Source organism: Thermocoleostomius sinensis A174, from assembly GCF_026802175.1.
GTDB classification, from domain to species: domain Bacteria; phylum Cyanobacteriota; class Cyanobacteriia; order Elainellales; family Elainellaceae; genus Thermocoleostomius; species Thermocoleostomius sinensis.
The window spans coordinates 345,343-403,013 of record NZ_CP113797.1; the positions used below are offsets into that span (position 1 = coordinate 345,343).

Annotated in this window: 43 protein-coding genes and 1 tRNA gene (1 of these 44 running past the window's edge); 21 read left to right on the top strand and 23 right to left on the bottom strand. The window is 48.6% G+C overall.

Going from position 1 to position 57,671, the window contains the following annotated elements; genetic code table 11:
• Positions 1 to 75: 75 nt before the first annotated feature.
• Positions 76 to 972, top strand: coding sequence for an Npun_R2479 family HD domain-containing metalloprotein (locus tag OXH18_RS01435; RefSeq protein ID WP_268610648.1), 897 nt, complete (start codon positions 76 to 78; stop codon positions 970 to 972).
• A 135-nt stretch (positions 973 to 1,107) separates the two neighbouring features.
• Complete coding sequence (locus tag OXH18_RS01440) at positions 1,108 to 1,611, top strand: response regulator (RefSeq protein WP_268610649.1); 504 nt, start codon at positions 1,108 to 1,110, stop codon at positions 1,609 to 1,611.
• On the opposite strand, the gene OXH18_RS01445 is transcribed toward OXH18_RS01440, so the two are convergent.
• Positions 1,564 to 6,690, bottom strand: coding sequence for a PAS domain S-box protein (locus tag OXH18_RS01445; RefSeq protein ID WP_315874808.1), 5,127 nt, complete (start codon positions 6,688 to 6,690; stop codon positions 1,564 to 1,566). The two genes, OXH18_RS01440 and OXH18_RS01445, sit on opposite strands and share 48 nt — an antisense overlap.
• Before the next feature lie 710 nt (positions 6,691 to 7,400).
• On the opposite strand from OXH18_RS01445, the gene OXH18_RS01450 reads away from it, so the two are divergent.
• Complete coding sequence (locus OXH18_RS01450; RefSeq protein WP_268610651.1) at positions 7,401 to 9,221, top strand: ABC transporter ATP-binding protein; 1,821 nt, start codon at positions 7,401 to 7,403, stop codon at positions 9,219 to 9,221.
• A gap of 295 nt (positions 9,222 to 9,516) precedes the next feature.
• Positions 9,517 to 12,195 (top strand): NfeD family protein, encoded by a 2,679-nt coding sequence (locus OXH18_RS01455; protein WP_268610652.1) that lies wholly within the window; start codon positions 9,517 to 9,519, stop codon positions 12,193 to 12,195.
• Between the two features lie 78 nt (positions 12,196 to 12,273).
• Here the strand turns inward: OXH18_RS01455 and OXH18_RS01460 are convergent, their stop codons facing one another.
• The 9 genes from OXH18_RS01460 to OXH18_RS01500 all read right to left on the bottom strand — a co-directional run bounded on the left by OXH18_RS01460 (position 12,274) and on the right by OXH18_RS01500 (position 23,245).
• Positions 12,274 to 13,071 carry an HAD family hydrolase gene (locus OXH18_RS01460; protein ID WP_268610653.1) on the bottom strand — a complete coding sequence of 266 codons (798 nt, stop codon included), beginning with the start codon at positions 13,069 to 13,071 and terminating at the stop codon, positions 12,274 to 12,276.
• Between the two features lie 116 nt (positions 13,072 to 13,187).
• Complete coding sequence (locus OXH18_RS01465) at positions 13,188 to 13,859, bottom strand: peptidoglycan-binding domain-containing protein (RefSeq protein ID WP_268610654.1); 672 nt, start codon at positions 13,857 to 13,859, stop codon at positions 13,188 to 13,190.
• A 361-nt stretch (positions 13,860 to 14,220) separates the two neighbouring features.
• Positions 14,221 to 15,669: a sensor histidine kinase gene (locus OXH18_RS01470; protein ID WP_268610655.1), complete on the bottom strand. Its 1,449-nt coding sequence runs from the start codon at positions 15,667 to 15,669 to the stop codon at positions 14,221 to 14,223.
• 148 nt (positions 15,670 to 15,817) lie between these two features.
• Positions 15,818 to 17,992, bottom strand: coding sequence for an Eco57I restriction-modification methylase domain-containing protein (locus tag OXH18_RS01475; protein WP_268610656.1), 2,175 nt, complete (start codon positions 17,990 to 17,992; stop codon positions 15,818 to 15,820).
• Positions 17,993 to 18,149: 157 nt separating this feature from the next.
• The gene (gene psaD / locus OXH18_RS01480; RefSeq protein ID WP_268610657.1) at positions 18,150 to 18,578 is read right to left on the bottom strand and encodes a photosystem I reaction center subunit II PsaD; all 429 of its coding nucleotides are present in this window, start codon (positions 18,576 to 18,578) and stop codon (positions 18,150 to 18,152) included.
• Between the two features lie 178 nt (positions 18,579 to 18,756).
• The gene (locus OXH18_RS01485; protein ID WP_268610658.1) at positions 18,757 to 19,668 is read right to left on the bottom strand and encodes a hypothetical protein; all 912 of its coding nucleotides are present in this window, start codon (positions 19,666 to 19,668) and stop codon (positions 18,757 to 18,759) included.
• 204 nt (positions 19,669 to 19,872) lie between these two features.
• Entirely contained in the window at positions 19,873 to 20,745 is an 873-nt protein-coding gene (locus OXH18_RS01490) for a hypothetical protein (RefSeq protein WP_268610659.1), read from the bottom strand.
• Positions 20,746 to 20,896: 151 nt separating this feature from the next.
• Positions 20,897 to 21,505: a DUF1517 domain-containing protein gene (locus tag OXH18_RS01495; protein ID WP_268610660.1), complete on the bottom strand. Its 609-nt coding sequence runs from the start codon at positions 21,503 to 21,505 to the stop codon at positions 20,897 to 20,899.
• Between the two features lie 99 nt (positions 21,506 to 21,604).
• Entirely contained in the window at positions 21,605 to 23,245 is a 1,641-nt protein-coding gene (locus OXH18_RS01500; RefSeq protein ID WP_268610661.1) for a DUF6930 domain-containing protein, read from the bottom strand.
• A 433-nt stretch (positions 23,246 to 23,678) separates the two neighbouring features.
• Here OXH18_RS01500 and OXH18_RS01505 point away from each other — a divergent pair, with 433 nt between their 5' ends.
• Together OXH18_RS01505 and OXH18_RS01510 are read left to right on the top strand one after the other, a co-directional pair.
• Positions 23,679 to 24,032, top strand: coding sequence for a HesB/IscA family protein (locus tag OXH18_RS01505; RefSeq protein WP_268610662.1), 354 nt, complete (start codon positions 23,679 to 23,681; stop codon positions 24,030 to 24,032).
• 328 nt (positions 24,033 to 24,360) lie between these two features.
• Complete coding sequence (locus OXH18_RS01510) at positions 24,361 to 25,377, top strand: homogentisate phytyltransferase (protein ID WP_268610663.1); 1,017 nt, start codon at positions 24,361 to 24,363, stop codon at positions 25,375 to 25,377.
• Positions 25,378 to 25,462: 85 nt separating this feature from the next.
• On the opposite strand, the gene OXH18_RS01515 is transcribed toward OXH18_RS01510, so the two are convergent.
• From OXH18_RS01515 to fbp, 4 genes are all read right to left on the bottom strand, one after another.
• On the bottom strand, positions 25,463 to 26,425 hold the full coding sequence (locus tag OXH18_RS01515; protein ID WP_268610664.1) for a S1 family peptidase: 963 nt from the start codon (positions 26,423 to 26,425) through the stop codon (positions 25,463 to 25,465).
• A gap of 893 nt (positions 26,426 to 27,318) precedes the next feature.
• Entirely contained in the window at positions 27,319 to 28,662 is a 1,344-nt protein-coding gene (opcA, locus tag OXH18_RS01520; RefSeq protein ID WP_268610665.1) for a glucose-6-phosphate dehydrogenase assembly protein OpcA, read from the bottom strand.
• Positions 28,663 to 28,764: 102 nt separating this feature from the next.
• A complete protein-coding gene (gene zwf, locus OXH18_RS01525; RefSeq protein ID WP_268610666.1) occupies positions 28,765 to 30,294 on the bottom strand; it encodes a glucose-6-phosphate dehydrogenase in 1,530 nt (509 codons plus the stop codon).
• A gap of 249 nt (positions 30,295 to 30,543) precedes the next feature.
• Positions 30,544 to 31,611 carry a class 1 fructose-bisphosphatase gene (gene fbp, locus OXH18_RS01530; RefSeq protein ID WP_268610667.1) on the bottom strand — a complete coding sequence of 356 codons (1,068 nt, stop codon included), beginning with the start codon at positions 31,609 to 31,611 and terminating at the stop codon, positions 30,544 to 30,546.
• A gap of 434 nt (positions 31,612 to 32,045) precedes the next feature.
• Between fbp and OXH18_RS01535 the strand changes: the two genes are divergently transcribed.
• Complete coding sequence (locus OXH18_RS01535) at positions 32,046 to 33,125, top strand: ATP-dependent 6-phosphofructokinase (RefSeq protein ID WP_268610668.1); 1,080 nt, start codon at positions 32,046 to 32,048, stop codon at positions 33,123 to 33,125.
• Positions 33,126 to 33,235: 110 nt separating this feature from the next.
• On the opposite strand, the gene OXH18_RS01540 is transcribed toward OXH18_RS01535, so the two are convergent.
• The 3 genes from OXH18_RS01540 to OXH18_RS01550 form a co-directional block, all read right to left on the bottom strand.
• Positions 33,236 to 33,307 (bottom strand) — tRNA-Thr (locus OXH18_RS01540).
• A 98-nt stretch (positions 33,308 to 33,405) separates the two neighbouring features.
• Positions 33,406 to 34,131, bottom strand: coding sequence for an FAD-dependent thymidylate synthase (gene thyX / locus OXH18_RS01545; protein WP_268610669.1), 726 nt, complete (start codon positions 34,129 to 34,131; stop codon positions 33,406 to 33,408).
• A gap of 280 nt (positions 34,132 to 34,411) precedes the next feature.
• A complete protein-coding gene (locus OXH18_RS01550) occupies positions 34,412 to 34,927 on the bottom strand; it encodes a hypothetical protein (protein WP_268610670.1) in 516 nt (171 codons plus the stop codon).
• A 189-nt stretch (positions 34,928 to 35,116) separates the two neighbouring features.
• Here OXH18_RS01550 and OXH18_RS01555 point away from each other — a divergent pair, with 189 nt between their 5' ends.
• Positions 35,117 to 36,166: a M42 family metallopeptidase gene (locus OXH18_RS01555; protein WP_268610671.1), complete on the top strand. Its 1,050-nt coding sequence runs from the start codon at positions 35,117 to 35,119 to the stop codon at positions 36,164 to 36,166.
• A 31-nt stretch (positions 36,167 to 36,197) separates the two neighbouring features.
• Here the strand turns inward: OXH18_RS01555 and uvsE are convergent, their stop codons facing one another.
• On the bottom strand, positions 36,198 to 37,133 hold the full coding sequence (gene uvsE, locus OXH18_RS01560; RefSeq protein ID WP_390904410.1) for a UV DNA damage repair endonuclease UvsE: 936 nt from the start codon (positions 37,131 to 37,133) through the stop codon (positions 36,198 to 36,200).
• A 63-nt stretch (positions 37,134 to 37,196) separates the two neighbouring features.
• Positions 37,197 to 37,655: a DoxX family protein gene (locus tag OXH18_RS01565; RefSeq protein WP_268610673.1), complete on the bottom strand. Its 459-nt coding sequence runs from the start codon at positions 37,653 to 37,655 to the stop codon at positions 37,197 to 37,199.
• A gap of 514 nt (positions 37,656 to 38,169) precedes the next feature.
• Here OXH18_RS01565 and ptsP point away from each other — a divergent pair.
• From ptsP to OXH18_RS01595, 6 genes are all read left to right on the top strand, one after another.
• Positions 38,170 to 40,644, top strand: coding sequence for a phosphoenolpyruvate--protein phosphotransferase (ptsP, locus tag OXH18_RS01570; RefSeq protein ID WP_268610674.1), 2,475 nt, complete (start codon positions 38,170 to 38,172; stop codon positions 40,642 to 40,644).
• Entirely contained in the window at positions 40,641 to 41,618 is a 978-nt protein-coding gene (pfkB, locus tag OXH18_RS01575; protein WP_268610675.1) for a 1-phosphofructokinase, read from the top strand. The genes ptsP and pfkB overlap by 4 nt, the downstream gene beginning before the upstream one ends.
• A 120-nt stretch (positions 41,619 to 41,738) precedes the next feature.
• Positions 41,739 to 43,586 carry a PTS fructose-like transporter subunit IIB gene (locus OXH18_RS01580; protein ID WP_268610676.1) on the top strand — a complete coding sequence of 616 codons (1,848 nt, stop codon included), beginning with the start codon at positions 41,739 to 41,741 and terminating at the stop codon, positions 43,584 to 43,586.
• A 244-nt stretch (positions 43,587 to 43,830) separates the two neighbouring features.
• Positions 43,831 to 45,204, top strand: a complete 1,374-nt coding sequence (gene miaB / locus OXH18_RS01585; protein WP_315874623.1) for a tRNA (N6-isopentenyl adenosine(37)-C2)-methylthiotransferase MiaB — start codon at positions 43,831 to 43,833, stop codon at positions 45,202 to 45,204.
• Positions 45,205 to 45,343: 139 nt separating this feature from the next.
• Complete coding sequence (locus tag OXH18_RS01590; RefSeq protein ID WP_268610677.1) at positions 45,344 to 45,583, top strand: DUF6464 family protein; 240 nt, start codon at positions 45,344 to 45,346, stop codon at positions 45,581 to 45,583.
• 110 nt (positions 45,584 to 45,693) lie between these two features.
• Complete coding sequence (locus OXH18_RS01595) at positions 45,694 to 46,764, top strand: potassium channel family protein (protein WP_268610678.1); 1,071 nt, start codon at positions 45,694 to 45,696, stop codon at positions 46,762 to 46,764.
• A gap of 93 nt (positions 46,765 to 46,857) precedes the next feature.
• Here the strand turns inward: OXH18_RS01595 and OXH18_RS01600 are convergent, their stop codons facing one another.
• Positions 46,858 to 47,757, bottom strand: coding sequence for a nuclear transport factor 2 family protein (locus OXH18_RS01600; RefSeq protein ID WP_268610679.1), 900 nt, complete (start codon positions 47,755 to 47,757; stop codon positions 46,858 to 46,860).
• Positions 47,758 to 47,969: 212 nt separating this feature from the next.
• Here OXH18_RS01600 and murG point away from each other — a divergent pair, with 212 nt between their 5' ends.
• The 3 genes from murG (at position 47,970) to OXH18_RS01615 (ending at position 50,187) form a co-directional block, all read left to right on the top strand.
• Positions 47,970 to 49,046, top strand: a complete 1,077-nt coding sequence (gene murG / locus OXH18_RS01605) for an undecaprenyldiphospho-muramoylpentapeptide beta-N-acetylglucosaminyltransferase (protein WP_268610680.1) — start codon at positions 47,970 to 47,972, stop codon at positions 49,044 to 49,046.
• Between the two features lie 467 nt (positions 49,047 to 49,513).
• Complete coding sequence (locus tag OXH18_RS01610) at positions 49,514 to 49,654, top strand: hypothetical protein (protein WP_268610681.1); 141 nt, start codon at positions 49,514 to 49,516, stop codon at positions 49,652 to 49,654.
• A 338-nt stretch (positions 49,655 to 49,992) separates the two neighbouring features.
• The gene (locus tag OXH18_RS01615; protein WP_268610682.1) at positions 49,993 to 50,187 is read left to right on the top strand and encodes a heavy-metal-associated domain-containing protein; all 195 of its coding nucleotides are present in this window, start codon (positions 49,993 to 49,995) and stop codon (positions 50,185 to 50,187) included.
• A 155-nt stretch (positions 50,188 to 50,342) separates the two neighbouring features.
• On the opposite strand, the gene OXH18_RS01620 is transcribed toward OXH18_RS01615, so the two are convergent.
• Entirely contained in the window at positions 50,343 to 51,152 is an 810-nt protein-coding gene (locus OXH18_RS01620; protein WP_268610683.1) for a hypothetical protein, read from the bottom strand.
• Positions 51,153 to 51,367: 215 nt separating this feature from the next.
• Here OXH18_RS01620 and hisG point away from each other — a divergent pair, with 215 nt between their 5' ends.
• Both hisG and OXH18_RS01630 read left to right on the top strand, forming a co-directional pair.
• Positions 51,368 to 52,018, top strand: coding sequence for an ATP phosphoribosyltransferase (hisG, locus tag OXH18_RS01625; protein ID WP_268613263.1), 651 nt, complete (start codon positions 51,368 to 51,370; stop codon positions 52,016 to 52,018).
• A 305-nt stretch (positions 52,019 to 52,323) separates the two neighbouring features.
• The gene (locus OXH18_RS01630; protein ID WP_268610684.1) at positions 52,324 to 52,776 is read left to right on the top strand and encodes a response regulator; all 453 of its coding nucleotides are present in this window, start codon (positions 52,324 to 52,326) and stop codon (positions 52,774 to 52,776) included.
• Positions 52,777 to 52,789: 13 nt separating this feature from the next.
• Here OXH18_RS01630 and OXH18_RS01635 read toward each other — a convergent pair whose 3' ends face one another.
• Positions 52,790 to 53,197: a DUF2294 domain-containing protein gene (locus OXH18_RS01635; protein WP_268610685.1), complete on the bottom strand. Its 408-nt coding sequence runs from the start codon at positions 53,195 to 53,197 to the stop codon at positions 52,790 to 52,792.
• A gap of 644 nt (positions 53,198 to 53,841) precedes the next feature.
• Between OXH18_RS01635 and OXH18_RS01640 the strand changes: the two genes are divergently transcribed.
• Positions 53,842 to 55,101: an ATP-binding response regulator gene (locus OXH18_RS01640; RefSeq protein ID WP_315874810.1), complete on the top strand. Its 1,260-nt coding sequence runs from the start codon at positions 53,842 to 53,844 to the stop codon at positions 55,099 to 55,101.
• A 268-nt stretch (positions 55,102 to 55,369) separates the two neighbouring features.
• On the top strand, positions 55,370 to 56,533 hold the full coding sequence (locus tag OXH18_RS01645) for a sensor histidine kinase (RefSeq protein WP_268610687.1): 1,164 nt from the start codon (positions 55,370 to 55,372) through the stop codon (positions 56,531 to 56,533).
• Positions 56,534 to 56,613: 80 nt separating this feature from the next.
• Here the strand turns inward: OXH18_RS01645 and OXH18_RS01650 are convergent, their stop codons facing one another.
• Positions 56,614 to 57,671, bottom strand: partial view of a lytic transglycosylase domain-containing protein gene (locus tag OXH18_RS01650; RefSeq protein WP_268610688.1) — the 3' portion only. The gene runs 1,216 nt beyond the window's last position; the window shows 1,058 of its 2,274 coding nt (coding positions 1,217-2,274); its start codon lies off the right edge, out of view — the gene reads right to left on this strand; its stop codon occupies positions 56,614 to 56,616.

Here is a 57,671-nt window from a genome sequence, read left to right on the forward strand (position 1 = left end):
AGGGTGACTAACGGATGGGCATTCTTGATTAAAAATGGGCACGAATGCGCCATTCTTTCAACACGGGGACCCAGGATGTTTAATGCGACGGAACTACTCATTGATGACTTCGTTAAAAAGTTGAAGGAAGGCTACCATCGCACCTATGGCGGTTGGAAGCACGACTATGAAGATATCATTGGCTGGGTCGGCTCCATGGCATTGGAGAACATTGCCAACAGCGATGCACTGTACCATAATGTTGAACACACAATTTTGGTCACGTTAGTCGGTCAGGAAATTCTACGTGGCAAGCACATTCGTGAAGGCGGCGTTTCCTGTGAAGATTGGCTACATTTCATCATTTCATTGGTTTGCCATGATATTGGCTATGTAAAGGGTGTTTGTCGTCGCGATCGCAATGGTTGGTATGACAAGGGGAATGGCGAAATGATTCATCTGCCACCCGGAGCCTCAGATGCCAGCCTGACGCCGTTTCATGTCGATCGGGCTAAGCTTTTTGTAGAAGAACGGTTTGGCGGACACAATCTCATTGATGCGGAACGGATTAAGCGTAACATCGAGCTAACGCGGTTCCCGGTTCCCAATGCGGAAGATCACCAAGATACGATGAATTTTCCCGGCTTAATTCGAGCCTCTGACCTAATTGGGCAACTGAGTGATCCACGCTACTTGAAAAAAATTGGAGCACTCTATTACGAGTTTGAAGAGACAGGCGTCAACAAAGCGCTGGGCTATCGCCACCCAGGCGATTTGCGCAAGAACTATCCCAAGTTTTATTGGAATGGAGTCTATCCCTACGTGAAAGACGGGCTGCGCTACTTGGAACTGACGCAGCAGGGCAAGTTGGTAGTTGCCAATCTCTACTCTAACGTGTTTGTGGTAGAGCACGAACCGCTGAATCCTGAGGTGATGCCCGACAGCCATATTCAAAGCTGTGCAAATCATCATGAAATCAACTCTTTAGCTTAGTTTCTGGTTGAGTTAACGCTTGGCGTGTACCCTGGAACGGTTTTTCTTTGCATAAAACATGCTTTCCGAGAGAGCCTAAATTTTTCCTGATATGTGGAAACTAGATAGACTTCCCTCCAAAGCAGAGACGATTCTATGAGCAGCAATGAGCACTCGTTTCAGAGCAACCAAACCAAGCAAATTACTGAGCCGTGTACGAACGCCAGCTTGGCTGAATCTGCTATGTTCCACGATCAATCCACCTTGAAGGGGGTTCACGTTCTATTGGTTGAGGATGAACTCGATATCGCAGAACTGCTGATTGTGATGCTGGAAGGGGTTGGGGCACATATTATGTGGGCAGCGTTGGCAGAAGAAGCCTTGGACGCACTTGAGCATTTTCAACCCGATATTTTAATTTGCAATGTCAAATTGCCCGATCGCAATGGCGATTGGTTAATTCAACAGATTCGTGCTAGAGAATTAGGGCTGCCTTACCATTTGCCCGCTATTGCCGTAACGTCGTACTCCAGAGATTTCACTGCTAAACCACTGTTGTTAGCAGGGTTTGATTGCTTTCTATCAAAGCTACAAGACCCACATGAATTGATCTCAACGGTTGCTCGTTTGCTTCAGCAGGGCAGCAATTGCTTCTACTAAATCCTGAGGCGCTATGGGCTTGGCAATGTGCTGTTGAAACCCAGCTTGTCGGGCTTGCTGATAGTCATAGTCGCTGGCATAGGCTGTTAAGGCAATAGCAGGGATGACCTGACCCGATTGATGTGATCGGTCTTGCACTTGCCGCATTAGGCCATACCCATCCACATCAGGCATGCCAATATCACTGATCAGAATGCTGGGTTGAAATGTCTCTAGGATTGACAATGCCACAGACGCAGACGGTGCAGATTGTACGATCGCGCCGCTTTGCTCCAAAATAAACGTTGCTAATTCTCGCATATCTGCTTCATCATCCACGACCAGCACCCGTACCCCCGCTAACGGACGCAAGTGATCTGCTTGATGCTCGGCGGCTCGAATCAACTCGATCTCTGCCTCGTCAGGGGGCATGGCGCTTTCCTCTCTGACCAAGGGAAATCGCACGGTAAACGTGGCTCCTTTCCCTTCGCCAGCGCTTTCTACCTGAACTGTGCCACCGTGCAGTTCGGTGATATGTCGCACGATCGCCAGTCCCAGTCCCAGTCCTCCAAACTTGCGCGTGATTTTGCCATCTTCTTGACGAAAATAATCAAATACATAGGGCAAAAAATCGGAAGAAATGCCTTTGCCCGTGTCAGAGACTGTGATCTGAGTATAGTGGGGGTTGGGGAGGAAGTCATCAGACGCCGTATCCCTACCCAATTCGCCATCACCTATGATCGTTTCCAGTTTTACTTCGACCCGTCCCCGTGCAGGCGTGAACTTAATTGCATTGGAGAGTAAATTCCAGACAACCTGTTGTAAGCGTCCTGCATCTCCAGAAATGGGGGTGACATTCGGCGCAACATAGGTTTGAATCTGAATTTGCTTAGCTTCAGCAGACAGGCGCACAGTTTCGATCGCTGCCTCAATTACGGTTGCTAGATCGACAGCAGTGACGGTCAATGCCATTTTGCCGCGCAGAATTCGAGACACGTCCAGCAAGTCTTCAATCAGTTGAGTTTGCAGTTTGGCATTGCGCTCAATGATTTCGAGTCCCCGCTGGGTTGCTTGCGGATCGAGATTACCAGCTTGTAGTAGTTTCGCCCAACCTAAGATGGGGTTAAGGGGCGATCGAAGTTCATGGGACAGGACAGCTAAAAATTCATCCTTGATGCGGTTAGCCGCTTCGGCTTCTTCACGGGCCGCTTGTTCTTGCTGTAAACTGCGATCGCGTTCTTGTTGCAGTTGTTTTTGTTCCTCGATATCAGTCGCTGTTCCAAACCATTTCACCACCTGTCCACGATCGTCTTTTTGAGGTACAGCCTGATGCAAATGCCAACGATAACCACCATCGGCTTGACGCATTCGCCCTTCGGCTTGATAGTAGCTGCCATTGTGCTGTGCAACTGCCCAATTTTGACTAAGGACGGGCACATCGTCTGGATGAATAATGGCTTCCCACCCAGCCTGTCGAGCTTGTTCCAACGTTAGTCCTGTAAAATCTAACCAGCGTTGATTGACATCCAACAAGATCCCGTCTGCATCAGCCGTCCACACCAGTTGAGGAATTAATTCAGCAAGATATCGGTAGCGTTCTTCGCTTTGTCGCAAGGCATTTTCTGCTTGTTTGCGTTCTGTCAAATCCAGAATAAAAGCGACTGATTCTTCTCGTTTTTCCCCAACCAGTCCATAGCCCAGCAATACAGGAACACGGCTTCCGTCCTTGCGGATGTATTCTTTTTCATACGGTGTACAGGCTCCTCGGGCCCGCGCTTCGGAAACCCGTTCCTCATCTAATGGCAAATATTCAGGAGGGGTAATTTCCATCCATCGCAATTGACCAGCCTCTAGATCTTCCCGTGAATAGCCGACAATCCTTAAAAATTCATCATTAGCCTCATGAATTCCGCCATAAACGTCGCCGTATAGAATACCAATAACATTCGCGACAACAAAGCTATGCAATCGCTCTTCACTTTCGCGCAATGCCATTTCTGTGCGTTTATAGTTAGTGATATCGATGGCAGCACAAGTAACACCGACAACTTCGCATTTATCATTCTTTAACGGTTCAATCGTTAGATCATAGAAGTAGTCTCCATCTGGTTGAGACACTTTCACTTCTTCTCGAGTTCCAAGTCCCGTTTGCAAGACTTGACGTTTCAATTCAGTGACAAAGATTGCATCATTACTGGGTAATAAATCTATATCCTGCTTACCGATAACATCTGATATTTGAAAATTAAAGGTTGGATTATAAATCCAGGTATAACGTAAGTCTCGATCTTGGTTGAACACCGTGAGCGGTGAATTCTTTAGAGCGACTCGTAATCGTTCTTCACTTTGATATAGTGCGGCTTCAGTACGTTTGCGATCGGTGATATCGCGAAAATAGAGGGCAACGCCATCTGTAGAAGGATAGGCATGGACTTCAAGCCAGCGCTGAATCGGTTGTCCCCACTCTTCCCAAGAGACAGGAACCTGATTGGCAACTGCTTGATGAAGTGTAGTATAAGCTAGCCCTCCTACTTCACTCGGAAATACCTCTTGCCAAACATTTTTGCCGATTAATTCATCGGGCGATCGTCCTAAAAGCCGAGTAGCGGCTTGATTGACATAGGTATAGCGCCAGTCGCGATCGAAAGCAACAAAGGCATCGCTAATACTTTCTAAAATATTCTGAACTTGACTCCGTGCTGCTTCTGCTTCGGTTCGCAATAGCTGTTCGCGTTGAGCAGCCTGTTTGCGCAACTGTGCCATCTTGAGCGTTGATGCCACTCGTGCTAATAATTCTTTGGCACTAAACGGTTTAACTAAATAATCATCTGCCCCTGCTTCCAACCCCTCGATTTGTGCTTCTTCCCCTGCTCGTGCCGATAGCAGAATGATGGGCAAGGCTTGGGTGCGATCATCACTTCGTAACGCTTTTAGTAAGCCAAATCCATCCAAGCGCGGCATCATCACATCGGTGAGCACCAAATCCGGAAGTTCAGTTTGCATGGCTTCCAATGCAGCCATCCCATCTGTAACCGCTTCTACCTGATAATGGCTACTCAGCAACCGCTTGACATAGTTCCGCATATCGGAATTGTCATCCACCAAGAGAATGCGCGCTGGAGGCGATTGAGAACTGGAAGTGAGTGATTGAATAGTCGATGGTTGGGTGAATAGCTCAGGACTTAATTGAGGATGCAATTCAGCCCTTAAATCCGAAGCTGCTTGATTCTCTTCTGGAAGCCATCGCAGAGCTTCTTCCAAATAAGGGACTGCTCCCAAGGCGGTTGAGGTCAGAGTGCGAGCAGCTTGGATGCGATCGGACGGTAAATGACTTGTACCCGTGGGGATGATAACCGTAAACGTTGAGCCATGCCCCTCGCGACTGCAAACCTGCACCGTGCCCCCGTGTAAGCGAACTAATTCTTGGACAAGCGCTAGCCCAATGCCAGATCCTTCATACGTTCGAGCGCGTGCGCCCTGCACTCGATGAAATCGCTCGAAGAGATGCGGTAGTTCTGCGGCAGGAATCCCTGTTCCCGTATCTTCGACTTCAAGAATGGCGTAGGAGGAGGACGGCAAGTCTGCGAGTTCCCTCTCCTCTTGGTCTCTCCTATTATTCCCATCCTCCCATCGCAGGCTAACCCGAATTTCCCCATCAAATGTGAACTTGAAGGCATTCGAGAGCAGATTAAAGACAATCTTCTCCCACATTTCACGATCGACATACACGGGTTCCGGCAGCGGGTCACAGCGTAGCATCAAGCGCAGCCCGGCTCGCTCGATTGTGGATTGAAACGCACTAGTCAATTCTGTTGTCAAGACAGCTAAATCAGTGGGTTCATAAACCGCTTGAATTCGACCCGCTTCAATCCGTGAAAAGTCTAACAGGGTATTTACCAGCTTTAATAGGCGGAGGCTATTGCGATGGGCTAGTTGAAGTTGTTCCTTTAAAGAAGATGAAGAGATGGAAAGTGAAACATTCATTGCTTGATCGCTTCCCTCTTCCCCGTCTGGCAAACTGGCTAGGGCATCCTGTAGCGGCGCCAGAATCAATGTGAGTGGGGTGCGAAATTCGTGGGAAACATTACTGAAAAAAGTAGTTTTCGCTCGATCGAGTTCGGCCAACGCCTCGGCCCGGAAGCGTTCTTCCTCATAGGCTCGGGCATTGGCAATGGCAGTGGCAATTTGTCCAGCTACTAGATCGAAGAAGTTGCGGTAGTCTTCGTCTAAGACCCGCCCGGCACTTACACCCATGATCACGATGCCCACGATCGTCTCTTGTCCAGCGGCTCGCAGCGGTAATACCAGTGCTTGTTGGGGAGGAATGGCCCAATCACCCACTGGTAACGCTCCAAAGCGCTGCATCACATCTTCGATTTGTAGCCCGTTGCCAGTTTGCAGCACCGTTGTCAGCGACCAACTTGGCTCAGCTTCTGTGGTTAAATCTACGCAATGGGGACTGGCCAATGTCCCTGCAATCGAGGCTGAGCAACCGCGCAGTTGAGCTTGGGTTACTGCCGCTTCGATACTGTAAAGCACCGCAAATGGGATGTCTTTGGGATTATCAGATAGGATTTGAATTGCAGTGCTGTAGGCTTCTTCTACAGTTTTAGCTTGTCCAGCTTGGGCGGCTAAATGTTGTAATGTGGCAAGTCGCCGCTCTCCTAATACCCGTTCCGTTGTTTCCGTAACGGCTGTAAAGGCTCCGCCTACCGTTCCATCTTCTAAAAAAATCGGGCTATAGGAATAGGTAAAGTAAGCTTCTTCTTGATAACCGTGGCGATCGACCGGCAGCAAAAGGTCATTTGACCAAGTCGCTTGCCCTGTTGCCAAAACACTCGTCAGTTGTGCTCCAATAATGTCCCAAATTTCTGTCCAAACGGTTTGCCCTGGTTTTCCCAAGGCGTGAGGGTGTTTTGAGCCAAGGATGGGTTGCCAAGCATCATTGTAGAGTAATACTAGCTCTTGCCCCCACCAAATGACCATTGGAAAGCGCGAATTTAGGCAAACATTGACCACGGTTTGCAGGCTTTGTGACCACGTTTCGATCGCCCCTAGGGGGGTAACAGACCAATCAAACGCACGAATGGCAGCCCCCATTTCTCCACCGCCGACAATGACGCTGTCAAGGGTATTTGAGTTGTGGCGATCGGAGGCACAAGCATTCTGGTTACCATTCAACTCATCATTGCCTGGTTTGACATTGCCCAATTGCGTTCCTTCTGGCTGAGAATTGTTTGGCTCGATCGCCCGCTCGTTCTGACTCACTACCACCGCCTTCGTTCCAGCACTTAAAAAACGAACAAACAGTACGTTGTTTTCATGGGCAATGTTAACCCGGAATCATTTGATTTGAGCGGCAATCCTTGAAACTCATCACTATGAACATCGTTACCTGACTTATCTAAGCATTTTTAAAGAGATCATCCATAAGAAGCTAGAAATTCTCATCCACCCTTGGAGAGACTTTGCTAGCTACTACTAGTAAGCTTGTCTTAAGAGAATCCAAAGAGAATCCGAGCCGACTTGACGCAATGAGTACTGATTTATTTACAAAACCGTTCAACTGTATAGAACTTAAGCTTAACTTTGATTGATATCAATTAATGAGTGAGTATAGTACATGTCAAAGAACGCTATAGCCTGCCTCATTCGACCCAAGAGGCGGTGATCGATTTGAATGTGAGGGTCATCCTGCATTTCCACCCTCCAACGTTGGGGGATTCAGGGGGCAGTTCCGGTTGCAACTGGCACTTTTAAAGCAGCCTCTTAGTCCTAAAATAGGCTTCATTACCGATCTCTTCTTCTCTATGACCTCTCCCATTCTTGATATTCGCAATCTGTCAGTTCATTTCAAAGCAGATGATCGCTTGGTTCATGCGGTTCGGGATGTTTCGTTTCACCTCATGCCCAGCGAAACGCTGTGTGTCGTGGGAGAATCTGGGTCGGGGAAGTCGGTGACATCACTGGCGGTGATGGGACTGTTGGCACGATCGGCCCAAGTGACTGGCGAGATTTTGTTTTGCGACCCGCGCACCAACCAAACCATTAATCTCCTGGAGCTTTCTCCAGAGGAGCAACGAGCCTATCGGGGTGGGTTAATTTCCATGATTTTTCAGGAGCCGATGACATCACTCAATCCTGTGTACACCTGTGGTGATCAGGTAGTGGAAGCGATTTTGCTCCATAGCGATCTGTCTCGCGAAGCGGCCTATGGGCAAGCAGTGGATTTGTTTCGTGAGGTGAAGCTGCCAGACCCCGAAGGCATGATGAGTCGCTATCCGCATCAATTATCGGGCGGACAAATTCAGCGCGTGATGATTGCGATGGCTCTCAGCGGTAATCCAGCCGTGTTGATTGCCGATGAACCAACAACCGCCTTAGACGTCACGATTCAAGCCACGATTCTGGAACTGATGCGAGAAATTCGCGATCGTCGCGGTATGGCCATTTTGTTCATTACTCACGATATGGGCGTTGTGTCGGAAATTGCCGATCGCGTTGTGGTGCTGTATCGTGGCAAGGTGATGGAAGTGGCGAACGTGTATGATCTGTTTGCCAATCCGCAGCACCCCTACACCAAAGGTTTACTTAACTGTCGTCCCCGTCCTGAACAATTGCTGAAGCGCTTGCCCACCGTTTCAGATTTTATGCAAGTCAGCATCGGTCCTGACGGAGAGCCTACAATCGTACCCCGATCGACCCACCTTGTGGCAGCCGATCCTCGCTTTGTGCCTGTTTCCGCCGAGGAGCGCGATCGTCGCCATCAGGAATTAGCCCAGCGCCCACCGCTGTTGTCAGTGCGGAACCTAACGAAAAGTTATCCAGTTCGCACTGGCTTGTTCGGTCGCAAATCCGTCTTCAATGCGGTTGACCATGTTAGTTTTGATGTATTTCCTGGAGAAACACTGGGATTGGTAGGTGAGTCGGGCTGTGGCAAATCAACCCTCAGTCGAGTCTTGCTGCGCTTAGTCGAGCCGACATCGGGCGAGGTGATGTTTGATGGTAAATCGGTGTTTAAGTTGAATGATGCTGAACTACGCCGCCTGCGACAAGACATGCAAATTGTCTTTCAAAATCCCTATGGGTCAATGGACCCGCGCCAAAGTATTGGGGCAGCTTTAATGGAACCGATGCTGATTCACAATATCGGCAACTCGTTCCAGGAACGCTATCAACGGGCCGTTGCGCTTTTGGAACGGGTGGGATTAGATGCCAGCGCCATGAACCGAATGCCCCACGAGTTTTCCGGTGGACAGCAGCAGCGCATTTGTATTGCCCGCACTCTTACCTGCAATCCTCGGTTTATTATTTGCGATGAGTCGGTGTCAGCGCTGGATGTATCGGTGCAGGCACAGGTGTTGAACTTGCTGAAAGACTTACAGCAGGATTTTGGCTTAACTTATATTTTCATCTCGCACGATTTAAGCGTTGTCAAGTTTGTCAGCGATCGCATCATGGTCATGAACCAAGGCAAGATCGAGGAAATTGGCCCTGCCGAAACCGTTTACACCCATCCCACTCGCGATTATACGCGGCAACTGATTCATGCCATTCCCGATGCCACGCTTGATGAAATTCAAGAGCGGCAACGGCAGCGTCTACTCTCTTCGACACCCCCCAACCCCTAACTCCACTCCTCCCCCCACTTCCTGTCAAGATTGCCCAAGGTAAGGTAGCCTAGAGAACAAACCTGACAGTAGCAATTGCAAAAACAATTGCGAAATTCGTCGGTTGCAACTTGTTGTATTACCTAATCGTCTTCTTGGATTGAGAGATCATCACCGGAAGCATCTGCTAGCTGGCGCTTTTTCATCGACTGTTGGGTTCATCGATCGAATACTCAGATAGGCGTTAGGGCACTTTGATACAAATACTCATCAGCTTTACGGCATCTCGAAAATCGTCACTAGGGGAACACAGCACATGGGGTTCAGTCTGCGTAACGTATTTCAAGCGTTCCAATTTGTTGAGACTCAAAATTCAACCAATCCATCATCGAGACAGTCGATAAAACAATCTATGCCGCATGGCAGTTGGGGATATCAGAACCGTCAGGCAATTGTTCAGCAAACAATTCAACCCAATCAACGAGGACGAGTTCGCTATTGGGGTTCTGACTGGTTTGCTCGGTGTCATCAAGATATTTTTATTTCGCCTGGCGAAGTGGTCGATATTGTCGGTGTAGAAAACATCACACTATTAGTAGAACCTGCATTCCTATTATCTTGCTCAAACCTTGGCTTAGCTAAGGTAAAACAAGCGTGGCAGCAACGTGGTTGGGCAGCGACCCCCATCCGACGAGAGTCTGAATCCGTTAAGCTACTGATGTCCTCAAGCCAAGATTTGAACGAAGAAGCGGCGATCGAAACCTGGAAGCGCTTTATTCAGGGGAAGCCTATCTATATCACCAAATTCAAAGCCTGTTGCGAGTTGCTGGGCCTAAACTGGCAAGAAATTGTGGGATATGGTCATACCCGTCCCGATCGTCTCTCAAATTTCTCTAATCCAGAACCAGCACCGGAGAATAGCACTGAAAACAACTCAGAATCAGAACCATCGGACTTGAACTCGGCTCCCTTCGTGGGGCGATCGGACGCCATGATTGATTTGGCTCGGTTGGCGCGATCGGGAGCAACAGCAATTTTGATTTTAGGAGAAGGGGGGATTGGCAAAACGACCTTGGCTCAACAGTATTTTGCTCAGCAGGGGTTTGATTTGGTATTGGAAGGCTGGATGGCCAAACAAACGCAAAACATTACCTCCGCCGAAGGAATGGTGCAAGATTGGCTGCGGCGGTACTTTGGCGAAGAACCCGCTCGTGACTTTCAGGCTGCCTTGAAACAGCTAAAGCGACGGTTGCAAGAGCGTCCCTCCGACCAGTCTCCCAAAATTGGAGTGCTGATTGATAACTTGGAACCAGCCCTCGATCGCGAGGGTCACATCATCGCTGCTCACCGAGACTATGCAATGCTGCTAGAGGTTCTTTCAGATCGATCGGTGCATTCTTTAACTTTAATTACCAGCCGCGAACCGCTGCGGGAAAGCAATGTCAACGCCCAACCGTATATTCTGCCAGGTTTAAGTGTTACGGCATGGCAACAGTTCTTTCAGAATCAGCAAATTGACGCCCAGTCTTCTGCCTTGACCCAAATCCACAAAGCCTATAGCGGCAACGCCAAGGCCATGACAATTCTGAGCAGCACCATTAGCCTAGACTATGCTGGCAATCTAGAGACGTTCTGGCAAGAAAACCAAGCGAACCTCCTGCAACAAACCGACTTAGAAGATCTCGTTGCCAGCCAATTTGAGCGACTTCAGCGCATTTATCCAGAGGCCTATCAATTGCTACTGCGTTTAGGTTGTTATCGTTATCAAAGTATTTCGGCAGTGCCAGCCGATGCGCTGTATTGCTTACTGTGGGATGTGCCACAACAACAGCGGCATAGCGTTATTCGGTTTTTGGAAGACTCGTTTCTTGTGGAAGTGAAAAGCGATCGCGGTCACGACAAATACTATCTGCATCCTCTCATTCAAGCAAAAGCCATCGCTTTACTCAAGGCAAGCCCTGACTGGCAATCGACTAATCAACGCGCTGCTGAGTTTTGGACGACCTATGTAAAGACAATCGAAACCATTGAGGATGCACTCACAGCTTATCAAGGCTACTATCATTACTTTTACATTGGCGAGTACGAAGCCGCTGCTAGTGTGTTGCTCTACGAGCGAGACAGCCAATGGTCAAAACAAGAACCACTAGGCGTTTCGTTCTATCGATTTGGACTGCTGCGACGGATGATTTCTGCTATCAATCGCCTGCTCGATCGCATTCCACCCGGCCCTGTGCTTGGAAAACTACTTAGTATTTTAGGAGACCTCTATTGGCTGAATGGCAATATTCACCGTTCGATCGCGTGCAATGAAAAGGCGAAAGAGATTGCCGTCCAATTTGGGTTGCAGGACTTAGAAATTTCGTCGTTGTTTAACATAGGGCTGTGCAAAATTCAGCTTTGGGAACTGACCGATGCGCTAGCATTATTTCAAACGCTGATCACATTAGCTGAAAATGCCAAACCGAATCGCCATACGGTGAGTACCTGGTTTTGTTTAGCTTATTTATACTCGTGCTTGGGACAAAAGCAAGAAGCCGCCAATTTGGCAAAAAAGGTATCTGAGGAATATGCTCAACTGAGTTCTGATGCCTGGAGTCGAGGCTACAGTCTGCTGTTTTTGGGACTAACGATGAAGAATTTGGGCAACGATCGAGAAGCTGAACGAATGTATCGCCTTGCTAGAGATTATGCCGAGCAAAGCCACTATACGCAAGTGAAAGCCAGTGCGCTGAACGGATTGGCTACCATCGATCGCGATCGGTTGAACTTCCGAGATGCCATCGCCAATCATCTTGCAGCCCAACGATTACTTGAGCGAATTGAAGCCAGAGGTGAATTAGCCGAAGTACACTATCAGCTTGGTTTGACGTATCTCAAAATGAATGAAATAGCTGAAGGAAAATCCAGCTTACAACAAGCGATCGAACTGTTTCAGAAAATGGGTGCACCCAAGCAAGTGGAACGAGTACAGCAAACATTAGAGATGATATAGAAGACGATATAGGTAGGAAGGCAAGAGAGAGGAACAACAATAGATACAACAATAGATGACAGTAAAGATAGAAGAGGCTTATTGGCTGAGTAACCACTCAGCCAAGGCTACGTCAAAATAAGTAAAATCACCAGCGTTACCTGCAATCACCTCAAATGGGCAATCTGGTTCCCCTAAGTGGTCTAGGACTAGGGCTGCTCCAGAGAAATCATGATGACGGGTGTAGTTATTGACAGTGACAACAGTTTTTAGTCCCGCTTTCAAGGCTGCTTGTAGTCCTTGCGGTGAATCTTCAATAACTAAACAGTGCTGTGGTTCTAAATTCAACGCTTGCAGGACATAGTAGTAGATGTCGGGGGCCGGTTTTTTAGCAGGCACAATATCGCCAGCCGCAATCACTTCAAACCAACTCGGAGCATTAGGAGCAAATGCCGTTTCTAGTAGGGCAATCGCGTTATCTGGCGCACTGGTGGTTGCAATGGCCAACTGTACGCCCTGACTTCGAGCCTGTTGCAGCAATCGTTGCACGCCCGGTCGTGGCGGAATAATCCCTTCTCGTAGCAACTGCTTGTAGTGCGAAATTTTAGCCGTGTGAAGTGCTGTAATCCAGCGAATGCGATCGCCACCCGAACGAGGTAGCACCACATTTGATTGAGTTGGAGATTGAATTGGAGCAGCAGAAACACAATCGAGGTAAAACTGAATTCGTTCCTTGCCACCCGCAACTTCCAACAGATCGCCGTATAACTCGATCGACCATTCCCAGGGTAAGCCCGCTTCGGCAAAGGCACGATTGAAAGCCACTCGATGCCCATCCCGCTCTGTTTCTGCTAGTGTGCCGTCTACATCAAAAATTAGGGCTTGCAAGTGAGGCATTGGGGTTGAAGAAAAGGAGACTAGTGCTAGAAGTAAGCCCAACCAAAACTAGATGATCTTACCAGTCTGTTGACTTCAAAACCCGCTCTCACAGTCAGTTCGCTAAAAAATTTGGGCTAGTACGGAATCGGAGTAGCCGAGTGACCAAGCACACTATGAAGGGCTGCTATTGTTTGGGGGCCAGCAATGCCATCGACAAACAAACCGCAATGGTACTGAAACGCTTTGACAGCTTCTTTTGTAGCTGGGCCAAAATAACCCGTCGAGGTCCCATCAAAATACCCTGCTTGACGCAGCAAATCCTGAAGACATTGAACCGCCGGCCCACTATCTCCATACTTGAGAGTTGTACAGTGCGAAGGAGGAGCCACAGGCGGACTAGCAATTGGAGGCGTGGGTACAGGAGGGTGTGGTGGGTTTGGCACGGCCAGTGCCAGCCTATCTCTAATAAAATCTTGCAGAATGTAGAAGTAACCACCTCCAGCGTAACTTTTAGCATATTCATCGGTCAGAATCACTTTGGTAAATTCACCGCCGATCAATTCATGACCGCTGGTGAACTCACCACTCGTAAACCCAGTGCTAGTCGAGCCACCTGTAGCTAAGGCTGAGTTAGAAGGGGCAAGCACCAGAACAGACGATAACACACCAATGAGACCAGCCACCTTACCCGAGCGATGACGAACTGCAAGAGACGTGGAAAGACTTAAGCTCATCGGAGCCGTCCATTGATTATCTTCAAAATCTTCTTGGTCTTGAACGAGATAAAGATATGCCAAAGGTTCCATGTATCGCCACCTTCAACCCAGACTAGATTTTTATTGACTTATGACACCGATCGCGTTTCAGGTGTAGCTGAACTAGCCTCTCGCAAGATGCGATCGAAACTTGCTAATTCAAATCGACAAATCAACTTAATTCAATGCAAAGCTAACAATCACAACAGCATGGCAATACTCAATCGCTAGCTTGGTGAATTATAGACTGAACGTCTCTACACAAACTAATAAATAGAGCTAAGAGAAATGTTTTCTTGCTTCGTTTTTTGTTCTAATGTTCTCCGAGCATTCTAATTATAAAACTATTATTCTACGAATAACATAATTTAAGTATAATGGCAATGCTTTAGAATATAACGGAGGCACTTCTTTAAGTCTCAGTTGTCAGAAGCGGGAGCCACACACAAAACGTTGTGCCTTGCTCAGGAACGCTTGTGACCGAAATTTGCCCTTGGTGATTGTCTACAATTACTTTGGCGATCGCTAGTCCCAAACCTGAACCCGTGCTGGTTGGCGGCTTTGTGGAATGGGTTGGTAGTGTTGTGCGGGCTGGATCGACCCGATAAAACCGATCGAAAATATGGGGCAATGATTCCATCGGAATCCCAATGCCTGTGTCTTTCACTTGAATTTGAATCTGAGTATGTCCTGACTGCTTAACCCGCTGTAAACTCACTTCAATTTGACCGGCAGCAGGCGTATATTGCACTGCATTACTAATGAGATTAGTAAACAAACGGGTTAATTGATCGCGATCGCCTTGTACGGTATACGACTGATGAGCTTCAATGGTTTTATTAAAAACAGTTTTAGTCGAAATAGATTCAGGAGGTTTTAATACAAGCGTTAGGCTTTTATCTGTTGCAACACTTTGCTGTTCTTCAATTACTTCTTGGATTAATTCTTCTAGATCAACCGCATCCAGTTTGAGTGGTGTCATGCCGCTATCTTGTCGTGCCAGAAATAGTAAATCATCTACCAATCGCCCTAGTCGTCGAGTTAATCGCTCCACGACTCTTAGTTGGTCTTGCTGCAAATGAGGATCGGGATCAGCCAGCGCTACTTGTACATTGGTCTGGATCACAGCAATCGGATTACGCAATTCGTGAGAGGCATCGGCAGTAAATTGCTTTAGCCGTTGGTAAGAATCGCGCACCGGGGCAATGGCTAATCCAGAAAGAAACCACCCAATGGCAGCAACCGCCACAATCGTTAGGGTAGTGCCAACGCTGAGGTCGCGAATCAATTGGCGGCTGGGGGTGGTCACTTCAAACCAGGGATGGCTGACTCGCAAATAGCCCAAATCTTGCGGGCCAATTTTAACGCGATGGGTGATTTGCCGCAGTGCAAAGGAAGAGGGATACCGCTTGAATGAGGTTTCGCTCGTTGCAGCGCTGGTGCTAGCGGTTGGGTCGGTTTCACTAAATCTGCCATAGACAGTTTCGCCGTCGTTGGGATGAAGCGGAATATTGAGTGGAGCCGAAAATGTAGACCACAACAACTCACCACTGGGGCTGAACCACTCTAGATCAATGTGATCATCTTCAACCGCTTCGGCAGGACTGGGGAAACTGGCTTCGATGTTGACCTGAAATCGCCCTCGATCGCCACCGTTTGCCGCATCGATGGGGTAAGAGTCCACCGCTTCTACAATCAGCGATCGTTGCACTACCTCTGCCACATGATTCAAGGTATCGTCAATACGTTCCACTAGAGTATGCCGTACATACAAATAGAAGCCGCTGGCAAATAACAACAGCAGGATGGCTGTGACGGTGGTATACCAAAGGGCAAGACGACGACGAGTGGCTTGAAACATTGAAGAAAATTGAAATGTATTCCACTATTGGGACAGTTCTAATTAAATTTTAAGTATTGCACCAAACCTTCTCCGAACTGTTTCAGTACACCCTACATCCTATCCCCTGGAAGAAGGGTCGGGATGAAGGCGGCACGAGGTTGGTCAATCAACAAGCGGCAGGTGTTTTTAGTCGCTGAATCTCAGTTTCAGTCAGTTCATATAAGTCATAAACCCATCGATCGATTTGCTGATCAATTGTGTCAATTTGCTGTTGTAGCCTGTGCTGTTCATCGGGTGAAGCGGCTAATTTGAATTGGCAGTGCAACGATTGCATGTGATCCACCGCTTGCACCAGTCGATCGTGTTTTTGTTTATCAGTTGAGCAATTCAAATTCAGCGATCGAATTGGCAGTTGTTCTAGAAAGGTTTTAGCGATGTTTACGGTTAATCGCGATTGATTAGTAAATTTTTGAATATAAAAGTCATTTAACAACTGAGAGTTCAACAACGCCAACACATAGCGAATATCATAGGGGCAATCTGCTTTAAGCAAAATATTGTTAGTTGAGGCAAAGGTATAATAATACTCTGTATCTAATACACCCGTTAATGCTCTGGTTCCACCACCAATTCGTCGTAGAATAATTTTTTCATGGCTGTCCCAAACATAATTTGGACGTGGACGATGTAGCTGTGAACGATCGAACAACAGATACTTGTTACGAAACGCAATGGCATAGCGCGAAACATCTTTACCTTCTAAAAGGCGCTGATGGCGATCAGTGAAAGGATGCGTACTAATTTGGTCTTTACGACAAACAATTCCTTCGATGATCTCTTGGGTCAGAGTACTTAAACGAGCAGAGGTGCTCATAATTTTTTCAAATATTTGATATTGCTGACTTGAACTCAGGCTAAAAACATAGCTTGTATTATTTAGAAATAGATGTTTGTTGAGAATACGAATGGGTGCATTAGGTGCAATCGATTGAGCAACCATTAGCGTAGAGCAAGTTGCATTTTTTCCCAAAATTAACAGTGTTACGGATGCTGTAATAGCGCTAATCGAGTCGTGTCCCAACTCAACAATTTGTTCTATGTGGCACTGATCTAAAATATATTTTCGAGCCTGTTCATAAACAGTTGTTCTCAACAAAGTATTGGGTACAACAATACCAATGCGTCCGTTTGGATGCAAAAGTTCAATAAACTTAAACAAAAACACAGTAAATAAATTAATTTTTCCAGTCTGCTTGGCTCTACTTGTTTCAGTTAGGCTCGATCGCGCGAAATAATGACGTTGATAATAATGTTTCAGTCGATCGTCAAACTTTGCAGTGCGTGTAAATAACCAAGGCGGGTTGCCAATGACTACATCAAAACCACCGGATTTCATAGCATTTGGAAAAGCTTGTTCCCAATCGAGGGGTTTAATCCGATCATCAGCGTTAAAATCAACTGGTTCTTGTGCATAAAAATCAGAACCAACAAGCGCATCTCCACAGCAAATTTGTTTGTCTAGCCTAGTTACATCAAGCCGTAATGAATTCACTGTCCAGTTTGCTTGAGCGAGATGGATTGTTGCCTCCTCAGCACTACCTTCCAATAGTTGCAGCAGCAACGATCGCTGAGTTAGCTTCACCGCAGTTGGATCACAATCAACACCATAAATGTGATTAAGCAAAATAGATTGTTTCGCCGCTAAGGTTAAGCGCCATTCGCCTCCATAGGTCTGATAAAACTGCGATCGATGCATGTCAGGATTATCGTTACCCTGCGTCTGATACCAATCAAGTAAATACTGATAGGCCCGCAGCAGAAACGCGCCGCCGCCGCAAGCTGGATCAAGAATGCGTAGCGCTTGAGACAGATCGAAGTCTAAACAAGTTACCCGTTGTTTTGCTAGGCAAGGTACAAGTGTATGCTTGATCAGGTAGTCAACCACATCCGGAGGCGTATAATAAGCCCCTTGAGCTTTGCGGTTGCTCGTTTGGTTCATGCTTAGGAACTGTTCATAACTGTATCCCAATAGGGCGATCGGCAGGGCGTTGATCTCACATGTCTGCATGAAGCTCTCTAGCCGTTGCAGTGTTGCCTGCACCCAGCGATCGAGAATCATTGTTGGCGACCCGTGAATAGGTTGAAGAATCAAACAATGCCAGCAAGCAGCTATTTTGCAGCTAGCGCAAAGATGCAAACAAATGGCGCGATCGATGATGTCCTGAACGGTGCGATCGAGTTGCGTTGCATCAAGCCCAACCTCAGACTCAGCTAGCCAGTTCCGCAAGAATTTGCGCCAACGAGCAAGGTCTTTCAGGAATGCCGTTAGCAATTCTCTCATACCCTATCAAATACTCATACAGACAGATCAAACCACTGAGGCAGGGTGGGGGATGAGGGCAACTCCGAGGGGAGTTCAGCACGCCCAAATAAAAAGGAGCAGCGTTATCTGCCCCTAATTCATGTAGAAATGAAAATAAAAGACGTTAGACTGTCAACTACGCTTCGTAAGTCTTCTTGCCCGTGAATTTCACAGCGGCTGGTTCGGGGTTGCTGCCAATGTTGTGAGAAATTGTATTCACTTGACCGCGACCTTGGTTCACCTTTTCAGGGAACACACCATCTGCCGGATGGAGATACTGGATCTCACCGTTAGGATAAACGCGGTAGATCTTATAGTCCTCCATTTTGGGCTTGAACTTGGTTCGCAGTTGCGCCCCTAAAGCAATGCACTGTTCTTTGCGAGCCAGATACAGCAGGTTTTCGCCTTGCCGCATGATGGCTGCACCACCCGTCGGCATTTCAAAAACCTGTTCTTTAGGGCTAGTCCAAGTAATCGCGTATTTTTCCTCTTCTTCAGCTTTGGTTAGTAGCCCGCCGGTGCTGCCACCAAACAAAGGGGTTTGTCCAGTAAGAGCTTCTGTCATGCAAGTTTTCTCTGAACATATTTTTCACGCATCCTATCATCGCGCCATTACACAATCACAACTTTGTCAGGATCTGTAACAGTTCTTAGTAGGGAGAAAAAGCCGTTCATTAACAAGGATTCAAGGTGGGTAGGACCCACCCTACGGAAGGGTTTTCTGGCCAAACCCTATCAGTTCGTTAGCGGCGTCTGGCTCTCATGCCTCCCGATCGCGAACCAAAGCTGCGGCTGGGTTGACGACGGATTGTCGAGGAGGAAGGACTGCGACGTAGCGTAGAAGAACCATATCCCGAACCCGATGGACGATTTGTCGCCTTTGGCGTTTGGGGTTTCGCAGTGGTAGTGGTATTGCTCGGTGTTTTGGTCGCTCTGCGAGTGTTGGTCGCCGATGAGCCAAACCCAGATGATCCACCTGGTGAGCGTAAGCGGCCAGTGGTGCGGAACTGACGATTACGCACTTCGGCAGGTGGGGCATTGTAGCGGCTCTGGTATTGCTGTACGGCTTGTCCGTAGGTACGACCATAGCTGCCATAGCCTGTGAGCGGAACTCCTGGTTGATAAACAGGTGGAAAGTAATAGTGTGGTCTAAACAATAAGTTGCCGATCGCTTGTCCAGCTAAGGCACCCGCAAACGGTGTCCAAAAGCTTGGCTCTTGCCGCACCACCACTACTTCACGCTCACCCGTCTGCGGATTCACTTGCGTTTCGGTGACATTGTGGATGTATTCAATCCGGAAGTCTTCGCTGAGATGGAGGGACGGTTGCCCCTTTTCAATTTTGAGATAGCTCTTTTGCCCGGCTGCTATTTCTTCATCTGTTAAACGAGCCATTGGCAAACTTGTAGTGCGAAACACCGAAGGCTCCCCTGGGGCCGTATCCAAGAGCATCAGCGTATAGCTACCGTCTCCATCGTCATAACTGGCTTGCTGAAGCAAATACTGCCCGTCTGATAAACGAGCTTGAGGGGTAGCCTGAGCCACCTGTAGAGTGTCTGAAGGGCTAAGCGGCGCACTTAAGGCTGGATGGCTGTATGCCACCGTAGACAGGAACAGCAGGAACGCTGTTAGAACCAAAAACAGTTTACGAAACATAGCCGTAGAAGTCAGTAAACAAAATGATTAACTAAAGGGACTTACAAATAACCATAGCGGGTTAGATGCGGTTGAATGTAGCCAAGATGTATAGACTACTCCTCAAACTGACCAAATTTCTCCACGAAACGCTTCGTCGTTACGATGTTTTGAAAGGAAATGTGGCAGTCCGATTCAGATCTCGATTCAGCTATGCTGGAAACGTTAACGGCGTCTGCTGCGGCGACGAACCCCAGAGCTACCAAACCCACTGCCTGGTTGCCGTCGTCGCACATTGCTTGGATTATTGCGGCGTAAGTCCGTTGAACCATAGCCTGAACCGGACGGACGGTTGGTTTGGGTTCTTTGCGGATTGCGAGGACTGACTTGAGTGGCAGTAGGCGATCGTCGCAGTCGTCCAGTTGAGCGGAATTGGCGATTGCGGACTTCTGTGGGTGGCGCATTATAACGGGTTTGATATTGCCGTGCCGCCTGATCATAGGTTCTACCGTAGCTGCCGTAGCCCGTCAGCACCACACCAGGTCGATACACGGGCGGAAAGTAATATTGCGGCGTGAACAGCAGATTGCCGATCGCTTGTCCGGCTAATGCACCCGCAAATGGTGTCCAAAAGCTGCGCTCTTGCTGCACCACTACAATCTCTGGTTCACCAGTCTGTGGGTTAACTTGTTCTTCAGTGACATTATGGACATAATCAATCCGAAAATCTTCAGTTAGATGCAGCGAAGGTTGTCCTTGCTGCATTTGAAGATAGCTTGTTTCGCCCGCTTGTATTTCCTCTTCTGTCAAACGCGCCATCGGCAGATTGGTTGTTTGAAAAATAGAAGACTCGCCTGCTGCCGTATTCAGCAGTATCACCGTATAGGTACCATCGATGTCATCGTAGGTAGCCTGCTGAATCGGATATTTGCCATCCGACAGTCGAGTCGGTTCAACAGACTGGTTAACCGATGGTTGATTTGCCGATGGTTGATCAGGCGCAGATGAATTTTCTACAACCAAACCACCACACCCTACAATCGGCATTACCAGCACAGACACCATCAACACAGAAATCACGTTACGCGTTACAGCCATAAGCAGAGCGAAAAGACGATCACTCTAAAACTGTAGCGTTCAAATCTGGGGATTGGGGTACGGGAATTAGGTGATTGGAAGTTGGGGTTGAAAAAATGTTGAAAGAACGTTGAAAAAATACCGTATTACTCCCCACTCCCTATTCCCCAACTTACAGTGGAATCAATTCAGGATAATGCTGCAACAGTTGATCATCGGTCAATCGATCGCCAATCTGAGCGGGTGAGAAATGCACCTGAATTGCTCGCAAGCGATCGTCATAGTGCAAATTCATCAGGGCCTTTAAGCCAATTTTGAGGGCAGTCATGTTAGCCAGATCGGTTTCCAGCGCAGGGACTTCGCCTTCATAGGCCACTGTCAGCATCAGGACTAAGTTTTGTGTAATCGGCAAGGTTAAGGTTGCATCTAGATCGGCTTGGTCATCTGTCTCTAGCTCCAGTCCGCTGCCATAGCGTTGGGCCGAGTCGGTAAATAGCTCGGTAACATAATCACCTGCTTCGCCTTCGTCCCAAAACACTTCGCCTTCATTAGCCGCCGATCGCCAGTAGGTTTCATACTCCAGCAGGGCTTGGCAAATTTCGACGAGTCCTTCGCCCAGGGTGTGCAAATCTCCTTCATCGGCAACAGCCTGTCGAGCCGATTGGTTTAGCACCCCCAGCAATGGAGCCACTTCATTGCCTGCCAGATGAACAAACAGCCGACACACCACAATTCGGGTTTTGCCACTCATACGATTGAGGCGATCGCGCCAAGAAGTCATCGCCTACTCCTTTAGATAACTACATAATATACATAACTACATACAACTACATACATAACTACCCAATAGGTTGACTGGGCGTTTATCTGAGCTTTTTATCTAGTCTAAAAGCGATACGAGTTGAAGAGAACCCAACCCCAATTCCTTCGAGGAAATGGCTCTCACCTCAAACAAAGCCAGCATATCGTCAAGTTTTGGATTGCCCTTCGATTCGCCCCGAAATCCTTTAGCGATCACTAACCCACAGTGACCTTTTGTTTTCTTACAGCGTTGATCCCACTTTTTGCGAGCTTGAATGTGCACCGGATCAGCCTCCATGAATTCGCCAAACAGATGCAAATCGCCATTATTGAGTTGCAGAACTCCTAAATCATAGCGATCGTCCGAAAAAGGATCTTCGCCCGGACTGAAACAAATCGCCTTGAGACCACCCGCTGCCTTGAATTCTTTAATCAGAGCATTGGCCTTGGTTTGCGAAGTTTGAATCAAAATGACTGGAAAGCCATCGGCTGTTTGAGGAAAGGTCGCGTCGGCCTCTTGGTGAAACTTCACTTCCGATCGCAGCATCTTGAGAATCTCCCAAGACATCGCCCCCAAGCTGTAGAAAGCATTGTCTGGAATCAAATCACTGCGCAACACTGGCAAACTCTGCCCGAATAACTCGCTGTCCTCCTCGCCTGCCGACATTTCTGCTAATTCATGGGCTAGGTCTGGCATCGTTGCCACTTTCACGGTAACCCGCTTGCTGCTCTCCAAAGGCTCAGGAATCCGATAACGACCTGTGACGGGCGGAAACTCATCTATGCTCAACCGTCGAAGGTTTTGGTGGAAAAAGCGATGCAACGCTTGTAGAGCCACTAAAACCACGCTGGCTTCCTCAGTATAAAGCGAGGGGCGCATCCCTTCGAGGGGGTGCAAATTGCCAAACGAGGGGTAGACGCCATGTTGCTCATAGAACGCTTGGAAGGCAGCACCTTCTTCATCAAGCTCCGCCTCTGGTGCAATGTCGTCTTGCTCAAATGTGACAAACAAACAATCTTGTTCTAGAAACGCTCCTTCCAACTCATCTGGGCTGTCGCCTGCTGCCAACACTCGCCGTCGAAATTGCTTCAGTGAATCGAGCGATCGATACATTAACAGACCATACTCCATTCCCAACATGCCCAAGACTGAGACATAGAGCGTATCCACGTCTTCGTGATTTAACTCGACTGCTAACACCTTTTCTTCGTCAAGTCGTTCCCAGGGCGCATCCTGCCAAATGTCTTGGATGGCTGTCAGCATTGGCTCTACAAATTCAGGCGGCAGTTGAGGGGGACGACTGCGAGCAATGCCTTGAAGTCCGTCAAAGATTTCGTCAATCAGCGGTAGTTCAGAGACATACTCCACCACAATATCGAGATCTTGCAGCACCCCACGTAAGAAAAACTGAACTTCGCGATCGCGTACCACAATCTTCTGCGGTCGTCCGGGTGGAGAAGGGCTGTGCGGATATTCCATCGCTTGCAGCAGCGTTCGCACAATTGCCTCGTGCCCAGCCTCGCAGGGAACCATATCCATCGCGCGTACTACGCCTTCGGTGCCATCCACCCACAAGATGCACTCGCCTTGTGTTCGTCCTCCTGTTTCAGTTCTCATAGCCAAATTGGACGACAGAAAACGACGATCGCCTTCCCACACGCAGGGAACTTGGCGCAAACTTTGGAGGCGACGACGGGTAGAGCGATTCAAAGCAGTCATACAACACAACCAGCTAAATAGCAGTTAGAGAAATAGGCTTATTAGGACAAGACACAGTGGATGCAGGGGGTAAGTACGATCGGGATCAAAATGGTAAAGAGCACACTTATTCGGTTCGATGAACTACGAACCTGATGCAGCTTGACTAGACTCACGCCAAGGCGATAGTTCAACACAATCTAAATCGTAGATGAATATTGATGCAGACATTCTAACGATGCTAGAGACTTCCTGGCCGCTCTTAGACAAAAAGCTTGAGACAATCGGCTTGAGACTGTTTAAGTTAAATAAGAACTAACTTAACCGTTCGGGTACAAGGCTCAAAACTCTCTATCGATAGAGTTGGCAATTACTTTGCCACAGGTTTCATCCATCCGTTACCATCATGGTATAGCGTCTCATTAGCGGATTTCTGAGGGAGCCTCAACTAGAAATGACACAAGCAACTCAATCTCAACAGCCTGGCATTTTGATGTCTGACGCCGCCCTTCGTCACGTGCTGGCCCTGCGAGATAAAATGGGCAAAGATTTGTGCTTGCGAGTAGGAGTGCGCCAGGGCGGGTGTTCTGGCATGTCCTATATGATGGACTTTGAAGAGCCAAGCAACATTCGAGAAAATGATGAAGTGTATGATTATGACGGCTTCAAAGTTGTGTGCGATCCCAAAAGCATTCTGTATCTCTATGGTCTAACGCTGGACTATAGCGATGCTTTGATCGGAGGCGGCTTCCAATTTACTAATCCCAATGCGAATCAAACCTGTGGCTGCGGCAAGTCATTTTCGTAGAGCGACTTCTTATAGCAGGTTTTGTCAGAACGACGTTACACGTTCTGGGTGAATATCTCGGTGAATAGCATTCCAGCGCAGTCGCATGGAGCTGTGTTGGCTTTGCAAGAATGCCAAACTACAACAGACAAAGCGAGATACCCGTTGACGCAAGCAGTTATCGATTAATGTGCTTGTAATATGCCTGTCAGTGATTGGGGTAGATGACGAGCCATTAATCTGATACTCAACCAATAAATAGCTCAACACTCAAATAAATAACTCAACACTCAATAGGAGAGTGCCCTGCTCACGGTAGAATCATGCCGGAAGTCTTGTCCGATCATTCATGAGCCAGCTTCACTCGGAAGAATCATCTATTTTAGACCCTCAGTCTGCTCAAGTTCACTTCACCCAACGCCCCATTGCCTGGCTATCTGCTTTTTGGAAGTTTGCCCGTCCTCATACGATCGTTGGAACTAGCCTGAGTGTCTTGGCTCTATTTTTAATTGCACTGGCAGAAACTCACGCTATTTCTTTTACTTCTGATTTAGTTTCTGATTCCTTGCTGCTGGTCCCTGCTCTGGTTGCCTGTTTGTGTGGCAATGTCTATATTGTGGGTTTGAATCAATTAGAAGATGTTGAAATCGATCGCATTAACAAACCCCACTTGCCTTTGGCATCCGGTGAGTTTTCCCGCCGCCAAGCTCAGGCCATTGTCGCGACCGCTGGTAGCTTAGCGCTGCTGATCTCGGCGTGGCAGGGCATTTTCTTAATGGCAACGGTTTGGTTAAGTGTCGCCATTGGCACCGCCTATTCGTTGCCGCCTATTCGCCTCAAGCGCTTTCCCATCTGGGCATCATTATGTATTTTTTCGGTACGGGGGGCGATCGTCAACTTGGGGTTATATCTGCATTTCAATCAAAAAATGACTCCGCTTGACCAAAATTTGCCCACAAGCCTGCTCACAATTCCAGCAACGGTATGGGCTTTAACGCTGTTTATTTTGGTATTCACGTTTGCCATTGCCATCTTCAAAGATATTCCTGATTTGGAAGGCGATCGGCGCTATCACATTACCACCTTCACCGTCCAACTCGGACAGCAAACTGTTTTCAGTGTTGCTCGTTGGGTTTTAACGGTTTGCTATCTCGGGATGATCATTGGCGCAGCGTTGATTACACAAATTCATGCACCGTTCTTAATAGCGACCCATCTTGCTGCATTGGTTGTCCTTTGGGGGTTAAGTTGGCGCGTTGATTTGCAAGAGAAGGTTTCAATTGCGCAATTTTACCAATTCATTTGGAAGCTGTTTTTTTTAGAGTATTTGCTGTTTCCAATCGCCTGTCTGCTAGCACAGCCGTAGCATGCAGCCAAACACAGCCCTGCTCTTAGTAAAAACGGGCAGGGTGATTTAAAGAACTGGTTGAAGGTCTTTTAAAGTCTCGGCATTATCGCCACCAACCAGGCGGCGGTGGTGCCCCAAACGGCGGCGGAACCAATCGTCGAGGTGGCGGACCCGATGGTCTGGGCGGATACCCTGGCTCAAACTGTGGAGGGACAGGGCTAAGTGGTATTTCGCCCGCTAGAAACTGCCGAACTTGCTCGACTGGAATCGCAATTTCTTCGGTTGTTTCCCCTTGGGTGATGCCGATGACCTTGCCATTTGCCTCTAAAGGGCCACCTGAATTGCCGTGAGTAATGGTTCCTTGCTTGATAGCCAAACAAGGCGCAATCGCCAAGCAGTTTTGGGTAAAGCCTAACAATGTAGAGTCCTTCGTCGTCAATGGACGATTTTGAGGGAACCCAATCGCCCGCACTGGCGTACCTCCGGCGGGAGAGGCGTCTGCCAAGTCCGCGGCTGGAAAGCTTACACCTCGCACGAACAGCAAAGCCAAATCCATTTCTGGAGATTGGCTAATTACCTCGGCGTCGTACTGTTCTCCTTCACCACCCAATTTCACGGATGGTTGGCTGCCCGTATTCGCTATAACGTGGTAATTCGTTATCACCACAGAGCCTTCTGCTGCGGCAATTCCAGCTAAGGCTGGATCGATTGAGACACCAGAGGCACAAACTTCACCACCCCGGGGAACGAACCCAACCACGCAAATGGTAGCGCTGCGAACATCGGCGGAATTTGTTATCCGCCGGGCTGCACTGCGTTCGATTGCCGAAGTGTCCCGTTCCGCTGGGGTTTGAGAAACGGTGCGATCGCGCTCTACCTGAGCCGGGGGTAACGGAGAATTGTAGGACAATTCAGGACGAGGTCGGGTCCACTCGAGGCCGATAGCCGTAATACCCGCACCAAATAGCAAAACGCCTAAATAGCTAAGCCAGGTCGCCGCTCGATTGGACGGAGGGACTGTATAAACCGATCGACGACGAGGTGGGCGTGAGGAAGAATATCTCATGAGAAATGTCCTAGAGTGGCTGGGTCATGAGGTAGCAACCTAAGTACAGTCGTAAGAAAATGCTGTGCTGGGGCTGCTTAGCTAGGCAACAAATGCTGTCACTCAGTCAAAAAACAAGAATCTGTTAGGGGACGATCGAATGAACCGTTAGTCTTGAATAAATCAGAAGTGAATCAAACTAAGCTGTCAAGATTTAGCCGATAGGAAAGAGACAATGTGTGATTTTAATCGGTAATTAACTGGAGAATTTAAACTAGAACACGGTCAAGTTGAGAGAAGAGCCGTACAGAAACGCCAGGTGAACGACAACAATAGAGACAAAGAGCAAGATAAAGAGTAGATAAATACTATTCAGATGCAATGACTGCAAATCCTGATGAAATTGCTAATTAAGTTGATCCATTAACCAATTTGTAAGATAGATCTGCCTATGCACTAAGTGACTCTATACAATCTGTCTTTAATACTCTCCATAGTCTCTCGAGGTTCAACAACACAGATTACCCTGCTGGAAAGACGGCGTGCTAGACCAGCGATCTCAATGATTAAAATCGTCTCCCATAACGAAAAATAACATTGATCGGCAAACGATGAAAAGGTGAATGACAAAAGTTTCCCCACCTGTTACTGGTTTTAGTTTGTTTGTACCATACTTTCTACGCTAGCGCTAGTGTCTAAGCAGGCAAAAGATAGCCCGTCTGTCTAGAGCTAAAGTAACCCCGCTTTGAAGCTAAAGTTGTCATCACAACATGGGCGATTCTCCATAAAACTTGACAACCAGCCTGATGAATCACCCCTGATGCTTGCCTTGACGGAATTGAGTTGCTCGACGATAGTGTGGGGCCGCTGCTGTGGCTGCCCCCCGCACTTGCCTCACTTATCTCACTATCTTTTTAACGACCTTGCATCAGCTTGAGGATTTTAGCCACCACATCCATGCTTTCCTCGTACAGCGGATCACGTCCCCATCGCTGAAGTTGCTGGCTTAGCAAAAACTCAGCTTTTTGATCGTTCGTCGCGGTTACTTGCTCGGTGCGACAAGACTGAGCGCTGCCCCCTGCTTCCATACGCATACAGCCCGTCGTTTCTGAGCAAAGAATTGTGCAACAATTGGCATTTAAATTAGTGGAATCCAATCGTAACCCAATCAAATCCCCAATAATTTCACCTGCGTCCGCGGTAGGAATAGCTGCTAGTTCCGCTTGAATGGTGATACCGTTTGAGCCTTTGAACTGAATGTGCTTGAGGTCATAGTCTCCGCCTTCTTCCTGGTAAGACACGGGTTCCCAATCCAAGCGGCTGGCAAACCATCCCAAAAACATCAGGGCTTGGGCTGCATTGCCCTTCTCATAGTCGATGCTAATGCGATCGACATCCCCCAAGGCGCTACGACGTTCCGGTGGATCAAACGCTGACGCTGTCAGTTCCTGCCAAGCCGAGAGCCGGTGCCAGTTCAAGTCGGCAACCGACGTTTCTGCTTCGATCAGTTCTTGAATTTTGAGGAATTCTGATTCTGGGTCGCTGAAATACGACGAATCCAAAATAATGCAGTTACAGCTTTCCTTCAGCTTCTTGAACAAATCTTGTTCAGGGTTTGGAGTAGCTTTCCACCATACAAATTTAGGCAAACCCGGAATCAGTAACGCCGCAACCGTACTGCCAACACGGTTGAGGGCGGCTTTTGTACCGCGTAAGGTGATGTATTCACAGCAGATTAAGCTGCCCCCAGAGGTGGTCTTTTGAATGGGACAATAGGCCGAAACTTGAGCCGTCACGCCCTCATCGTCATGACCAAGGGTAGGAGAGAGGGTAATAATCCGACAGGGATTTTGTACCGAGATGGCCTCGCTGAGCGTGTAGCCGCGTTGATCGGAATTTGCAAACGTCAGTTTTTCAGGCGGCAATTTTGCCACTTCTTCGCGCAACCGAGCCAATGTTTCAGTATCAACACGCCCTGTCATCCGCAATCCATAGGCTTTCTGAGCTTTCAGCACGGCATCTTTGGTATCACCACCGTGAAAGCCATCGATCGGCCCATCATAGAAGCCCAGAATGGCCAAAAGTTGTTGAAATTCTTCTGGTTCATACACCACCATACTAAAGGTCGAGGCGCGGATGGCGGCAGGAGCTCCTTTCTCGACATTCTGGCTATGCCAAATTTGGCTCAGTTCCGCTTCGATCTCACTCGGCGAAATATCTTTGGGTTTTTGTAAGGTAACAAGAGGTGTGGTAGTCATGGGTGAATGCGTCAGTAGGGGAGATAAAAGATAAAGACTAAAGGCTGAAGGATAAAAGACCAAGGTGATTAATTCTTGTCTCCCTTATCCTTCTATCCTTACTTAAAGTCTGCGCCAACGTCGGCCGTCACGGTTGAGCAGCAGTTCTGCTTCGATCGGTCCCCAAGTACCAGCTTCATATAGAGGAATGGTTTCTGGGGCAGCGGGAGCATCCCACACGCTCAGCAGTGGAGTAAGAATGCGCCAAGATGCTTCGACTTCGTCGCCTCGAGTAAATAGGGTTTGGTCGCCCAACATACAGTCCACCAATAGCCGTGCATAGGCATCGGTGTTGGCTTGCCCAAAGGCAGTATCATAGCGGAAGTCCATTTCCACCGATCGGGTTCTTAACGATGTACCAGGAGTTTTTACTTCAAAGCGCATAGAAATCCCTTCATCGGGTTGAATTCGCATCGCCAGTACATTCGGATTCGCTTGTTTAGAAGCAGACTGGAACATTAAAAAGGGCACATCTTTAAATTGAATGGCGATCTCACTCACCTTTTTGGGCATCCGCTTGCCAGTGCGCAAATAGAAGGGCACGTCTTTCCAGCGCCAGTTGTCAATATTGAGCTTAATGGCGGCATAGGTTGGCGTGGTAGAAGTAGGGCTGGCTCCCTCTTCGTCGCGATAACCTGGAACCATCTTATTGTCTCGCCAACCGCTGGTATACTGTCCACGCACGGCCGATCGTTCTAGGCGCTCAACATCAGCAATATGCGTTGCCTGTAGCACCTTTACCTTTTCATTGCGAATGCTGTCAGCATCCAAAGAGTTAGGCGGTTCCATGGCTGTTAAGCAGAACAACTGCATCAGATGGTTTTGCACCATATCGCGTAGCGCCCCGGAGGTTTCATAGTAACCTGCTCGCCCTTCTAGACCAACAGATTCCGCCACCGTAATTTGCACATGATCTACAAACTGCCGGTTCCACAGGGGTTCAAAAATGGCGTTGGCAAAGCGAAACACCATCAAGTTTTGCACCGTCTCTTTACCGAGGTAGTGGTCAATCCGATACACTTGGCGTTCGTTGCAAACTTGCTGCACGATCCGATTTAAAGCTTGAGCCGAGGTCAAGTCTTTGCCAAAGGGTTTTTCAATCACCAACCGCTGCTTTTCCGGTTCTTTCAGCATTTCGGCGGCTCCTAGTTGCAAAATCGCGCCCGAGAAGAAGCGGGGAGCCACAGCTAGATAAAATACTCGATTGCCACGGGTGCCACGTAGCTCATCTAGTTCCGATAGCCGTTGATTGAGCTTATGATAACTATCGGCATTGTCCATATCGGCGGGACAGTAAAAGATGCCTCTGGCGAAGTCTTGCCAAATTTCTTCTTTCCCCAAGCCACCGCCGAACTGTTCAACGCCTTCCCTTAAATGCTCGCGAAAGAAATCATCGCTCCACTCGCGACGAGCCACGCCAACGATCGTCAACTCCGGCGGCAAGCGGCGTTCCAGTTTCATCTGGTAAAGAGCAGGGACAAGTTTCCGTTGGGTCAAATCGCCTGATGCCCCAAAAATCACCAAAATTTGCGGTTCTGGGACTCGATCTTGCTGTAGACCAACGCGAAGGGGATTTTCAATAAGGCTAATCATGATAATGGAGGTGAATTGAAGGTTGGGGGTTAAGAGTCAGGGAGTGGAGGTTAGGAATCGGGGAGCAAAAGTAGGACCAAAAGAGTCAGTTCCATCGTTCATCCTTATGCCCCTCATCTTTTATCCTTTACCGTTTCTAGAAGAACTGGCTGTATTGCGTGGTACGAACTGAATTCGCGCACCAGCATAGGCAATCAAGCTTAACAATGAATAAAGACAAGATTAAGCCTCGATCGCCTGCGTCAGTGTTCAGGATGAGGATGCCAGCAATTCTTGTTTTTGCCGATCGCCTTCCTGAATAAAGGACTCGACGAGAGCCACGTCTTCACGGCTGCCAATAATCAGCGGGGTGCGCGCGTGCAGCTTATCGGGGATAACATCCAAAATTTCCTGGGAACCAGTGCTGGCTCGTCCTCCAGCTTGTTCAACCAGAAAGGCTAACGGAGCCGATTCATACAGCAACCGCAGTTTGCCTTCTGGTTTTTTGACGGTTCCAGGGTAAAGAAACACACCGCCTTGAAACAGAATGCGATGAATGTCGCCTACCAGTGCTCCACTATAGCGAGCGGTATAGCCTTCATGTCGATGAACATAGCGAATGTAATCGCGGATGGAATCTTCCCACTGCCAGAAGTTTCCCTCGTTGACGCTATAAACCGGGCCATGGTCGGGAATACGGATATTTTCTGCGGAAAGAATGAATTCTCCTAGGCTGGGATCGAGGGTAAAGGCATGAACACCGCGCCCGATCGAATACACCAACAAGGTGCTGGGGCCATAGAGAATATAGCCTGCTGCAATTTGGTTCCGTCCTGCTTGCAAAAGGTCTTTAGCCGAGTGATCAAGGTCTTCGCCTTCTTGGCGGCGAATTGAGAAAATTGAGCCAACGTTGAGGTTGATGTCTACATTGGAGGAACCGTCGATCGGATCGTAGAGTAGAGTGTAGCGACCGATCGGGCAATTTTCGGGAATGTAATAGGGGTTCTCCATCTCCTCGGATGCCAACCGGCACACCAGCCCGCTTTGCTGAAAAGCAGAGATAAATACCTGGTTGGCAAAAATGTCCATCTTTTTAACAGATTCGCCTTGCACATTGGTGCGCCCCGTAAATCCCAAGGCATCTTCGACTAATCCTGCCCGCGTCAACCGACGGGCAATCAGTTTGCCAGCCAAGGCAATACGATTCATCAAGGCGCTTAAATCTTGCGCTTCAGGAGAAAAACTTTGCAATTGTTGCAGCACATGCCGAGCCAGGGTTGTGCTGTCGCGATCGAGTGCATATTGATAGTCAAGGGCTAACGGTTCGATATCGGTCATACGGGTTCCTCTCCGTTAGTTAAGTAATGAGCAGCCGCAAATCCGGAGATTTTAGTTGCAGGTAGTAGGCAGTGCTGACCCTATTGGAATAGGTGTTCAGGTAACGCTGCGGCCCTTATATGGACGGTTTGATCAGGGCTTTCAATCTAAAATCATTACGGATTCAAGCTACCTCTACCTCCTATGATAGGAAGACCTTTTCAGAAGCGGGCTGAGCTTTAGGTCAATTACAGAAATCATCCTGGAATCTATAGGGTTGAACTAGGTTGAACTCGCCTGAACCAGCAATTTGCTACGAAACGACACAAAACTTGACCGTTCCTCTCCTGAATTTAAAGAACCTATGCTAGGGCGATCGTCCATCCCCTCTGCGACAGATACTGAAAAACACAGATGTTTTAGTTGTTTGAGTCTTAGAAAATTTGGGAGGTTGTATGGGCGGGCAAAAACGCATTGGCATTCTGACCAGTGGTGGAGATTGCGCCGGATTGAATGCGGTCATTCGAGCCGTGGTTCATCGAGCAGTCTCGGCCTATGACTGGGAGGTGGTCGGAATTTGTAGGGCCACGCAAGGGCTAATGCGACGCCCGTTGGATGTTGTGATGCTAGATATTCCCCAGGTTGATTCACTGCTGATGGTGGGTGGAACGGTACTAGGCACGACCAACAAAGGTGATCCGTTTGCGTTTAGTATGCCCGATGGCACGCTGATCGATCGATCGGCTGAAATTACGACGGGCTATCACCTGCTGGGGTTGGATGCAATCATTGGCATTGGTGGGGATGGCAGCTTGGCGATTTTGCGACGCCTGGCCCAGCAAGGTGGGTGGAATTTAGTTGGCATTCCCAAAACCATCGACAATGATTTGGGCTGTACAGAACGATCGATCGGGTTTGATACGGCTGTGAATATTGCTACCGAAGCTCTCGATCGATTGCACTTCACGGCCGCTAGCCACTCGCGAGTGATGATTTTAGAAGTCATGGGTCGTGATGCTGGCCATATTGCCATCAGCGCTGGCATTGCAGGTGGGGCTGATGTGATTCTGATTCCGGAAATTCCCTACAGCATCGACAAAATTTGCGAGAAGATTCGACAACGGCAGGCACGGGGGCAAAACTTCTGCGTGGTCGTAGTAGCAGAATCAGTCAAAACCGAAACAGGTGAACCTGTGACAAAGTTGGAGTGTTTAGGACAGACCCGCTATGGCGGTATTGGTCAATATCTTGCCGATCGCATCTCGGCAGGCAGTGGGGCTGAAACCCGTGTCACGGTCTTGGGGCATGTGCAACGCGGGGGAGTACCGTCTCCGCTCGATCGCTTGGTGGCTGCCGCCTTTGGTGTCGCCGCTGTAGACCTCATTGCTGAGGGAAAGTTTGACCATCTTGTTACCTGGCAAAACCGACAAGTTGTCAGTGTCCCCATTGCTGAAGCAATTGCAGAGTATGGCACTGTCGATCCGAACGGAACGCTGGTAAAAACGGCCCGGGGATTAGGAATTTGTTTAGGATGACAAACATTAGACCAGAAGCCAGTCGTATTCTAAATCCTGGCTTCTTGTTTGAATGGTCGTCTTAATTCAGTGTTCTACTCACGGTTTGCCATATCATCCGAACACGACAAAGCCGGTGATGAGATTTGAACTCACGGCCGCTCGATTACGAATCGAGTGCTCTACCACTGAGCTACACCGGCAATAGCGTGATCCATTGTAGCAAATACAAGCTGCTTCTGTTTAGAGGTTCGACTAAGTTTTGGGTAGCATGAATGAAAAAAATGACAAAATGAAGCCACTACGGAGCTAGACGCGCTTTTTTCAGCCGCGTTGCTTCATACCATTCGGCAATGGCAGGAACCCATGCCTTGAAGTGGGGCCAGATCAGTTCGCACAGTTCTTGGGCTTCTAGCTGAGCATCAGCTTTCCAGCGCAAATCTAGCAAATGCATGAGCGATCGAACATTGGCAGACATGACCCAGTGTTGCCGTACATCAAAGGGAAGGATGCCACGAGCATGTTCTTCAGAAAAACCTTGCTGAATGCGATCGTAATAGCGATGGCACGCTGCCAAACACCACTCGATGTCTTGATGTCTCAGTTCTTTCGTGTACTCATAATGTTTGCCTTGGCGATCGGTGTATTGGCCTTCAGGACGCAAGTAGAACACTTCCTCTACATCGCGAGTGCCGCTGATGACATCAAGAATGCGCTTGCCGGTGTAGCGGAAACTTTGAACATCGAAGCTGACGCCAACGCGATGTGTTCGCATCTGTTGCATGGTCGAGTGAGGGAAATAGCCACAGTTTAACGTGATTTGTGGATGTTCTAACGGTCCATAGTGGCCGCGATTGCCAGCTAGCAAATTCTTGACAATAATCTCTCCGCACCGCGCTTCAGGAGGAAATCGATCGCGATCGTGCCAAACAAAGCTCTCTGCATAATCCTGATGCATTGCGGCATAGATTACCTGCTGTGGATCAGATGTTTGTGAAATTACTTCAACCGTAAAGAAACGATCCATACACCATACGCCAAACACAATTAGGTTTTACAGGATAGCGCTATTTAGGAAAAGTGGATGATGGCGGTGTGAGATCTTGCTATAGAAATTTTGTTAGGTATGGGTCAAATCAAAGAGGGGGATTCGCTAGTTGGTAATTGGTAATTGGAAACTGGTAATCGGCCAGTCGGTAATGTTGATTCTGTCAACTCACTCCCGATGACCGATTCTCCTGTATCTAAAGGCTCTTGCCTAAATGAGAGAACACAAAGGCACTCACATCACCACAGAGCGATCGCAACTAAGCTAAAACGAAATCTACTTCATTCGTGCCCTGAGTTTTGCCTTGTCCAGAAGTCATCTTCTTGCCATTCACTTCTACAGCAAAGGGAGTGCCGCCAAGGTTTAGATTATAGTCAGTTTCTTGTCCGGTATATCCGACACTAGCAATCATTTTGCGTTCTTTGCCGTCGGGTGTGTAGATGAATGCCAGCATTTGATTTTTGTTTTTTTGCGTGTCGCGGGCCCAGACAACCATATATTGCCGTCCCTGATAATCAAAAACTTTCGGCGCACGTGAGGGAACATACCGACCTGGTGCTCCAAAGCTAGCATCTAGAAACTTTTGCAGAGAGTCGTCTTTGACGACGGCATAGCTAACTTCCTGTGCAGAAGTAGCTTCTTGGTCCCCAGCGCTTTCGGCGGGAGCCTCTTCTTTTCCACGATTTTTGAAGTAATCAACTGCCATTTTGGTGCCGATCGCGCCAACAGTGGCAATTCCTGCACCTGCCAATATATTCCGAAGACGATTATTCATGGGCTTTCTGCTCCAAGTTAGTAAGTATCACGATTTGCAACGCTAAGTTCGGTACTGTATCAGACTCTAGAAGACTCTGTACTAGGTTAATTCGCTTCTAATTAACATTTAAGGTTTGTCGTTCTGCTTGAGAAAGAACACTAAGATTGATCGTAATCTTCCAGAACTTACTGCTTTGTGGACTTGACAGTGAACTTGACATTTGAGTCGCTTGTGCAAACGATTACGGAATTAGTGCTATGCCATTCACCTAGCGGTGTTGAAACTGAAGTCGATCGCTATTTGTTGCAACGGTTTGCAGCCCTTCAGGTGGAAGCATGGCTTGATGAGGCTGGCAATTTAATTGCGAAGTTACCAGGACGTCAGTCTGACCGAGCAATTGCCATCACTGCCCACAAAGACGAGATCGGAGCTTTGGTGAAGCGCATTGATGATGCGGGTCGGGTGGAAGTGCGAAAACTAGGCGGGGCCTACCCATGGGTCTATGGCGAAGGTGTGGTGGATTTGCTGGGCGATCGGGAAACCATCAGCGGTATTCTCAGCTTTGGTTCGCGGCATGTGTCTCATGAGTCGCCCCAAAAAGCTCAGCAAGAGACCAAACCTGTGCGATGGGAAACGGCCTGGATTGAAACTAAATGCTCTCTATCAGAGTTGGAAGCAGCAGGTATTCGTCCCGGTACCCGCATGGTCGTGGGCAAACATCGCAAACACCCCTTTCGGCTCAAAGATTACATTGCCAGTTACACGCTCGATAACAAAGCCTCGATCGCCATTTTGTTAGCCTTAGCTGAGCAAATACAACAACCTGCTGTAAATGTGTTTCTTGTCGCTTCCTCCAAAGAGGAAGTAGGAGCCATTGGAGCGCTTTATTTTACACAACGACAAAAATTAGATGCCTTGATTGCTTTGGAAATCTGCCCATTGTCTAAAGAATACCCGATTGACGATAGCATAGACCCAGTATTGCTCTCTCAAGATGGATATGGGCTATATGACGAAGGACTGAATCAAGAGTTATACCAAGCGGCACAACAGGTAGGCATTCCGCTTCAGTTTGCAGCAATCAGCGGGTTTGGCAGCGATGCCTCGATCGCCATGAAGTTTGGGCACGTGGCACGAGCAGCTTGTCTGGGCTTTCCCACTCAAAATACCCACGGCTATGAAATTGCGCATTTGGGGGCAATTAAGCGGTGCGTTGAGGTGTTACAGGTATATTGCTGTGAAAGGAATGCTGAATAATGTCATGGGAACGATCGTCTCACTAACCATGCTATGCCGCAAGATTTGCCGGATTTGACAGCCACTCTTTCCGTAATTTGGCGATCGCTAATTCCTTTTGTTTCGCTTCCACTTCAATCCACGATACTTGCCAATAGGAACTGGGCATCAGCGTGATAAAGTCACTATGACGAGGGTCTAAAAACGACTCATTACCGTTAGAAATATGAACAAGTTGCCAATCGGGAACAGTCCAGGTTGAACGGGCGGCTGTTACCATTTCAGCTACAGTAGGATCTTCATAGGTTTCAAGCTGTTCGTGAATGACATGATGATGCGCATCAAACACCATCGGGATTTCTGCGGCATGGCAAATCTCTAAAATCTGGCGGGCGCTGTAAGCGTGCTCATCATTCTCCAACGTTAGGCGCGATCGAATGTTATCTGGTAAATTGCGAATGACGCTCACCAACCGGTCAACTCGATCGCCTTTGCCACCATGAATATTCATCAGTGCCCAAGATGATTGCGGTAAACCCAACAAATCGAACGATCGGGCATGGGCGGCGAGAATTTTGATACTGTTCTCGATAACTTCGGGGCGATCGGAATTTAACACCACAAATTGATCAGGATGCAAAACTAACCGAATCGCTTGGTCGTGCGCCAACTGACCCACTTGTTGCATAGTATCGGCAAATTCCGACAATACAGCGGCTCCTAGCGCATCGTCGGCAAAGGGAAACAAGGCAGAACTCAGACGATACAATTGAATACCTTCGCTGGCGCAAAAGTTGATAGCAAGCCTTAGTCGATCCAGATTATCGCGGTAGAGATTGCGTAGTAGCTGCTCTTGCTCAGCAAGGGAAAATTGCAAGAGACGTTTTCGGGTGACGGTGCGGAATCGAACAGCCTTAGACGCTGTAATACAAACCAATCCTAGCTTGGGTGGTTTAATGATCTGTGATCGATCGATAGCGACGTTCATCATCTCTCAATAGTTCTTCTAACTAGCTTGAGTTAATCCTCGATGAGGTAACAAGGTTGAAGATTAGCGATTCAGCTGAGTTTCCAGTTCAGCCGCTACTGTAGACGCACCCGGTTGATCTTCGGGTTTACGGGTGTACCACCAAGCCCAGGCAATCAATACCGCTTGAAATGGGAGTCGAAACCAATAAAGCAAAGGATGATGAGGAATTCCAGCAATCGGAATACTGTGAATCGCCTGATAGAGATTAGCAGGAAACACAGCAATAAACAGCGATACTAACCCCCAAGCAGCAAGGACACTGACAAAGGGAATTAACAATCCAATTCCTCCTAGAATTTCAAACACCCCGCTAATGTAAACCATTGCATAGGGAAATTGGAACACTGGCGGAACAATTCTGGCGTATTGATCCGGATGAGTGAAGTGAGTAATGCCTACGATTGTAATGGCAACTGCAAGAATTCCTCGTAGCAGTTCTTTACGACGAAATTGATTAAAGTATGGCTTATCTGGTGTCATAGGTTGGAGAATAATTTTGCAACTATATTTTTAATTGCGATCGATGGTTCAAGGTAATGTGAAATTTGATGAATGACGGTGAACGCTAATGAAATGATTAACAACTAATGAATTAGCGAAAAGCAGTTTTTCATTAAAACAGTTAAAGATACCGTAACGAACTGCCAAACAAAATCCTTCTACCGGAGGCAAGAATTTCTGGCATTACTGAGTGGATATTTGGGTTTGTCATCCTCCAAACGGGTTAATTTTTAAGTTTGTGATGCTTTGTAATAGTATTCACAGTTTGGTTATCAAATCATTAACAAGTTCGAGTTTTACCCTGCCAAATTACTACTCTGAAAGATACAAGTCTGTCCTTTTACACAAACGTTCCTCCATCGCGGCGTTTACCTTCAAGTGGCTATTTTTACCCTTCAGACTTCGATCATCATTGCCGATCGGGGTTGACAAGATTCTAGCCACTGATGTTGATGCCAAGATTATGGTTCTCTCATTTTTTAGATTGAATCACATGCTCAATTTAGACAAAAACAGTATCAAGCTGGGCGCAACGGCGAAAGATAAATCAGATGCTATTCAACAGGTAGGGCGGTTGCTCGTGGATACCGGACATATGAAGCCTGAGTATATCAACAGCATGATGGCACGTGAACAGGTAGCGAATACCTATCTTGGGAACGGGATTGCAATTCCGCATGGCTTGCCGATCGATCGCAAGTTCATTGTAGAAACAGGTATTTCGGTGCTGCAATTGCCAGCGGGAGTGGAATGGAATCCAGGCGAACGGGTGCATTTGGTGGTCGGCATTGCTGCAAAATCGGATGAGCATATCGAGATTTTGTCGAATCTGACTCATGTGCTAGGTGACGAAGCGGCTGTTCAGCAGCTTGCTCGCACAACTGATCCACTTGACATTATCACGACACTCACAAACCCCACTGCGCGCGTGAATGACGACATGCCCGTAGAACCCGATTTTGCCAAGGCGATCGATGTAACAATTTCCGGCAAAGCCGGACTTCATGCCCGTCCAGCTACAACGCTGGTGAATTTGGCCAAGGAATTTCAGTCGGAGGTGCGAATCCGCTATGGCAACCAAACCGCGAATGCCAAGAGTTTGGTCTCACTGCTGAAGTTGGGCGTGGAGGGCGGTCAAACGATTCGGTTGATGGCACAGGGGGTAGATGCAGATCGGGCCCTGCAAACGCTGAAAGCGGCGATCGAGGCAGGCTTGGAAGAGGAAGAGGACGCTCCAGCGGCCGTGACATTGGGGCGGGCGTTATCGTTTGAAACTAAACCGATTGTTGGCATTGCGGCCTCGCCCGGGGTGGCGATCGGCCCAGTGTATCAACTGCGACGTGGCAAGCTGGTGTTTGAAGCCACAGCACCTGATCCGGCAACTGAAGAGCGGCGGTTGCGGCAGGCGATCGAATCCGCTAAGGCTCAGTTGCAAAACCTGTATGAGGAGGTCAAAGCTAAGGCTGGAGCCGGAAAAGCTGCGATTTTTGAAGCCCATCAAGAATTTTTGAATGATCCAGATTTGCAGCAGGCGGCGATCGATCAGATTCATCAAGCGCTTCATCACGCTCAAGCCCATTCCAGTGCACCGTGGGCTTGGCAGCAAGCCTATGAGCAACGGGCTAGTGCATTGGAAAAACTACCCGATCCGCTGCTGGCAGGGCGGGCTACCGATTTGCGGGATGTAGGGCGACGGGTATTGCGTTTGTTGGCAACGCGCGTGGAAGATGAACCCCAGTTGCCCAACAATCCTGTGATTTTAATTGCCGAAGATTTGACGCCTTCTGACACCGCTGGCTTAAATCCGGCTCTAACGTTGGGGTTTTGCACCGCTTATGGTGGCCCAACCTCTCACTCAGCCATCATTGCCCGATCGCTTGATATTCCAGCCATTGTGGGGGCGGGTCCGGCGGTGCTGAATGTGCCCGATGGTACGGATTGCATTTTGGATGGAGAGAGCGGCAATCTCTATCCGCATCCCAGCGAAGCCGACCTCGCGACGGCCAAAACGGCTCAGGCAGATTTACAAGCCGTGCGGCAAGCAGAAAAGCTGGCCTGCTATCAACCCGCGATTTTAACAGATGGACATCGAGTGGAAGTGGTGGCCAATATTGGGGCAGCCGCCGAAGCGGAACAAGCGGTGAATGCTGGAGCTGAAGGCGTGGGTCTGCTGCGGACAGAATTTCTGTTCCTCAATCGATCGGAGCCACCGACAGAGGCGGAACAACTGGTGGCTTACATCCACATGACGCGCTCGTTGAATGGATTGCCGCTGATTATTCGCACCCTCGACATCGGCGGCGACAAAGCCGTACCCTACCTCAATTTGCCCGCTGAAGAAAACCCATTTTTAGGAGTGCGTGGGATTCGGCTGTGTTTGCAACGACAGGATTTGTTTAGAACTCAACTGCGAGCCATTTTTCAGGCTGCGCAAACCGGACCAGTCAAAATTATGTTTCCGATGATTGCCACGCTGGAAGAGTTGATCGCGGCTCGACAGATTGCTGAGGAGGTGCGGGCTGACGTAGGGACCGATCGCGTGGACTACGGCATGATGATCGAAGTGCCGTCGGCGGTGCTGATGGCGGACGAGTTTGCCAAAGAAGTCGATTTCTTTTCGATCGGCACCAATGATTTGACGCAATACGTATTGGCAATGGATCGCGGCCATCCAGTGTTGGCAAAACAAGCCGATGGACTGCATCCGGCGGTGCTGCGCTTAATCGATCAAACGGTGCAAGCGGCCAAGGCTCACGGCAAATGGGTCGGTGTCTGTGGCGGCGTTGCCGGCGAACCGCTGGGGGCAACCATTCTAACCGGATTGGGCGTGACGGAACTCAGCGTTAGCATTCCCAGCATAGCAGCGGTGAAGGCCAAATTGCGATCGATCGCTTTTTCGGAAGCAAACGCATTGGCCCAACGAGCGCTGCGCTGCCGCACAGCCCAAGACGTTCGAGCACTACGATGAATACCATGTTTTCTGATTCAAGCACGCCTCGTATTGCAACTCTGACACTCAATCCAGCCATCGACCAAACGGTTGCCATTCCTAACTTTCGAGCGGGCACTGTCAATCGGGTGGGGTGGGAGCAGTCTGATCCAGGTGGCAAAGGAGTGAATGTGGCGTCGTTTTTAGCGGCTTTTGGCTTTTCTGTCACGGTGTCCGGCTTTTTGGGACACGAAAATGCTGAACTATTTCAAACTTTCTTTGCACACCAAGGTCTGTGCGATCGGTTTTTGCTGATTCCCGGTAAAACTCGCGTTAATGTCAAAATCATCGACGACGCCCAAGAGCAAGTAACAGACATCAACTTTCCAGGGCCGTCACCCACTCCAGAGGAGATCACAGCGCTCCATCAACGCGTGGATGAACTCGCGATCGATCACGACTGGTTCATCGTGTCGGGCAGTTTGCCAGCCAGCGTATCGCCCAACTTGTATCGCGATCTGACGCAACGCCTGAAGTCCCAAGGCAAAACTGTGATTTTGGATGCCAGTGGCGACAGTTTCCGGCAAGCGCTGACGGCCATTCCCTTTGCCATCAAGCCCAATATTGACGAACTGCAAGAATATCTTGGTGTGTCGCTACGCAGCGAAATCGAGGTGTTGCAAGCTGCACGGGGACTGGTCGCTGAAGGAATTGAGTGTGTGGTCGTATCGATGGGGGCTGGTGGTGCGATCTTTGTGGAAGCCGACTCGGCCGTGTGGGCCCGTCCTCCTCAGGTCAATGTCATCAGCACGGTGGGGGCAGGCGATGCCATGGTGGCAGGTTTAGTCGCAGGCAAACTGCGGGGCTTCGCTCTTGCAGACTGTGCCCGTTTGGCCACGGCCTTTTCGATCGCCACCCTCAGCCAAGTAGGGCCACGCTTACCGCTGCCCGATCGCGTCGAAGCCCTCATGGAGCAAGTTCAAATTGAGGATCTGCATTCGGCTCGCTTTTAGGGTTTGTCTGAAAGCCTTTGTGTCAGGTGGGGAATGCCTGCGTGACCTGGAACTTCAACTTTTTCATCAAGCACTCTTTTGGATTTTACACGCTTAACGAATCATAACCAAGGAAAACCAATGACTATACACAACATAGTGGCTGTCACTGCTTGCCCCACTGGGGTTGCCCACACCATTATGGCGGCCGAAGCCCTAAAGAAAACGGCGCAAGTGATGGGGCATGAACTCCGGGTAGAGACCCAAGGCTCGGAAGGGGTGAAGAATGCTCTATCCGACGCCGAGATTGCCGCGGCCGATTTGGTGATTGTTGCTGCCGACATTCACGTCGATCTCGATCGCTTCCAAGGCAAACCCATTCATGCAGTTTCTACTAGTCGTGCCATTCGTGATACTCGCTCAGTCATCGAAGAGGCAATCGCTCGCAGTCGATCGGTGGCACCAGTCGATCGATCGGCTCCATCCAAGCCGATAATGGCCGCTTCAACCCCCAGCCCTACTCCCACCACTTCCACGGTCGCGCCTGACCTATCTGCCACTGGCTCACGTTACCTCGTCGGCATTACCTCCTGTCCAACGGGCATTGCCCATACCTTTATGGCAGCAGAAGCTTTGCGCAAAGGTGCGGCTGAATTAGGACACGACATTAAAGTCGAAACGCAAGGATCGGTGGGAGCCAAAAACCAACTCACTCCCGAGGACATCGATCGGGCCGATGCGGTGGTAATTGCGGCCGATACCCATGTGGACACCGCTCGTTTTGTGGGTAAGCGACTCTACCAAACCTCCACCAAACACGCGCTCAAAGATGGGGCTGGTGTCATTCAAGCCGCCCTCGCCACCCCCGCTCCGACTGCCACCGCTGGCGATCGCCCTGATTATTTACAGTCCGTGCAGCAAGCTAAAGCCGAGCAATCTGCTAAGCGATCGGGACCCTACAAGCACCTGCTGACCGGCGTGTCCTACATGCTGCCTGTGATTGTAGCGGGTGGTTTGATTATTGCCCTTTCGTTTGTCTTTGGACTCGACCCAGCCGAAGGAACCTTTGGCGATGCCCTGAAGCAAATTGGCGGCGATGCAGCTTTTAGCTTAATTGTGCCGGTGCTGTCTGGTTTTATCGCCTTTTCCATTGCCGATCGTCCTGGTCTGGCACCCGGTTTAATTGGCGGCGTGTTGGCGGCTAATTTGGGCATGGGCTTCTTAGGCGGCATTCTCTCTGGTTTTCTGGCTGGTTACATTGCCCTGTTCGTGCGCGAGAAGATCAACCTGCCTGCCAATTTTGAAGGCTTGAAACCTGTGCTGGTAATTCCGCTACTTTCAACGCTGGCTGTAGGCTTGCTGTTGGTCTACGTGTTTGGTGTGCCCGTTAAAGCCATTCTGGATGGATTAACCGCCTTTTTGCAAAACATGGGGCAAACCAACGCTGTCATTCTGGGGTTAATTTTGGGCGGCATGATGGCTGTAGACATGGGCGGCCCAGTTAACAAAGCTGCGTATACCTTTGCGGTGGGGCTATTGGCCACCAATATTTTTGAACCGATGGCCGCCGTGATGGCTGCTGGCATGACGCCGCCCTTGGGTCTGGCCTTGGCCACCTTGATGGCTAAGCGCAAATTCACCGAAGAAGAACGACAAGCGGGGAAAGTGGCTTCGGTACTGGGCATTTCCTTCATTACCGAAGGAGCCATTCCCTTTGCCGTTAAAGATCCTCTGCGTGTCATTCCATCTTGTATTGCTGGTTCTGCGGTAGCGGGCGGCTTGTCAATGTTGTTTGGTTGCACCTTGCGCGCCCCGCACGGTGGCGTGTTTGTTCTAGCCATTCCCAACGCCGTGGGACAGGGCGGGCTTTATATTGTGGCGATCGCCCTCGGCAGCTTAGTAACGGCGATCGTTGTCACTCAACTAAAGCGCTGGCAGCCCAGCGTCCAGTCCACTCCAGAACCAACGAGAGCTTCCTCGGCTCATTAGAAATTGGGGTTAGGGGTTGGAGAAGATAGGGAAGATAGGGAGGATCACTCATCCACTCCCTCTTCGTCCTTCCTTTCCCTCCTCCCTGATACCAAGCCGTATAATAAAAGACGGGCGATCGAGCGACAGAAACAGACTTGCCTCCCTTGCCGTTCTTTTACGCTCTATCTTAGGTAGGGCTTTCTTCAGGCGGAACCTTTGGGTTTGATTTGCTGCAACTATGACAGATTCTTTGACTAACTCTTTGACTGACTCTTCGCGCCGTTATCACATCACCACGTTTGGCTGCCAAATGAACAAGGCAGATTCCGAACGCATGGCAGGAATTTTGGAGAATATGGGGTTTCAATGGTCTGAAGATCCGGATCACGCCGATTTAATTCTCTACAACACCTGCACCATTCGCGATAACGCCGAGCAGAAAGTGTATTCCTATTTGGGCAAACAGGTGAAGCGTAAGCACGAAAAGCCTGATTTGACGCTAGTTGTCGCTGGTTGTGTGGCTCAACAAGAAGGAGAAGCCCTATTGCGGCGTGTGCCCGAACTAGATTTGGTCATGGGTCCACAACATGCTAACCGCTTACAAGATTTGCTGGAGCAGGTGTTTGATGGCAATCAGGTGGTGGCAACGGAACCTGTGCATATTTTTGAAGACATTACCAAACCGCGTCGCGATAGTACGGTTACAGCTTGGGTCAATGTTATCTATGGCTGCAACGAGCGCTGCACCTATTGCGTTGTACCTAACGTGCGGGGGCAAGAACAATCGCGCACTCCGGAAGCGATTCGCTCGGAAATGGAAGCGTTAGGACAGCAGGGCTACCGAGAAATTACACTACTGGGACAAAATATCGATGCGTATGGGCGCGATTTACCCGGTACTACCGTTGATGGTCGTCACAAACATACCTTGACTGACCTACTCTATTATGTGCACGATGTACCCGGCATCGATCGAATTCGCTTTGCCACTAGCCACCCCCGCTATTTCACCGAACGGCTAATTCGCGCCTGTGCTGAACTGCCGAAAGTCTGTGAACATTTCCACATTCCGTTTCAGTCTGGTGACAACGAGGTGCTCAAGGCAATGGCCCGGGGCTATACGCACGAAAAATATCGCCGCATTATTGACACGATTCGTCACTACATGCCCGATGCATCTATTAGTGCCGATGCCATCGTGGCGTTTCCGGGCGAAACCGAAGCTCAGTTTCAAAATACCCTGAAGCTAGTCGAAGACATTGGGTTTGACCAATTGAACACGGCTGCCTATTCCCCCCGCCCCGGTACCCCCGCCGCCCAGTGGGACAATCAGCTTTCGGAAACCGTGAAAAGCGATCGGCTCCAGCGGCTAAATCATCTCGTGGCGCTCAAAGCTGCCGAACGATCGCAGCGCTATTTAGGACGAATTGAAGACGTCTTAGTCGAAGACCAAAACCCCAAAGATTCCACCCAAGTCATGGGTCGCACGCGAGGCAATCGCTTGGTGTTCTTTGCAGGCAACATTCAAGAGTTGCAAGGCAAAACCGTTCCCGTTGAAATCACGACCGTGCGAGCATTCAGCTTAACGGGTAATCGCGTCGCTACACCCGTTGCCACATCTCCAGTCTGTGCGTAATACTAGTTGGCAATCGGTGCGCATCTCTTGCGGCGGTTGATAACCACCCTTCGCCAAACTATTTCACCAGGCTATCGTGATCATTGTACTGTTCATTGTTGTCCTTGGTCTTACCCCATCACTGTTCTCTTTGTGGATCATGCGGCAGGCAGACGCCAGAGCACAGGAACGTCTAAGGCTGGCGATGCAATCGGTGGCAACTCGGGGTTTGCCGAGCCTACGCCTTCCACCGGATCATCATTACATCGAGGGAGTGGGGTATGTTATTGGAGACTTTACCTGTCGATTTAACGCTCGATCGACTTACCTACGTTGTGCTGTCAACCCCTTTGGCCCGTGCCAAGACTGCTCACACTATCAACCAAGACAGGAACGGTAGAGGAGTAGAGGGGTAGATGAGCGAATGGGTTGAATCAGTGGATAACCCCAATCCCTATTCCCGACTCCCTGCTCCCTATTTCCCGATCAGGGTATTGCTAAAACGGTGTGATGCAGAAACGAGTGAACCAAAACAGTCGCTTAAACCTGATAGCCGCTTCGATCGCCCTCCTTTCGCTACTAGTCGGTCTCATTCTTTCACTTCTGTGGAGTGAAGGAGCCTTGACATCCAGTGAAGGCGCTTGGGATGTTTTGGAGAATGCCCTGATTACTCTAATGGGCGAGTATCCAGACAAACCCAAAACGATCGCAGGACAAGTGCTGCAACTGTTGCTATTAATTTTTGGCACCTTTGCCTTTGGGGCGATCGTTGGCAAAATATCTTCGGTCTTTGTGACTCGTGCCCTGCGACAGGAGAAAGCCGTGAAGCAATTTAACGATCACATCATTATTTGTAATTGGAATGAAAAAGCACCCACCATTGTGCGCCAGTTGTTAGAGGCAAACCAAGAACACCCACGGGACATTGTGGTAATTTCAGCGTCAGTGATCGACGATCGTAACGAATTTGACGATCGCAGCGATGTTCACTTTATTCAAGCTGACCCAACTCACCATGCCACTTTAGAAAACCTCCAAGCTTGTCAAGCCAAAGCAGTGATTCTGCTAGCCGATGAAGCCTCCGAAGGCCCTGATGAGAAAAACGCCTTGATTGCTTTGGCTATTAAGCATCTGGAGCAAATTCCTGGACAAAAGAAGGATATCCATGTAGTGGGGGAACTCGTGAAACTGGGTCGCCGTCGCCACCTACGGGAGGCTGGCGTAGACGAGGTGATTTCAGCCCGCGACTATAGTTCGGGAATCATTGCCCAAAGCGCCGTGTTCAAAAATATGTCGGTGGTTTATCAGCAATTGTTGACGTATTCGGATGAGACGAACGAGTTTTATTTTATTGAGCCAGGCAAGTATCCAACATCCCTTCACGGCAAAACCTTTGCTGAACTGACGCAGTGGATAAGCCAGTACAGCGCGGCCCATGCTGATAATCCTTTACTGCTAGTGGGTATCAAATCCGGACAGGGAGAAATATGGTTAAACCCCAAACAGGAGCATTTCGATCGGTTAGAAGACACCGATTCATTAATTGTGATGGCGTTCCGCCACGTAGAACGGATTGTTTAGACAAGACCCAAGATTGACGCATGAAATTTTCGCTTGATGCCGCTTTTGTTTGTGATCGACTGCCGATCGTAGGACTTCAGAGATTCTCTGACGTTATTCGCTGGGAGCAACCACTTGCAGGCGACGAGCAACCGTTGTGATGCCATCATCTCGAATTAAGATGGCTGAAACCCAACGAGTTTCTGGTGTAGCAGGGGCAGTCCCAATTTTGAACAATCCCCCTGAGCTAAGCAGTTCTAGCGTAATGTCGGTTGGATCAAGATAAGCGCTTGGCTGTACAGCTTCTTCAGCCGCAGCCCCCAACAACAACCGATCGCCCAAGGGTTCTAGCACAATTACATCAAACTCATACTTCTGTCCGGTGCCCACTTGCTCTGGCAGAATCACCTCCACTGTTGGCGGATTTTGTCCCTGTGTCACTTGGCTTTGCTCAGCCAAAATTTCCTGGCTGGCAATCTTCAAGTCTTCAAAGCGTTGCTGTGAGGTAATTGTTGCAGACAGATTGAGCGCATTCCCATTTCGCCGTTCAGTTCCTGTGATCGTGGTGGTAGTGGTTGCAACAATGGCATTCCCATCTCGTTCCCAATCGTTGACTTGTGTGGCATAAGTAAGGTTGGCATAGCGTTCCCAAAAGTTTTCCAGCGCTTGTTGCAAACCGTCATAGGTTAAGCCATCCGAATTAGAAAAAGTAGGACTGTAAAAGCTCATCACTGTTTCTAAATCCTGCTGACTGGCGGCCGCATCAATGCTGGCAATGGTTTCCAGAAGCTCAGCCGGAGCATCGCTAGCAACTGGGACAGGTTCGACATCTACTGGAGACGCTGGCTCAGGGTTGACATTCGCTGGGGTAGGAGTTTCGGTCTGTGCATGCACCCCACTAGCCCAACTAAGCATGAATCCTAATAGCAAGAACGATACTAGCTTTAATAGGCGATCGCGCTTGCGTCGTTGTACCGAACGATTGAAGAGGAGAGGAAGGAGACAATTGGGCATAGCCAGCAGCCTTGATCAGGGTCTCAGGAGATTATAGGCTAACTCAAGCCACTGCATTGGTTGTTTTTAGGTTTGTTTTTGCTAACTTCTGGAGATAATCAGCACCCATCAGCCGATCCAAACGGTAAATTTAGCGGTAAGATGCGGCAAAAGCGCAACGCAGCATCTCATTGAGGCACAACCCGATCGCCTCGCAACGGAGACTTAATTCTGTGTCTAATTTATCTTCAGTTCCCAAGCTTTTAATTGCAGCCAGTGGCACGGGTGGGCATTTGTTTCCGGCTATTGCCACCGCCGAGCAATTGCCAGAATACCAGATTGAATGGTTAGGAGTTCCCGATCGACTAGAGACGCAACTGGTTCCCGATCGTTATCCGCTCCACACCATTCCTGTAGAAGGTTTCCAAAAGCGGTTAGGGGTTTCCACGTTGGTGATTTCTGGGCGATTGCTGGCTGCAATTTGGCAAGTGCGAGACCTGTTGCAACGAGGGCGGTTTCAAGCAGTGTTAACCACAGGTGGCTATATTGCGGCTCCTGCTATTGCAGCAGCCCGACTGATGGGGTTGCCCGTTGTTTTGCATGAATCTAACGCTTTACCAGGGAAAGTGACCCGATCGTTGAGTGCCTGGTGCAGTGTGGTGGCAATTGGCTTTGCGGAGGCAGCACCGTATTTACCCCGTGCCAAAACAGTTCATGTGGGAACACCAGTTCGATCGCAGTTTCGAGCAGCCCTATCGATGATCACCGACCTACCAATTCCAGACAACGCACCCTTAATTGTGGTGGTGGGCGGCAGCCAAGGGGCAGTGGCAGTGAATCAGTTGGTCCGGCGATCGGCGCTGGCTTGGTTGGATGCTGGTGCATGGCTTGTTCACCTAACGGGCGATAACGATCCGGATGTCAAGGACTTCAGTCATCCGCAATATCTAGCGCTGCCGTTTTACAACAACATGGCCGGACTACTGCAACGGGCAACCTTAGTCATCAGCCGAGCCGGGTCTGGCACGCTAACCGAACTAGCTGCTACCCATACCCCTGCGATTTTGATTCCCTATCCCTATGCCGCTGACAACCATCAAACTTACAATGCCAAGGTGTTTGCTGATGCCGGAGCCGCTCTACTGTTTCAACAAGCTGAACTGACACCAGAAATCTTGCAAAGTCAGGTTTCACATCTGCTACATTCACCGCACACATTGCAGCAAATGGCCAATCGTATGGCACAACTAGCGATCGTAGATAGCGCTGAACGGTTGGCAGATCTAATTCGACAACTGGTGAATTCTTGAGGGTAATTCAAGTATCAGCCAGAATCGACTTGTTAGTAGGTTGGTTAGTTAAGATGCATCGAACTCCTAGTTTGTTAAAAAACGTTCGATCGCAGCTTACATTGACTCACACAGTGTAAAGAATAGTGGCGGTCTCTCAGCAGAAACGAGCAGAAATTTTATGATTGAGGTGTGGGTTGAATACTTCAATCAAGTTCAATTCAAACATAATCTGAACAGATGTTCTCATCGCTTTCAGATAGTGCCGTTAACAATTAACCACCATTCAACCGATAGAGTTTCGTATCAATAGAGTGTTAATTGCTAACAGAAATTCAGCCCTTTGAAGCGCCTCTTCAGCACTCATTTGTTTGCTTTCAATCTACTTTCAATGCTTGATCGAATTCACAGCTTGACTGGATTGATAGCAAATCGGTGAGAAGTGGCTACGGATTAACTCATCAGCGTACACAACTGGAGTCAATGCTATGACTATTGTTCAAGCGATGCAAGGGACAATTCAATTTTTAGCTGAAGCTGTGACTCGGCTTTTTAGCCCCAGTGACGATCAGTATCCTGCTGTTGGAGTTCAACCGTTTGATGGTGATGCGTATTCGCAATGGCGTTAGTGCGTAGGGAGGGTTGAAACAACTCATGTAATCATGTGAGGGGCGATCGATCTGGGACATATTCCGTTTGTCGCTCTCACCCTGAATTCTGCTCTCGTGGGGCGAAGGACTTTGATCCGGTCGCCCTTCCTATTTGGGAAAGGGGTTGGGGCATGAGGGTTAGACTTGCAAACGTAACGTCCTCTGATCGATCGTTCCTTGTAATTGGACTTTGCCTAGTCATATACTTCTGCCATAAGTGGTAGAACCATCTGCCGCAAATCTGCCCACAGTGCCATGGGAATTTTCAACTTCAAGCTGGAAAATATGGTCAATATGGACTTTTATGCAGAGGATTTATGGCGCTAAAGCTCAACGTTCCAACGATCGATAGTCCCGAATCAGCTAAAGCCTTAAAAGAAACAATATTGACCTCCGAACCTGACGCCAAAGTAGATGTAAATTTAGACACCAAAACAGTCACGGTTGAATCGCAGGCATCTGAAGAAACATTTAGACAACTTATTGTTGCAGCGGGACATCAGCTTGCTTAATCAGTCGCTTGTTTGGTTCACACTTGTAAATTATTAAGACTGAATCCAATTAACACTAAAACATCGATCGCTTCATTCAGGCGTGCGTAGCGATCGATGTTTTGATTTTGATAGTGGCACTTAATTAATCAGCCCGATCATCAATGCATTTAAAACTACAGCACTGCCGTACTAGTCATGACTTCACTAGCCTTATCTGCGGGAGTATCGATTGCAAAAAAGTCTTTGAATGCATGACTTAGCTGCTGAGTGGATTGGGTGGCGTCACAAACAGTAAGGCCGTTTATTTCGGCTCCCATATGAATCAATGCTGATAGCGGCGGAAAGGCAAGTTCCGGGCGTTGCATGGCAACAGCAATTTGGTCGGCTAGTCGCCCTGTACCTGCCATTACCATCACCGGACGCCCTTCGGCGATGCTAGACTGCACATCCACAGAGGCGATCGTGCCACCATTAATTAGCAGTGTCAAAGACTTTTCGCCGTTAGACAGCAAACTAGCGATCGTAGCAATCCAGCGAGATTCATCTCCCCAGCGCTGTCCAGGGATCAAGATAAAGTGAGTGTGGTGCGGCTCTAGACCGTGTTTTCCCGGAGTATTGGCATTGGGTAAGTGCACTTTTCCAACGGGAACCACCCCAACAAGAGGGAACGAGGCATTAATCGCTGCTCGGGCCTGACCCATTAACCGCATGACGCCGGCATCGGTGCCACCATCCACAACGGTAATACCAAGTTCTTCAACGACAGGAGCTAAAAATTCTACGAATAGAGAGTGCAGGCAATGGCTATCTTCCGGATCAAGCTGACATGCACCCCCAATTAATACCAATACCGGACGCGACTTGCTCAAACCTACAGCCTCCAACGCAGACGGTAACGCTTGCCAAATTGGCACTTCAATTGCCTTTGCAGTCTGTCCACTGCTAAAGGTCAACAGAAGACTAGACAGATTGGAGGAGAGCATTAAGGAATGTAATAATTCAAACGTCTGAGATTTCTAAATATTAGCCTGCTTTCGGGAACGCCGCCGCATTTGCAATCGATGAATTTTAGTGAATTTCCAGTGAATTAGCCAAACAATATCGATGGACTTGTGATTAATTAGAAATCAGCCTGCCCATCCTCAAGGCAAGCAGGTAAGCTAGGTTTAGTTTGATCCTGCCGATTTATCCTAAGTTTATGATTACGATCGCCCTACCTAAAGGTGGACTGTTGAGTGACAGCATCCGGCTATTAAAGTCGGTTGGTCTAGACTTCAGTGCATTTCTAGATTCGTCAAATCGGCAGCTTGAAATTTGGGATGCAAACCATACTGCTAAGGCGCTCCTAGTCCGAAACTACGATGTTCCAGTGTATGTAGAATATGGTCAGGCTCAGTTAGGGATTGTAGGGTATGACATTTTGCGGGAAAAGCGGCCCCAAGTCGCCCACCTACTGGATCTTCAGTTTGGACACTGTCGCCTATCCGTAGCCGTCCGCGCTGCCAGTTCCTATCAATCTGCCTTGGAACTACCAGCCCATTGCCGGGTAGCTACCAAATTTGTGCAGTGCGCCAATGAGTATTTCAACCGCTTGGATCTTCCAGTAGACATTGTGCCACTTTATGGCTCGGTTGAACTTGGACCAATCACGGGCATGTCAGAAGCGATCGTCGATTTAGTAGCTACAGGTAGAACCCTCACCGAGAATAATCTGGTGGAACTTGATAAACTGTTTGACAGCACGGCACGATTGATTGCTCATCCGCTGAGCTATCGGTTAAACCGTGATCATCTACAAGCGTGGATTAATCGCATCGAAGCGGCTCTACCAACTGCTATTGTCTCCTAGCACTCACCGGCATTTGCCTAGTCAAATACGGATCTAAACGGATCTGAGTTAGACGCAAAATCGCTGTTCTACTTCATAAAAGTCAGGAATTGATCACAAAACTTAAGAAAATTTTAAGCTTTCTAGTTTTTTGCGTATAATGTACTCGTTGCCTAACGGTATGTCAGCTTGAGTACTCTTTCCTTCGCGCCTCTGTGTGAACAAGGAGTTTCAATCTGAGTCAGAGTAGTGAGCTAGCCTCCGCTTCTAGCGCCAGTTAGCCGCTGAAAGAGAGTCTTGTTCAAACTCCCATCATTCTGGTACTCATGGCTCTATCTACGGCGGACAGTATGAATCCAATTTTCTCCCTTGGGGTTAATCAACAACCTCAGACGATTAAGCAGCCACTAGTTCTGGCAGTTGATGATGACGATGATAATCTTCTGCTTTTAAGTTACGCGCTCGAAACATTTGGTTGCAAGTTTATCAGCCGATCGGATAGTCAAACTGCCCTAGATGTCGCAAGAACCTATCAACCCGATCTGATTTTGCTGGATATTCTGATGCCCCACGTTGATGGGATGGAGGTGGTACAGCACCTTAAGCAGGATCTCTCAACGTGCAACATTCCTGTAATTGCCGTTACCGCCTTGGCACGAGCCGAAGATCGGCAAACCATTTTGCAGGCAGGGTTCACCGACTACTTAAGTAAACCCTATATGTTGGAAGACTTAGAGGCTTTGATTCAACGCCACACTGGAGTATGTCCAACTAGCTAGGTATCGGATTCGGCTAAAGGGGGGCCCGAGTCTTAAGGCGCTGGGTTGCTGACGAAGCTCGGACAGTGGGTTCCATTTTCAGGACGGCAATAATGCCAGTTCGGCCCGTTTCTAGGGTGGCATCACTCAGCAGATCAATCACCTCTACATTCAGAACTTCTTCAATTAACTGCTTTAGTCGGGGTTGAATAGCATCGTCTAGTTCTGAACGTACTTCTTCAGCTAGCGTTGTCTGTCCTTCTTTCGCCAGGATTTGCTCAGGTTGAGTAATTGAATCTTCTATGACAATAACTGCTTTGCTGCCACATAATGAGCAAGTTATTTTGCCTGTGCGATGCCCTAACTCATCCCTGTAAAGTGCTTGAATACGTTGTGAAAGTGTTCGCTCTAGCTGACCATTCGTAGGAATCGAAGTATTCATAATGACATCTCCATACAAAATAGACCGCTGCCGACAAGCTAGAGAATGCAATCTCAAATCATGGTTCGAGGAATTGCTCTAAGTTGACGAGCACGGCATATAGCTAAGCCTTTGGGGACTGTAAAATACTGTGTCAAGCGTAGCGATCGGCTCAATGGCTTCACAAACATCTATCGGTGGATTTTGAGATATCAGGGGCACTCGCCAAGTCTGTCTTAAGAGAGACACCAGAGTTGGACTGGTTTTGCTGCTGTGATTGGCTACCTTCATTGGTCAGACAGTCGTCTGCTCAACGGAGCTTAAAAGTCAGAAAATCTTAACTAATCCCTAATTACTTGTTCTGATCACGTTTCAGATAAGTGGCTTCCATTCCCTCGACCTGTCCCTGTTAGTAAGAGGAACTATAAGGGGGCCCCCATCAAGAGATGTCACCCGGTTTGAAACACCATCTACGTGTTCTAGTGCTTGGCGCTGGCTTGAAGTTGCACCTGTAACTGACTTCTAACTGGCTTCTAACTAATGACTGACGGCAACGCCTTAGTAGAGCAGTAAGATAGTAAATATTTATAGGTACAATTTCTGCGTTGGTTATTCAGGCTGCTCAAACAGCATGGAAAGGCGTGAGCATTAAAGCGAGCGAGTGCATGGAAGAAACCCTCAAGGTTCTAGTAGTGGACGACGACGAAGTCGATCGGATGGCTGTTCATCGTGCTCTGACAAAGGCAAATGTACAGGTTCAACTCTCAGAGGCTAGAAGCTTTTCCGAAGCACTAACGCTATTAGAAGATGAGGTGTTTGATTGCGCGTTTTTAGACTATCAACTACCAGAACTGGATGGATTGATACTGGTGCAAGAGGTACGAAAACAGGGAATTCGAGTGCCGTTGGTGGTGTTGACCGGGCAAGGCGATGAGCAAATTGCCGTAGAGTTGATGAAAGCTGGAGCGACGGACTATCTAGCTAAATCTAGAGTCACCCCAGAGCGACTCGAACAAGTTTTGCGGAGCGCTATTCGGGTTTATCGAGCCGAGGTACAAGTGGCGATCGCTAACCAGCAGCTTCGAGAAACCAACGAGTTACTGTTGCGCAAGAATCAAGAATTAGAAGCACAACGCCAGCAAATCCAACTTCAAAACCTCAAATTATTAGAAGCTTCCCGCTTGAAGTCGCAGTTTCTGGCAACGATGTCTCATGAATTGCGCACTCCACTCAATGCCATTATTGGGTTTTCGCAATTACTCCTGCGACGCAGTAAAGGGGTATTGTCGGCTCAACAAGTCGATATGATCGAGCGTATTCTCAACAACGGCAAGCACTTATTAGAGTTACTTAACGACATTCTTGACCTCTCTAAAATTGAATCAGGACGACTGGAAGTCAAACCAGAAACATTCAATTTAGGACAAGTCGTTGGCGCTACAGTAGAAGAACTGCGATCGCTCGCTGACGAGAAGCACCTTTCCATCGAACTCAGCATTAACCTAGACGACCCACAAGTCTATAGTGATCCCCATCGCCTGCGACAGGTATTAGTCAATCTCCTGTCCAATGCTATCAAGTTTACCGATCGCGGAGAAATTACCATTGACGTCAGGACAAAGGCACCCGGTTGGGTTGTGATCACGGTGCGTGATACGGGTATTGGTATTGCACCAGAAAAAGTGAGACAAATTTTTGAACCGTTTCGGCAACTTGATCAAACTACTACCCGTCGCTATGCAGGAACAGGACTGGGATTAGCCATTACTGACTCACTCGTGCGGATGATGCATGGAAACATCACCGTTGAGAGCAAGTTGGGCGAAGGATCTGTGTTTCGAGTAGAATTGCCACAACAGTTGCCGCCCACCGATCGAGCAACTACTGCTAAAGCATTTAGCCTTAGTCGGTCTGATGTGTTATAGCAAAGCTAATGCCACTCGGTACTGACTAATCTTCCTTAAGAGAGAGATAGGGCAAACCCAACAAATCGTAACATAGAAATATCAAATCTCTTTATACCTTGCTTCATCCCTGCTTGTTTATAGGGATGAATGGCTATGATGCTCTCCGCCCGGTAAAAGTTCTCAACTGGTAGGTTAACGTGCGGCAATACCGAGGCGCATTCCTCTGGTTAGCGAAAGCTACACATGGGTATGAAAGCCGTTGTTTTACAAACAAATATAGACAGATATGCTTTCTGCTTCCCAACCTAGAACGAGTCGAATTCTCGCTGTTGATGATGTACCAGATAACCTCTATCTGATCGAAGCGATTCTAGAAGATGAAGGATATGAGGTGATTTTGGCAGAAGATGGGCCCTCTGCATTATCTCACTTGCATCGATCGCCGTTTGATTTGGTATTACTGGATATCATGATGCCTGGTATGGATGGCTATGAAGTAACTCGCCGTATCCGCCAAAATCAGACCCTTCCCTTTATTCCTATTTTGTTAATTACGGCTCATGAACAATCCAGCGTAGTAGAAGGGCTAGATGGAGGAGCCGATGATTTTATTCGCAAGCCATTTGACACAGAAGAGTTGTTAGCTCGGGTTCGATCGCTGCTGCGCTTGAAGCATAGCATTGACGAACGAGAAGCCATGAGTCGGCAACGCGAGGATTTTGTCTCTCGCCTGACTCACGATCTTAGAACGCCACTGGTGGCGGCCGATCGGATGCTCAACCTGTTTATGCAAGAAACGTTTTGCCCAATTTCATCAGATATGAAAGAGGCGATCGGCGCGATGATTCGCAGTAATCAAAACCTCTTACAAATGGTAAATACCCTGCTGGAAGTTTATCGCCACGAAGCAGGACAAAAAAAATTGACGTTTGCCCCCTGCAATTTACGTGAAATCATTGAGGAGATCATTGAAGAACTTCAGCCGCTTGCCGCAGAAAAGGGAGTCGCTTTAACGGCTGATTTTTCCAAATGGGATGCTCAGTCTGGAATTCAGTCCGGCGACACTACGATTGATACGATTGAAGTGATGGGCGATCGACTAGAACTCCGACGGGTTGTCGTCAATTTGTTGGGGAATGCGATTAAGTTTACCGAACAAGGTCACATTACTATTCGAGTGTTTGAAGCCCCATCGTCTGCTGAATCTGCTTCTCCATCGCCCAACCGTTGGATCACGATCGAGGTGGAAGATACTGGCTCAGGCATCTCACCGGATGATCAAGCTATTATCTTCGAGCGGTTCCGCAAAGGGAATCATAAACGCGCCGACAGTGGATTGGGGCTTTACCTGTCTCGTTGCATTGTGGAAGCCCATGGTGGCACGATCGGTGCGGTCTCAGAGTTAGGCAAAGGCAGCACATTTACTGTGAAGTTGCCGCTGCACGATTAAGAACCTTTGGATGAGAATCTTTTGACTAGTAGCTTTTGGGCAGACTGACTATAATGCACCAGCCTTAGCTAGTGGAGCGCCTACTTCCCTAGCCGAGAATTCACCAAATTCGCATGAGATTTAGAGAACTGTGCCAGTTTTTCAGAGACGGTGGGGTTATATAACCGCAAGTAGTTCCAGTAATTCTCAAACACCGCTTCTACATACCCCTTGGTCTCGGGAAAAGGAATTTCTTCCACAAATTTGTCCGGATCGTTGAAGCCAAATCGATTAATCCAATCGGCGACACTGCCTGGTCCTGCGTTATAACTGGCGACAGCAAATAATGAGTTGTTGTTATATTCTCGATGGGTAAAGTCTAAATACCACGTACCCAAATTGATATTGTCCTGCGGATCTTCTAGGTTGTACTGTTTTAGATTAATTTGATTAGCCACCCACTCTGCGGTTTCTGGCATCACCTGCATCAGCCCAGTAGCGCCAACGACCGATCGAATTTTCGGTTCAAATCGAGATTCCTGGCGAATCAGCGCCGTTACCAACATAGGATTTAACTGGCGTTGCTGCGACCATTGTTCGATCGACTGCAAATAGGGAAAGGGGTACAGCGCTTGCCAATAGTCAAGGTGGTGCTTCAGGGCAGCCACTTCTTGTTTCTCGTCGGGTTGCTCCCGAAAACTCAGGTTCGAGAGCATGAAAATTCCATCTAGATTATCATTGACCCCTAAACGAATCAAGCCGTCGGTGAATTGCTGAGCAACGGTAGGCTGAACCCGGTCTGTGTGCTCAACTTGCCACAGACTCCACGCATCGCGGGTTTGACCGAGTAAGTACAATTCTCTAAGGGCAGCTGATCCAGCAAGGGGTTCCGGACGAGTAGCAGGGCGCTCTACTTCTGGTGTTTTTTGGCGCACGGTGCTAAAGTCGCCCACATCCCAACCGAGTAAGACAGCCGATCGCCACGCATAGTAGGAACCTGGATAGTTGGCCAAGACATATTCATAGGACTGCCGCGCTTCGTCTGTTCTGCCGAGTTGTGCTGCCCATTTGCCTACCCAAAAAGCCGCTTCGGGGGCATGGACACTATCTGGATTTTCCTGAGCGAGTTGCCGGGCCCATTCCCAGGCTGCCTGGATAT

Excerpts from the sequence above, each read along its gene's own strand:
- OXH18_RS01475 (WP_268610656.1), bottom strand. The coding sequence starts at position 17,992 with ATGAGAGAATTGCTAACGGCATTCCTGAAAGACCTTGCTCGTTGGCGC.
- thyX (WP_268610669.1), bottom strand. The coding sequence starts at position 34,131 with ATGGATCGTTTCTTTACGGTTGAAGTAATTTCACAAACATCTGATCCA.
- ptsP (WP_268610674.1), top strand. The coding sequence starts at position 38,170 with ATGCTCAATTTAGACAAAAACAGTATCAAGCTGGGCGCAACGGCGAAA.
- hisG (WP_268613263.1), top strand. The coding sequence starts at position 51,368 with ATGATTACGATCGCCCTACCTAAAGGTGGACTGTTGAGTGACAGCATC.
- OXH18_RS01515 (WP_268610664.1), bottom strand. The coding sequence starts at position 26,425 with ATGAGATATTCTTCCTCACGCCCACCTCGTCGTCGATCGGTTTATACA.
- OXH18_RS01615 (WP_268610682.1), top strand. The coding sequence starts at position 49,993 with ATGGCGCTAAAGCTCAACGTTCCAACGATCGATAGTCCCGAATCAGCT.
- OXH18_RS01550 (WP_268610670.1), bottom strand. The coding sequence starts at position 34,927 with ATGAATAATCGTCTTCGGAATATATTGGCAGGTGCAGGAATTGCCACT.
- OXH18_RS01620 (WP_268610683.1), bottom strand. The coding sequence starts at position 51,152 with ATGCTCTCCTCCAATCTGTCTAGTCTTCTGTTGACCTTTAGCAGTGGA.
- OXH18_RS01565 (WP_268610673.1), bottom strand. The coding sequence starts at position 37,655 with ATGACACCAGATAAGCCATACTTTAATCAATTTCGTCGTAAAGAACTG.
- OXH18_RS01460 (WP_268610653.1), bottom strand. The coding sequence starts at position 13,071 with ATGCCTCACTTGCAAGCCCTAATTTTTGATGTAGACGGCACACTAGCA.
- OXH18_RS01495 (WP_268610660.1), bottom strand. The coding sequence starts at position 21,505 with ATGACTTCTTGGCGCGATCGCCTCAATCGTATGAGTGGCAAAACCCGA.
- OXH18_RS01590 (WP_268610677.1), top strand. The coding sequence starts at position 45,344 with ATGCGGCAGGCAGACGCCAGAGCACAGGAACGTCTAAGGCTGGCGATG.
- OXH18_RS01450 (WP_268610651.1), top strand. The coding sequence starts at position 7,401 with ATGACCTCTCCCATTCTTGATATTCGCAATCTGTCAGTTCATTTCAAA.
- OXH18_RS01500 (WP_268610661.1), bottom strand. The coding sequence starts at position 23,245 with ATGACTGCTTTGAATCGCTCTACCCGTCGTCGCCTCCAAAGTTTGCGC.
- OXH18_RS01510 (WP_268610663.1), top strand. The coding sequence starts at position 24,361 with ATGAGCCAGCTTCACTCGGAAGAATCATCTATTTTAGACCCTCAGTCT.
- OXH18_RS01440 (WP_268610649.1), top strand. The coding sequence starts at position 1,108 with ATGAGCAGCAATGAGCACTCGTTTCAGAGCAACCAAACCAAGCAAATT.
- psaD (WP_268610657.1), bottom strand. The coding sequence starts at position 18,578 with ATGACAGAAGCTCTTACTGGACAAACCCCTTTGTTTGGTGGCAGCACC.
- OXH18_RS01645 (WP_268610687.1), top strand. The coding sequence starts at position 55,370 with ATGCTTTCTGCTTCCCAACCTAGAACGAGTCGAATTCTCGCTGTTGAT.
- OXH18_RS01610 (WP_268610681.1), top strand. The coding sequence starts at position 49,514 with ATGACTATTGTTCAAGCGATGCAAGGGACAATTCAATTTTTAGCTGAA.
- OXH18_RS01435 (WP_268610648.1), top strand. The coding sequence starts at position 76 with ATGTTTAATGCGACGGAACTACTCATTGATGACTTCGTTAAAAAGTTG.
- OXH18_RS01640 (WP_315874810.1), top strand. The coding sequence starts at position 53,842 with ATGGAAGAAACCCTCAAGGTTCTAGTAGTGGACGACGACGAAGTCGAT.
- OXH18_RS01470 (WP_268610655.1), bottom strand. The coding sequence starts at position 15,669 with ATGTTTCAAGCCACTCGTCGTCGTCTTGCCCTTTGGTATACCACCGTC.
- OXH18_RS01485 (WP_268610658.1), bottom strand. The coding sequence starts at position 19,668 with ATGTTTCGTAAACTGTTTTTGGTTCTAACAGCGTTCCTGCTGTTCCTG.
- OXH18_RS01505 (WP_268610662.1), top strand. The coding sequence starts at position 23,679 with ATGACACAAGCAACTCAATCTCAACAGCCTGGCATTTTGATGTCTGAC.
- pfkB (WP_268610675.1), top strand. The coding sequence starts at position 40,641 with ATGAATACCATGTTTTCTGATTCAAGCACGCCTCGTATTGCAACTCTG.
- OXH18_RS01600 (WP_268610679.1), bottom strand. The coding sequence starts at position 47,757 with ATGCCCAATTGTCTCCTTCCTCTCCTCTTCAATCGTTCGGTACAACGA.
- OXH18_RS01455 (WP_268610652.1), top strand. The coding sequence starts at position 9,517 with ATGGGGTTCAGTCTGCGTAACGTATTTCAAGCGTTCCAATTTGTTGAG.
- zwf (WP_268610666.1), bottom strand. The coding sequence starts at position 30,294 with ATGATTAGCCTTATTGAAAATCCCCTTCGCGTTGGTCTACAGCAAGAT.
- OXH18_RS01535 (WP_268610668.1), top strand. The coding sequence starts at position 32,046 with ATGGGCGGGCAAAAACGCATTGGCATTCTGACCAGTGGTGGAGATTGC.
- OXH18_RS01630 (WP_268610684.1), top strand. The coding sequence starts at position 52,324 with ATGGCTCTATCTACGGCGGACAGTATGAATCCAATTTTCTCCCTTGGG.
- uvsE (WP_390904410.1), bottom strand. The coding sequence starts at position 37,133 with ATGAACGTCGCTATCGATCGATCACAGATCATTAAACCACCCAAGCTA.
- OXH18_RS01490 (WP_268610659.1), bottom strand. The coding sequence starts at position 20,745 with ATGGCTGTAACGCGTAACGTGATTTCTGTGTTGATGGTGTCTGTGCTG.
- fbp (WP_268610667.1), bottom strand. The coding sequence starts at position 31,611 with ATGACCGATATCGAACCGTTAGCCCTTGACTATCAATATGCACTCGAT.
- OXH18_RS01595 (WP_268610678.1), top strand. The coding sequence starts at position 45,694 with ATGCAGAAACGAGTGAACCAAAACAGTCGCTTAAACCTGATAGCCGCT.
- OXH18_RS01445 (WP_315874808.1), bottom strand. The coding sequence starts at position 6,690 with ATGGGGGCTGCCATTCGTGCGTTTGATTGGTCTGTTACCCCCCTAGGG.
- OXH18_RS01635 (WP_268610685.1), bottom strand. The coding sequence starts at position 53,197 with ATGAATACTTCGATTCCTACGAATGGTCAGCTAGAGCGAACACTTTCA.
- opcA (WP_268610665.1), bottom strand. The coding sequence starts at position 28,662 with ATGACTACCACACCTCTTGTTACCTTACAAAAACCCAAAGATATTTCG.
- OXH18_RS01465 (WP_268610654.1), bottom strand. The coding sequence starts at position 13,859 with ATGGAACCTTTGGCATATCTTTATCTCGTTCAAGACCAAGAAGATTTT.
- OXH18_RS01580 (WP_268610676.1), top strand. The coding sequence starts at position 41,739 with ATGACTATACACAACATAGTGGCTGTCACTGCTTGCCCCACTGGGGTT.